The 57,511-nt window shown below is 59.7% G+C and carries 52 protein-coding genes and 6 pseudogenes (1 of these 58 cut by a window edge); 18 read left to right on the top strand and 40 right to left on the bottom strand.

Features of this window, described 5'->3' with window-relative positions:
- From hypF to hemN, 15 genes are all read right to left on the bottom strand, one after another.
- On the bottom strand, positions 1-299 hold the beginning of the coding sequence (gene hypF, locus RFM98_RS20935; protein ID WP_320310636.1) for a carbamoyltransferase HypF. 2,158 nt of this gene lie to the left of the window's left edge; the window shows 299 of its 2,457 coding nt (coding positions 1-299); its start codon is at positions 297-299; its stop codon lies off the left edge, out of view.
- Entirely contained in the window at positions 296-1,330 is a 1,035-nt protein-coding gene (locus RFM98_RS20930) for an NHL repeat-containing protein (RefSeq protein WP_320310635.1), read from the bottom strand. Before RFM98_RS20930 ends, hypF begins: the two co-directional genes overlap by 4 nt.
- Positions 1,331-1,482: 152 nt before the next feature.
- Complete coding sequence (locus tag RFM98_RS20925; RefSeq protein WP_320255947.1) at positions 1,483-2,352, bottom strand: NifU family protein; 870 nt, start codon at positions 2,350-2,352, stop codon at positions 1,483-1,485.
- A 13-nt stretch (positions 2,353-2,365) separates the two neighbouring features.
- Positions 2,366-2,581 carry a hypothetical protein gene (locus tag RFM98_RS20920; RefSeq protein WP_320255946.1) on the bottom strand — a complete coding sequence of 72 codons (216 nt, stop codon included), beginning with the start codon at positions 2,579-2,581 and terminating at the stop codon, positions 2,366-2,368.
- Between the two features lie 18 nt (positions 2,582-2,599).
- Positions 2,600-2,812 (bottom strand): hypothetical protein, encoded by a 213-nt coding sequence (locus RFM98_RS20915; RefSeq protein WP_320275867.1) that lies wholly within the window; start codon positions 2,810-2,812, stop codon positions 2,600-2,602.
- A gap of 20 nt (positions 2,813-2,832) precedes the next feature.
- On the bottom strand, positions 2,833-3,855 hold the full coding sequence (locus RFM98_RS20910) for a hypothetical protein (protein WP_320310634.1): 1,023 nt from the start codon (positions 3,853-3,855) through the stop codon (positions 2,833-2,835).
- A gap of 93 nt (positions 3,856-3,948) precedes the next feature.
- The gene (locus RFM98_RS20905) at positions 3,949-4,266 is read right to left on the bottom strand and encodes a hypothetical protein (RefSeq protein ID WP_320310633.1); all 318 of its coding nucleotides are present in this window, start codon (positions 4,264-4,266) and stop codon (positions 3,949-3,951) included.
- Positions 4,263-4,739, bottom strand: a complete 477-nt coding sequence (locus tag RFM98_RS20900) for a hydrogenase maturation protease (protein ID WP_320217087.1) — start codon at positions 4,737-4,739, stop codon at positions 4,263-4,265. The genes RFM98_RS20905 and RFM98_RS20900 overlap by 4 nt, the downstream gene beginning before the upstream one ends.
- Positions 4,740-4,752: 13 nt before the next feature.
- Complete coding sequence (locus RFM98_RS20895) at positions 4,753-5,070, bottom strand: hypothetical protein (RefSeq protein WP_320255942.1); 318 nt, start codon at positions 5,068-5,070, stop codon at positions 4,753-4,755.
- A gap of 34 nt (positions 5,071-5,104) precedes the next feature.
- Complete coding sequence (locus RFM98_RS20890; RefSeq protein WP_126092863.1) at positions 5,105-5,419, bottom strand: hypothetical protein; 315 nt, start codon at positions 5,417-5,419, stop codon at positions 5,105-5,107.
- Positions 5,420-5,501: 82 nt separating this feature from the next.
- Entirely contained in the window at positions 5,502-7,100 is a 1,599-nt protein-coding gene (locus tag RFM98_RS20885; RefSeq protein WP_320255941.1) for a nickel-dependent hydrogenase large subunit, read from the bottom strand.
- 42 nt (positions 7,101-7,142) lie between these two features.
- Positions 7,143-8,105, bottom strand: a complete 963-nt coding sequence (locus RFM98_RS20880; protein WP_320255940.1) for an NADH-quinone oxidoreductase subunit B family protein — start codon at positions 8,103-8,105, stop codon at positions 7,143-7,145.
- A gap of 192 nt (positions 8,106-8,297) precedes the next feature.
- The gene (locus RFM98_RS20875; RefSeq protein ID WP_320255939.1) at positions 8,298-8,534 is read right to left on the bottom strand and encodes a hypothetical protein; all 237 of its coding nucleotides are present in this window, start codon (positions 8,532-8,534) and stop codon (positions 8,298-8,300) included.
- A gap of 9 nt (positions 8,535-8,543) precedes the next feature.
- Positions 8,544-9,992, bottom strand: coding sequence for a sigma-54 dependent transcriptional regulator (locus RFM98_RS20870; protein WP_320255938.1), 1,449 nt, complete (start codon positions 9,990-9,992; stop codon positions 8,544-8,546).
- Positions 9,993-10,299: 307 nt separating this feature from the next.
- Positions 10,300-11,649 (bottom strand): oxygen-independent coproporphyrinogen III oxidase, encoded by a 1,350-nt coding sequence (gene hemN / locus RFM98_RS20865; RefSeq protein WP_320310734.1) that lies wholly within the window; start codon positions 11,647-11,649, stop codon positions 10,300-10,302.
- Between the two features lie 169 nt (positions 11,650-11,818).
- Here hemN and RFM98_RS20860 point away from each other — a divergent pair, with 169 nt between their 5' ends.
- Entirely contained in the window at positions 11,819-12,583 is a 765-nt protein-coding gene (locus RFM98_RS20860) for a Crp/Fnr family transcriptional regulator (RefSeq protein ID WP_320310632.1), read from the top strand.
- A gap of 219 nt (positions 12,584-12,802) precedes the next feature.
- On the opposite strand, the pseudogene RFM98_RS20855 reads toward RFM98_RS20860, so the two are convergent.
- Positions 12,803-13,325: pseudogene (locus RFM98_RS20855) on the bottom strand (SOS response-associated peptidase).
- Between the two features lie 135 nt (positions 13,326-13,460).
- Complete coding sequence (locus RFM98_RS20850; protein WP_320310631.1) at positions 13,461-13,679, bottom strand: hypothetical protein; 219 nt, start codon at positions 13,677-13,679, stop codon at positions 13,461-13,463.
- Between the two features lie 141 nt (positions 13,680-13,820).
- Between RFM98_RS20850 and RFM98_RS20845 the strand changes: the two genes are divergently transcribed.
- Together RFM98_RS20845 and RFM98_RS20840 are read left to right on the top strand one after the other, a co-directional pair.
- Complete coding sequence (locus RFM98_RS20845) at positions 13,821-14,579, top strand: hypothetical protein (protein WP_320310630.1); 759 nt, start codon at positions 13,821-13,823, stop codon at positions 14,577-14,579.
- A 44-nt stretch (positions 14,580-14,623) separates the two neighbouring features.
- Complete coding sequence (locus tag RFM98_RS20840; RefSeq protein WP_320310629.1) at positions 14,624-15,568, top strand: hypothetical protein; 945 nt, start codon at positions 14,624-14,626, stop codon at positions 15,566-15,568.
- Positions 15,569-15,595: 27 nt separating this feature from the next.
- Here the strand turns inward: RFM98_RS20840 and RFM98_RS20835 are convergent, their stop codons facing one another.
- The 3 genes from RFM98_RS20835 to RFM98_RS20825 form a co-directional block, all read right to left on the bottom strand.
- Positions 15,596-15,991 carry a hypothetical protein gene (locus RFM98_RS20835; RefSeq protein ID WP_320310628.1) on the bottom strand — a complete coding sequence of 132 codons (396 nt, stop codon included), beginning with the start codon at positions 15,989-15,991 and terminating at the stop codon, positions 15,596-15,598.
- A 165-nt stretch (positions 15,992-16,156) separates the two neighbouring features.
- Positions 16,157-16,681 (bottom strand): site-specific integrase, encoded by a 525-nt coding sequence (locus RFM98_RS20830; protein WP_320310627.1) that lies wholly within the window; start codon positions 16,679-16,681, stop codon positions 16,157-16,159.
- 4 nt (positions 16,682-16,685) lie between these two features.
- A complete protein-coding gene (locus tag RFM98_RS20825; RefSeq protein ID WP_320310626.1) occupies positions 16,686-17,291 on the bottom strand; it encodes a site-specific integrase in 606 nt (201 codons plus the stop codon).
- Between the two features lie 351 nt (positions 17,292-17,642).
- On the opposite strand from RFM98_RS20825, the gene RFM98_RS20820 reads away from it, so the two are divergent.
- Positions 17,643-18,938, top strand: a complete 1,296-nt coding sequence (locus RFM98_RS20820) for a DUF5623 domain-containing protein (protein ID WP_320310625.1) — start codon at positions 17,643-17,645, stop codon at positions 18,936-18,938.
- A gap of 87 nt (positions 18,939-19,025) precedes the next feature.
- Here RFM98_RS20820 and RFM98_RS20815 read toward each other — a convergent pair whose 3' ends face one another.
- The 6 genes from RFM98_RS20815 to RFM98_RS20790 form a co-directional block, all read right to left on the bottom strand.
- Entirely contained in the window at positions 19,026-22,526 is a 3,501-nt protein-coding gene (locus tag RFM98_RS20815; RefSeq protein WP_320310624.1) for a DEAD/DEAH box helicase, read from the bottom strand.
- Positions 22,513-23,295, bottom strand: coding sequence for a HamA C-terminal domain-containing protein (locus RFM98_RS20810; RefSeq protein ID WP_320310623.1), 783 nt, complete (start codon positions 23,293-23,295; stop codon positions 22,513-22,515). Before RFM98_RS20810 ends, RFM98_RS20815 begins: the two co-directional genes overlap by 14 nt.
- 239 nt (positions 23,296-23,534) lie before the next feature.
- Complete coding sequence (locus RFM98_RS20805) at positions 23,535-26,855, bottom strand: NERD domain-containing protein (RefSeq protein WP_320310622.1); 3,321 nt, start codon at positions 26,853-26,855, stop codon at positions 23,535-23,537.
- 231 nt (positions 26,856-27,086) lie between these two features.
- The gene (locus RFM98_RS20800) at positions 27,087-27,380 is read right to left on the bottom strand and encodes a hypothetical protein (protein ID WP_320310621.1); all 294 of its coding nucleotides are present in this window, start codon (positions 27,378-27,380) and stop codon (positions 27,087-27,089) included.
- A gap of 59 nt (positions 27,381-27,439) precedes the next feature.
- Entirely contained in the window at positions 27,440-28,615 is a 1,176-nt protein-coding gene (locus tag RFM98_RS20795; RefSeq protein ID WP_320310620.1) for a Fic family protein, read from the bottom strand.
- Between the two features lie 306 nt (positions 28,616-28,921).
- On the bottom strand, positions 28,922-29,251 hold the full coding sequence (locus tag RFM98_RS20790; protein ID WP_320310619.1) for a hypothetical protein: 330 nt from the start codon (positions 29,249-29,251) through the stop codon (positions 28,922-28,924).
- 121 nt (positions 29,252-29,372) lie between these two features.
- On the opposite strand from RFM98_RS20790, the gene RFM98_RS20785 reads away from it, so the two are divergent.
- Complete coding sequence (locus RFM98_RS20785; protein ID WP_320310618.1) at positions 29,373-29,666, top strand: hypothetical protein; 294 nt, start codon at positions 29,373-29,375, stop codon at positions 29,664-29,666.
- 190 nt (positions 29,667-29,856) lie between these two features.
- On the opposite strand, the gene RFM98_RS20780 is transcribed toward RFM98_RS20785, so the two are convergent.
- From RFM98_RS20780 to RFM98_RS20765, 4 genes are all read right to left on the bottom strand, one after another.
- On the bottom strand, positions 29,857-30,126 hold the full coding sequence (locus RFM98_RS20780; protein WP_320278511.1) for a hypothetical protein: 270 nt from the start codon (positions 30,124-30,126) through the stop codon (positions 29,857-29,859).
- 405 nt (positions 30,127-30,531) lie between these two features.
- Entirely contained in the window at positions 30,532-31,971 is a 1,440-nt protein-coding gene (locus tag RFM98_RS20775) for a glycosyltransferase (protein ID WP_320310617.1), read from the bottom strand.
- 39 nt (positions 31,972-32,010) lie between these two features.
- The gene (locus RFM98_RS20770) at positions 32,011-32,658 is read right to left on the bottom strand and encodes an HAD-IA family hydrolase (RefSeq protein WP_320310616.1); all 648 of its coding nucleotides are present in this window, start codon (positions 32,656-32,658) and stop codon (positions 32,011-32,013) included.
- A 366-nt stretch (positions 32,659-33,024) separates the two neighbouring features.
- The gene (locus tag RFM98_RS20765; RefSeq protein WP_320310615.1) at positions 33,025-34,521 is read right to left on the bottom strand and encodes a GMC oxidoreductase; all 1,497 of its coding nucleotides are present in this window, start codon (positions 34,519-34,521) and stop codon (positions 33,025-33,027) included.
- A gap of 733 nt (positions 34,522-35,254) precedes the next feature.
- Between RFM98_RS20765 and RFM98_RS20760 the strand changes: the two are divergent.
- Positions 35,255-35,492 (top strand): annotated as a pseudogene (locus RFM98_RS20760) (transposase); the annotation flags it as partial.
- A gap of 1,028 nt (positions 35,493-36,520) precedes the next feature.
- Here the strand turns inward: RFM98_RS20760 and RFM98_RS31410 are convergent.
- The gene (locus RFM98_RS31410) at positions 36,521-36,808 is read right to left on the bottom strand and encodes a hypothetical protein (protein ID WP_430682331.1); all 288 of its coding nucleotides are present in this window, start codon (positions 36,806-36,808) and stop codon (positions 36,521-36,523) included.
- 416 nt (positions 36,809-37,224) lie between these two features.
- Between RFM98_RS31410 and RFM98_RS31405 the strand changes: the two are divergent.
- A pseudogene (locus RFM98_RS31405) lies at positions 37,225-37,326 on the top strand (hypothetical protein); the annotation flags it as partial.
- A gap of 123 nt (positions 37,327-37,449) precedes the next feature.
- On the top strand, positions 37,450-38,193 hold the full coding sequence (locus RFM98_RS20750; RefSeq protein WP_320310614.1) for an IS1595 family transposase: 744 nt from the start codon (positions 37,450-37,452) through the stop codon (positions 38,191-38,193).
- A gap of 38 nt (positions 38,194-38,231) precedes the next feature.
- Here RFM98_RS20750 and RFM98_RS20745 read toward each other — a convergent pair whose 3' ends face one another.
- On the bottom strand, positions 38,232-38,681 hold the full coding sequence (locus tag RFM98_RS20745) for a hypothetical protein (RefSeq protein WP_320310613.1): 450 nt from the start codon (positions 38,679-38,681) through the stop codon (positions 38,232-38,234).
- Positions 38,682-39,595: 914 nt separating this feature from the next.
- On the opposite strand from RFM98_RS20745, the gene RFM98_RS20740 reads away from it, so the two are divergent.
- Both RFM98_RS20740 and RFM98_RS20735 read left to right on the top strand, forming a co-directional pair.
- Positions 39,596-42,262, top strand: a complete 2,667-nt coding sequence (locus tag RFM98_RS20740; protein ID WP_320310612.1) for a Ulp1 family isopeptidase — start codon at positions 39,596-39,598, stop codon at positions 42,260-42,262.
- Between the two features lie 135 nt (positions 42,263-42,397).
- Positions 42,398-43,513, top strand: coding sequence for an IS110 family RNA-guided transposase (locus tag RFM98_RS20735; RefSeq protein WP_320310611.1), 1,116 nt, complete (start codon positions 42,398-42,400; stop codon positions 43,511-43,513).
- 296 nt (positions 43,514-43,809) lie between these two features.
- Here RFM98_RS20735 and RFM98_RS20730 read toward each other — a convergent pair.
- A pseudogene (locus RFM98_RS20730) lies at positions 43,810-44,106 on the bottom strand (IS630 family transposase); the annotation flags it as partial.
- 2 nt (positions 44,107-44,108) lie between these two features.
- Between RFM98_RS20730 and RFM98_RS20725 the strand changes: the two are divergent.
- Positions 44,109-44,240, top strand: a pseudogene (locus RFM98_RS20725) (ATP-binding protein); the annotation flags it as partial.
- 402 nt (positions 44,241-44,642) lie between these two features.
- Here RFM98_RS20725 and RFM98_RS20720 read toward each other — a convergent pair.
- On the bottom strand, positions 44,643-45,803 hold the full coding sequence (locus RFM98_RS20720) for an IS110 family RNA-guided transposase (protein WP_320310610.1): 1,161 nt from the start codon (positions 45,801-45,803) through the stop codon (positions 44,643-44,645).
- A 292-nt stretch (positions 45,804-46,095) separates the two neighbouring features.
- Between RFM98_RS20720 and RFM98_RS20715 the strand changes: the two are divergent.
- From RFM98_RS20715 to RFM98_RS20705, 3 genes and pseudogenes are all read left to right on the top strand, one after another.
- Positions 46,096-46,313: pseudogene (locus tag RFM98_RS20715) on the top strand (IS5/IS1182 family transposase); the annotation flags it as partial.
- A gap of 768 nt (positions 46,314-47,081) precedes the next feature.
- A complete protein-coding gene (locus tag RFM98_RS20710) occupies positions 47,082-47,384 on the top strand; it encodes a hypothetical protein (protein WP_320310609.1) in 303 nt (100 codons plus the stop codon).
- Complete coding sequence (locus RFM98_RS20705) at positions 47,381-47,815, top strand: PIN domain-containing protein (RefSeq protein WP_320310608.1); 435 nt, start codon at positions 47,381-47,383, stop codon at positions 47,813-47,815. Before RFM98_RS20710 ends, RFM98_RS20705 begins: the two co-directional genes overlap by 4 nt.
- 295 nt (positions 47,816-48,110) lie before the next feature.
- Here RFM98_RS20705 and RFM98_RS20700 read toward each other — a convergent pair whose 3' ends face one another.
- Both RFM98_RS20700 and RFM98_RS20695 read right to left on the bottom strand, forming a co-directional pair.
- The gene (locus RFM98_RS20700; protein ID WP_320217790.1) at positions 48,111-48,350 is read right to left on the bottom strand and encodes a TIGR02391 family protein; all 240 of its coding nucleotides are present in this window, start codon (positions 48,348-48,350) and stop codon (positions 48,111-48,113) included.
- A gap of 21 nt (positions 48,351-48,371) precedes the next feature.
- A complete protein-coding gene (locus tag RFM98_RS20695) occupies positions 48,372-48,800 on the bottom strand; it encodes a hypothetical protein (protein ID WP_320310607.1) in 429 nt (142 codons plus the stop codon).
- 467 nt (positions 48,801-49,267) lie between these two features.
- Here RFM98_RS20695 and RFM98_RS20690 point away from each other — a divergent pair, with 467 nt between their 5' ends.
- Positions 49,268-50,383, top strand: a complete 1,116-nt coding sequence (locus RFM98_RS20690; protein WP_320223106.1) for a Fic family protein — start codon at positions 49,268-49,270, stop codon at positions 50,381-50,383.
- Between the two features lie 17 nt (positions 50,384-50,400).
- On the opposite strand, the gene RFM98_RS20685 is transcribed toward RFM98_RS20690, so the two are convergent.
- A complete protein-coding gene (locus RFM98_RS20685; RefSeq protein WP_320223107.1) occupies positions 50,401-51,561 on the bottom strand; it encodes an MFS transporter in 1,161 nt (386 codons plus the stop codon).
- A gap of 1,377 nt (positions 51,562-52,938) precedes the next feature.
- Here RFM98_RS20685 and RFM98_RS20680 point away from each other — a divergent pair.
- Positions 52,939-53,151: a cold-shock protein gene (locus RFM98_RS20680; RefSeq protein ID WP_320224045.1), complete on the top strand. Its 213-nt coding sequence runs from the start codon at positions 52,939-52,941 to the stop codon at positions 53,149-53,151.
- 185 nt (positions 53,152-53,336) lie between these two features.
- On the opposite strand, the gene RFM98_RS20675 is transcribed toward RFM98_RS20680, so the two are convergent.
- Positions 53,337-53,798 (bottom strand): Ros/MucR family transcriptional regulator, encoded by a 462-nt coding sequence (locus RFM98_RS20675; RefSeq protein WP_320224044.1) that lies wholly within the window; start codon positions 53,796-53,798, stop codon positions 53,337-53,339.
- A gap of 328 nt (positions 53,799-54,126) precedes the next feature.
- Between RFM98_RS20675 and RFM98_RS20670 the strand changes: the two genes are divergently transcribed.
- Together RFM98_RS20670 and RFM98_RS20665 are read left to right on the top strand one after the other, a co-directional pair.
- A complete protein-coding gene (locus RFM98_RS20670) occupies positions 54,127-55,779 on the top strand; it encodes an MFS transporter (RefSeq protein ID WP_320310606.1) in 1,653 nt (550 codons plus the stop codon).
- A 46-nt stretch (positions 55,780-55,825) separates the two neighbouring features.
- A complete protein-coding gene (locus RFM98_RS20665) occupies positions 55,826-55,996 on the top strand; it encodes a hypothetical protein (RefSeq protein ID WP_320310605.1) in 171 nt (56 codons plus the stop codon).
- Between the two features lie 626 nt (positions 55,997-56,622).
- Here the strand turns inward: RFM98_RS20665 and RFM98_RS20660 are convergent.
- Both RFM98_RS20660 and RFM98_RS20655 read right to left on the bottom strand, forming a co-directional pair.
- Positions 56,623-56,910: a hypothetical protein gene (locus tag RFM98_RS20660; protein WP_320310604.1), complete on the bottom strand. Its 288-nt coding sequence runs from the start codon at positions 56,908-56,910 to the stop codon at positions 56,623-56,625.
- Positions 56,911-57,321: 411 nt separating this feature from the next.
- On the bottom strand, positions 57,322-57,511 hold a 190-nt coding region (locus RFM98_RS20655), incomplete at its 5' end, for a hypothetical protein (protein WP_320310603.1).

Below are 57,511 nucleotides of genomic sequence, written 5' to 3'. Positions count from 1 at the left end.
ATGATCCTGAAGCCTTCGTCCAGCCAGCCGACGAAAGGCGCCACCTCGATCGCATCGATGGCCGCCAGCGGTGGCGGCTCGCACCGCAACCGCTCGACAAGACGAGCAATATCGTCGCGCGGCCCGCGCACCCGGATCAAAACCCCTTCACCGTCGTTCAGCACTTCACCGTCGAGTAGAGCCTCTTGCGCGAAACGCCACACCGCCGGACGAAAGCCGACCCCCTGCACGCGTCCGCGTACGCGGATCTGCACGCTTTCGTGCCGGTCCGCGGCCTGCCGGGCGCGGAGGGCCGTCATGGCGCCGCCTCCCAAAGCAACACGCGGTTGTTCCCGGTGTCGGCTACTGCGACCAGGTTCTCATGCACCGCGATCGCGAATGGCCAGCAGAGACTATCGCGGGTGGCCGCCTTCCAGCGATTGTCGCCCTTGAGGCCGAATCCGTTCTGCCCTGCCAGCATGGTTGCCGGAGCGTCCATATCGAGGCTAGCGAGCGGGAAACCCACAATGCGCGAATTTGCGGTATCGGCGCAAATCAATGTGCCTTCGCGAACGGCGATGCCATAGGGCATCTGCAAAGCCCGCTCGCTCGGGTCGTACGCGGCGCGATTATGATCGATAGCCTCAAAGTTCTTCTGGCCGAGAATGAAGCTCGCCGGCGCGCCGTCTGCATTGGGCATGCCGTTCCAGGCCATGATGCGGCTGTTTCCAGCATCGGTCACAAAAATCCTGCCGCCGCTTACCGCGACCGTATGCGGCCAGCGCATGCCGGAAGCACTTGCGCCGGATCCGGCGTTGTCGTCGCGTGCGAACATGTCCGGCTGACCGAACACCAAATCCGCCGGCTGGCCGCTTGCCTCGGGCAAGGCGTTCCAGACCAGAACGCGCCGGTTGCCGGTATCGGCCACGAAAAGGCGTCCGTCCGCAATCGTCACGCCATAGCACCAGTTGAGCGTATCGGGGCCCGCCAGGGCGCCGCCGCGATTGGCGAGTCCGCAGCCGAAGTCTTTCTGCCCGAGCACCAGGTCCGCCGGCTGGTTGGAGTGCTCGGGCAGCGACGTCCAGATCAGGATGCGATGGTTCCACGCGTCCGCCACGGCCAGGACGTGACCGTCACTGGCAATGCCGGTCGGCATGTTCAAAGTCGCGGGTCCGGGTTTGTCTCCAGCGTTGCGGCCTTCCGCGAAGAAGTCCGGCTGGCCGATGACAAAGTCTGCCGGCGTGTTGTCGGCTTGCGGGAGCTGGCGCCAACCGAGCAGCCGATGATGACCGGTGTCGGCCACAAGGAAAGCGCCGCCCGGCGCAAAGCAGACGCCGCGCGGCCCGAACAATGTCGAGGGACCCGGCGCGACCGGCACCGGCAGGCCGTTCGCAGCGACATGGTGGCCGAGCACGATGCTTGCGCCGGCGGGATCGAGCAGCGGCGCGGCCGGTAAGGGGACCGGGCAAGCCGGCCGGAAAGCGGATGCGAGCGAGACGCGCGTCATCTGGCGAGCCTCACCTCGACGCGGTTGCCGATCACCTTGACCATATGCGGCTGGAGCTGCACCTCGGGAGCAGTGAGGCATTCGCCGGTGGCAAGATCATAGCGGAAGCCATGCCACGGGCAGGTCACGATGCCGTCCTCGACCGCTCCGCCGTCAATTTCCAGGCCGAGATGAGCGCAGGCATTCTGGAAGCAGGAGACGACCGCCCCCTGCCGAGACAAAATCACGTTTTCGCCGCCGACCACCTGACGGAGCATGCCGCCTTGCGGGATCTCGTCGAGCCGACAGGCGAGATGCCAGCCATCCACCGCACCGAGCGCGAAGGGACTGACAAAACGCACGCTGTCGTGGGCGCCGGCGCCTGATCCCTTGACCTGGAGGATGTCGGTGATTTCTGGGCAGGCCTCCTCCACCGCCTTTTTGACGCCGGCATGGAAGGTCAAGGCCGAGGCGGGACACCCGTCACAGGCCCCGGTGAAGCGCACCTCAATGGATGGCGGGCGCACCGATACGAGCTCGACGTCGCCTCCGTGGGAAGCAAGCGTCGGGCGCACACCGTCGAGCGCTGCCTCGACACGTTCGCTCAAGCTCGGCTTGAGGATGTTGTGGTGTCGCAGCACGGCATAAACGATCTCGTCGGCGGCCGCCGTCTTCATCGCCTGGAGCGCTGCCGGATCAGCTTTCAGAGCACGGATCAGTCGCCGGAATGCCTCGCCCTGAAGGTCTTCTATGGCGCGCCGGTAGGCTTCCGCGGCAGCGCGCTGCGTCTCGTCCCAGGAAGCAAACAGCGCCTCCAGCCGCTCGATGTCCCCGGTGTATCCGGCGAGCGTATCGCGTTGGGTCGGAACGAGATCGACGGCGTTCATCTGCCCATATTTCCTACCGGTACCGAAGGTCCTTGAAGAGATACGGCTGCACCGCGCCGCCTACGAGGCCGGCCACCGCCGCGGCGGCTATGACCGGGACCCCGAGCTTGGCCAGGATCACGAGCAGAGCGGCCGTCGTCAGGGCACCTATCGCGGCTTGTCTGTAGACCTTGGCAGGCTCCGCAAAGAGCTTGCCCTTGAGGAACAGGATGATCGAGCTTTTCGCCATTTCCCACATGCTTGCACCTCAGCCGATCAGCGCCAAAAGGATCAGGCCCACGACAATGCCAGCAACGCCGCCGACCGGGCCGTAGAAGCTTCCCATCATCGCGGCCAGCTGGTTGCCGATCGCCTTGCCGCCGGTTGCCATGCCGCCGATGGCGCCGCCTATGCCCGATGTCACAATGCCAATCAGCAGCGCCAGCGCTGCTACGCCTGCAGTCAGTTCCACTAATGTCACCTCGCGCTCCTTGTTGTGGCTCAATTGAGATGGGGTTGGACGGACCCGGACAATCCGTCGGATTTCGCGGCCGGCGCCGAAAGCAGCTCCCGGTCGATCTGTTCGCAGGCCTCCGCCACGATGCGCGCCTTGTCGGCCTCGCCGGAGCCCATGAATATCTCGCGGCATTCGCGGTAATATTCGCGCGCGGCCGTCAGGTTTGCGCGATTGCCGTTGCCCGGATCAGCGGGATCGTCGGGAAGGTTCCACAGACAGTTCGCCTTGTTGGCGATGGTGTTGGCGTATTCCAGCGGCATGGCCGCGCGGGTGCGCACCTTGAGAGCCTCGTCATAGGCTTCGAGCGCGCGCAGATTGTTTTCCACGACATGGCTGGACGAGGCATATTGCAGTGCGTTGCCGAGGTTGTTCTTAAGCATTGCGTATTCGGTGGGATGGTCGATCAGGTTGACGATCTTCAGCCCTTCCTCGAACGCCTGCACGGCGAGCGCCTCGCGCATTTTCGCGCGACTGTCGGTGAAGGGCATGGACAGGAAGGCGGTCGCCAGATTGTTTTGCAGAATGGCGAATTCCTTCGGGAACCTTACACGGTCGAAGGTGCGCAACGCCCGCTGGTAGGCCGAGATGGCATCGGTGATGCGCGCCCTGTTCAGGCCGGCGAGATTGTGGATGGTCAGGCCAAGATTCAACTCCGCTTCAGCGAGCTCTTCCGGTCGGTCAAGGTCGGCAAAGTGGCGGGTCGCTTTTTCCAGCTCGGTTCGGGCTCTCTCGAGAGCGTCGGCACCGCCTTTCGGCAGAGCCAGAAGCGCGGTCGCCCGGCGAGCGGCAATTCGGGTGCTCAGCAGATATTCGTCGCTCGGACAAATAGCGCCGGCTCGTTCGTAGAGATCAATCGCGGCTTCGATCTGGTCGGGCGATTCTGGACGCTGCTGGAGCCCCATGGCGATCTCCATGAGCATCTCGGCGCGATCCTGGGGCGAGGCGGAAGGGTCGTCGGCAGCCGCCAATGCGGCGCGCACTTCCTCGTCCACACGAGATTGCCTCACCTTTATCCTCCCATGCTGCTTGGTTGCAGCGTCTGTTGCGGCCGATGCTACTAGCTTTTTGAGTGTTGTCTACTTAAATTACGATGTGCAAACTTAGTTTGCAAATGCGCCCCGCCCAATGAAGCCGGCCTGAGAGCTGTCCCACACCACTTGAAGCTCGCGCTCTTCATCATCCGCGATCCCGTTCGCCCGCAAGAAGTCGGGAGCGTGCGCCACCCGGTCGCCCGCCAGGTTCTTACGCTTGAGCAGATACCCTCCAGCCTGCGCCAGCACCACCGGCAGGATGAGCAGGTCGGCCTCACGTCGCATCAGCACAATGCCGCTGATCCCAGAGAAATGCCGCTCGAAGGCCTCACCCGACAGATGCAAGCCGCCGCGGCTCACGCGCACAGTTAAAGTCGCGTCGTTCATCGCTGTTCGGCCGCGAGGCGGTCCGCCACGATTTCCCCAATGCGCTGGGCCACCACTAAGGCCGCCTTGGCTACAGGCACACTGAGACCGAGCCCCAAATCCAGCTGCCCGGCCTCGATCAGGAATACGGTGACGTCGTCCGGGAAGGCTGCGCCGAAGATGTGCCGGCCGGCATGGAGGGCTGCATCCCAGCGGAAATCGTGCAGATTGAGTCCTGGATAATAGGGTCGCGCCAGTTCGTGTCCCGGCGCCTCGTAGATCGCGCCCGCTTCGACGCCGCTGCGGGCTGCATCAATCAGGATCAAGGACCTGCAGCCGCGGGCGGCGAACATGACCGCCATGCCATCTGTCCCAGCATCCAGCAGCTTGACGTCCGGTCCTTCCAGCCCTGCTGCCCGCAGCACACGGATCACCTCTGGCCCGGCACCGTCGTCTTGCCTGTTGAGATTGCCGCAGCCGACGACCGCGATCATGCTGCCCTGCCCGTCATATCCGCCAAAGCCGGCACGACCACTCCGGCTCGACCGGCAGGTCGAGTTCGGGAAGCTCACAGAACCTGCGATGCACCAGATAATACATGCAGCTCTCACACGCCTGCTCTATTCCCTGGTGCTCGACCGTCTGCAAGGTGAAGCCCGCAATCGCGAGCTTTGCCGAAAGATCGTTTCCGGCCGTCCGCAGCCGGCCAATGACGACGAGCACATCGTCATGGCTGTCGGCTCGTGGAAATGCTTCCGTCTCCGGCGATCTCGTCAGTAGCGTCTCAATGATTTCACGCAGCTGGCGGTCGTCAATGGTCGTCATAGCAGCCTCCAAGGCGCGCCTGCGCAAGGGCGCGTCAGATGCGCCAGAGCCGGCACCACCAGTCCGCGTCGACCGGAACTGCCAACTCCGGCAAGTCGCACCATTCTCGGTGGACGAGATAGTACATGCACTCCATGCAGCGTTGCCTGTCAGGCCCATAAGGATGATCGACAAAGCCGCTGATGACCATCTTGGCCTCGACATCGTTCGCGTCGAGCTTGCGCAACTCGTCAAGAATCGCTGCGAACTCCTTTTCGGTCTCTGGAAAGGGTTCGGTCTGCGTCTCGAGGCCCGACTTCATGAGCTGCGCCATCTTGCGCAGCAGGGCATGCTGTTGCTCATTGTTCATCGGCGCCGTCCCGACATTTGGAGAGCGGGCCGATCGCCAGCTGGTGCAGACGATCGGGCAGCGTCGTAGAACCGGCAGATATCTATGCCGTGCGGAAACGGGCAAGTTCCTCGCCGGTATTGGCGTCGTGAGCGTGCACGGTGCACACAAGGCAAGAATCATACGAGCGACAGACATGTCCGACCTCCACAGGGTCGTTCATATCCGCAATTGGCGTTCCAATCAGCGCCTGTTCGATCGGGCCGAGTTCGCCGCCATCGGAGCGCGGCCCCACGTTCCATGTCGTGGGCGCAATGATCTGATAATTCTTGATCTTGCCGCCCTGCACCTCGATCCAATGGCAAAGCGCCCCGCGAATGGCTTCTGTCGCACCCCACCCTTTGCCGTCCTTTTCGGTCGGTTTGACGTACCAGGGATCATTCAACCGGAACTCCCTGAGTGCGTGTTCGGCTTGCCGATATAGCTTGACCCCTTCATGCATGCGCGCGAAGTGGCGCAACATCACGCTCGCGCCCCCAAGTTTCTTATACATGTCCAGCACCAGCGGATCATAGTGCTGCCAGCTTTCGCCATGCGTGCCGCCGGCGATCAACTGACGAGCCAACGGACCTGCCTCGAGCCGTCCGTTCTGGTCGTGGCGGACGGCAACCGACCACGAATACTTGTTGTCATAATCGACCGGGTTCTTGCCGACTGGCTTGGTCACGCGCTCGAACGGATGCATGCCGCCCGGCTCGTCATACCAGGCATGCCTGAGATCTTCGCGCGTATAGACCTGGTCCATCAGCTTGTGCGTGTCGCTCGCGCCGTCATAGACGCCGCTCTTCATAAGGACCGCGGAGTTGCGGCCCTCGATCGTGGGACGGTTGTACCTGTCCTCATGGGGCAGATAGCCCCAAGAGACGTACTTACCGTGTCCTTGGCCGTATTTGTCGACGCCGACATCGAGGCTCATGCGCCAGAACATGCCAAGATCCGAATTGGCATGTTCTGGCCGCTCATCCAGCCAGGCCATGAAGTCGTCGTAGGACTGGATCTGCTCATAGCGCTCGAAGGAGCAGCCGAGCCAGACCGGCTCCATCCAGTTGCGGCGGAAATGCTCCAGGATCGACCAGGCCCGGGTCACATCGGTCAGCGTCGGCGCGCACATGACGCCGCCTGGCACCATATAGCTCGAATGCGGCCACTGCCCGCCGAGCAGGGCGTAGATTTCGACCGGGCGACCGGAGATGGTCACACCGAGCTCGTAGTTGGTCCCCGTGAACGGCGACCACCGCTTGACGGCTTCCTCATAGTATTTCGAGTGGGAGTAGTTCTTGTGCGTGTAGTCGATCATGAAAAGCCCGTAGTGATGCTTGGGCAGGCTCTGCAGGCTTTCCACGATCTGTCCCAGGTTGCGAGCAAGGATTGCATTGCGCGGCACCTCGGCCTTCCAGGCAGTGTCGAGCGCCCAGGCCGCGCAGGTGAGGTGGGAGGCACCGCAGATGCCGCAGGCGCGCGGGGTAACAACGAGCCCCGCCTGCGGATCCTTGTCGCGCAGGATCACCTCAAAGCCGCGGAAGAGCTCGGCTTGCGTCCAGGCGTTGACCACGACGCCATTTTGGATGTCGACGCGCACGTCGAGATCGCCCTCGACGCGGCCGACGGGCGATATATCAAGTGTTTGAACTGCAGCGGACATGATGTCTTTGACCTTTGTCGATCGGGTTCGGGAAGGCGCGCGTTAGACGACGAAGATGTCTTCTTCGGCCCAGCGCGGCGAAGCGGCTTTGGCGGCGGCGGTCAACTTGATGTAGCCGGTCTTGTCGACGCCGGGGGGCATGTCCTTGGGCACGCCCATAACCGTCTGCGTCTTGAAGACGGTGCCCGGTGCCAAATCGAAGAACGGGAATTCCGGCTCGGTGCAGCCCATGCAAGGCATGCCGGCGCGGGTCTTGGAGGATTGCCGGTTCCACAGCACGCGATTGCACGGCGAATGGGTCATCGGGCCACGGCAGCCCAGGTTATAAAAGAGGCAGCCCTTGCGCTGGCCGAACTCGGTGGCCGACACCTTGTAGGCGAAGTGCATGTTGCGGGTGCAGCCGGTCTGGGTGAAGGAGGTGAAGAAGGTTTTCGGCCGCTGGAACTCGTCCAGGCTTAGATCGCCCGCGCGCCCGGTCGCGACCGCAACGACAATTTGCGTGATCCAGTCCGGATGAGCGGGGCAGCCCGGGATATTGATCACCGGCAGACCGGCCTTCGACTTGTAATCCTTGCCAAGGAAACCGCCTTGGCTGCGCTTCAGGAATTGAAGGCCCTGGCTTTCGGAGGGGTTCGGCGCCGTTGCCGGTATGCCGCCCCAGGTCGCGCAGTCGCCCACAGCGACGATGAAATTGGCCACTTTGCAAAGGTCGCTTACCCAGTCGCGCATCGCGCGCCCGGCGAAACGGTTCCATTCACCAGTGCCGTTGGGAGCGTTCACGACCGTACCTTCGAAGACGAAGATGTCGAGGGGCATCTGACCGGAGGTCAGCGCGTTGAGAAGCCTTTTGAGATTATCTCCAAGCTCCAGTCCCAGCGACGGATGCCAGAGCACGTTGATGCCGAAATCGGTGACGAGATCACAGGCACTTGGCTCCTCTGCATTGAGGAACGACATCGTATTGCCCGAGCAGGCTCCGCCCTGGAGCCATAGAAGATTGGCCATGAATTTCCTCCTCCGCTACGCCGCTGACCGTTAGGTGCAGCGCGTCTACGAAAAAGGAATTGCAAGCAACATGCCAGGTCAGAGTGCGCTAAGAAAATCCTTGTAACTCAGTGCGTTAAGGGATCACACCGCGTGTTGCGGTGCAACATTCTGGTTCACCGATGTGTTCGTTTGTGGCCGTTTGTCGGCCGCTCAGCCGTGACGGTTGCCGCATTCTGGGCAGGTGACCTCCAGAAGATAGCCGTACCAGATACCTCTGCAGCGGCTGCACCAATGGCCTGTGGTCTGATGTTCGGGGGCGCCGATCACTTTGGCCATTGCGCCCAGTCCCAGATACCGCGTCGGTTCGGCATGCCCGGACGGCAACACGCGCGACTGCGGAAATCGCAGGACGGTCGTGCCCTGATCTTGCGCTTCATCGGTGCTCATGGATGCCTCTCAACCGTTTTCATTGAGACTGTAGCGCTTGATCTTGTTGGCAAGCCCCACGCGCGACAAACCGAGCTCGGTCGCAGTGCGGCTTTGGTTCCAGTGGTTTCGTATAAGCGCGCGCCCAACGATCTGCTTTTCGAGACTCTCGACCTGGTCCTTAAGCGTAGTACCTTCGGGAACGAAGCCCCTTAAGCCGTCGCCCTGTTTGCGGGCAGAGGCGGTCGCGAGCAGCGATGGCGCCATGTTGCGGGTGGTGATGTATTCACCATCCTTGGTTAGCGCGACCATGCGGCGGATTTCGTTCTCCAGTTCGCGCACGTTGCCGGGAAAGCTGCACAGGGCCAGCTTCTCGAGTGTGTTGGCGGTGATACCAAGAACCTTGCGGCCCATTCCATCGGCATGCTTGGCGGCAAAAAACTCCGCCAGCGGCCCGATATCTTCTGGACGATCGCGCAGCGGCGGCACCTCGAACTCGAAGCCCTTCAGCCGGAAGTAAAGGTCCTGGCGGAACTTGCCCTGCGCGACGAGGTCCTGCAGCCGCTTATTTGATGCGGCGATAATGCGAACGTTGCAGTGGATGACCTTGTCTGCACCCAGCGGCTTGACCTCGCCTTCTTGGAGAAAGCGCAGCAGGCTGACCTGAAAGGATGGCGACACATCGGAGATCTCATCCAGGAAGACCGTTCCTGCATCGGCCGCCCGAAACAGGCCGAGGCGGTCCGAAATCGCCCCGGTGAACGCGCCGCGCTTGTGGCCGAACAGTTCCGACTGGAGCAATTCGTCGGGCATGCCCCCGCAGTTCTGGACAAGGAGCGGGCTTGCGCGCCTAGGTGAGTTATAGTGGATGGCTCGCGCAAGCAGCTCCTTGCCAGTACCAGTCTCGCCCTGGATGAGGATGGGCAGTTCGGTCGCCGCCGCCTGCCGCGCAAGATCGCACATCTCCGCCATTTTTTCGCTTGCATAGACGAGTTTTTCGAACTGGTGGCTTTCCGGCCTCAACACGGGGTCACGGCGATCCCCGAACATCAGGGCCCCCGAAATCTTGAATTCCCGAGACAGAATACGGTGGCGGCGATGAAGTTCACGCGCTTCCAAGGCCCGCTCAACGGCCAGACCGAGCTGCGCCGGGTCGAGAGGTGTCAGAAGGAACTGATAAATCGCTGCCTTGGAAAGCGCTTGGTAAGACAGCGACGAGGGCGCCGGTGTCACGTAGACTCGCATGATGTCCGGGTGAGACACGCGCAGCCTAGTGAGGAAATCAAGACCCACAGTCTCATCCTGGCGATCCTCCGCGACCGCCAGATCGACATGGATGCTGCTCATTGTTGTCAGTGCCTCGGCCGGACTGCCAACCGGCAGCACCCGATAGGCGTACCGTTCCGACAGCACCTCAAGGCTTTCCGCCCAATCGCTGCCTGGACGAGCTACAATGACGACTGTACCGGAATGGTCCATGAAACCATGTTTCCAAAATGTCTACTTGGTTAGCAGCTTGCCCCTTCCGGCGCAACGCCGAGCTGGCCCAGACAACAGTTCGACGGTTTCGGCCCAGACTGCGAAGCTCCGATAGCGGTGCTAGACAGGATCTCCTTGGTCAGCAGGGGATGATACATGGGTCGGATTTAGTCCCGTTCCCCAGCTGGGCGCCTTGACTTGGATGGCCGCAAGGGCCGATAGCCATGAACCCTCGCAATTTCCAGTGCTGCGGAAATGGCTAGCAATCGATCAAACGCGGTTGACGCGAGTTTTACGATCAAAATGCTCAAACTGCCGCTGAGTGCCTGGCCGTTCCACGTTCGAAATACTTGTCGAACTTGACCGCAATGCTCCTCACGAAGGGACGGTTTTCCGTCGGCACGACGAAACTGTCGCCTTGGAGTTCAAGCAGTCGAGCAGGATCCTTAAGGGCGATGGAGCTTGCCTGACGAAGGAGCTTTTGGCCGGCTTTCCCGAAGCTCTCCACCAGGTCGATCGCCGAGAAGGCGAAATCGCACATCAGTCGCTCGATGATCCAGCCCCTGACGCGATCGTCGTCGGAAAATGCTATGCCGCGGACGACGGCCAACTCCCCGCCTTCCACCCTGCGCCGATATTCGCCAGTCGAAGGCATGTTCTGAACGTAGCCCTGGCGAAACCGGCCGATGGACGAAGGGCCAAGTCCAATCAACGTCTCGCAGCGATCCTCGGTGTAGCCCTGAAAATTGCGATGCAACGCCCCCGCGCGGGCCGCAACCGCCAACCCATCGCCTGGCTTTGCGAAATGGTCGAGCCCGATTGATTCGTACCCCTTGTCCTCGATCGATCGCGCAGCAAGTCGCGATTGAGCGATTCGCTCCGTGGGACCGGGGAGCCATGCCTCGTCGATCATCGTCTGATGTTTCTTGAACCAAGGCACATGAGCGTAGCCGAACAGCGCCATCCTGTCCGGTTCCAGGGTGAGCGCCTGCGCCACGGTGGAACGTACGCTCTCGCTGGTTTGATGCGGTAGGCCGTAGAGCAGATCAAGATTCACGGAATCTGCTCCCCGGGAACGAACGCCGTCGACGACCGCCTTCGTCTGCAAAAAACTTTGCTCGCGGTTGATCGCCTTTTGCACTTTCGGATCGAAGTCCTGCACGCCGAGGCTTGCCCGCGTCATACCGATTTCGGCAAGCGCGTCGAGGCGGGCTTCGTCCATCTCGTTCGGATCGATCTCGACGCTGATCTTGGCATCGTCGAGAAAATCAAAATTGTCTCGCAGCGCCGTCCCCAATGCCACCATATGCTGCGGCTTCAGCATGGTCGGCGAACCGCCCCCGAAATGAACCGCGCGAATTCGGCCCTTGCCGCTGACAAGGCCGCCAACCGTCGCGATCTCAGCATACAACGAGCGCAAATAAGCGGCCACCGGCTCATAGTGGCGCGTCTGTTTGGTATGGCACGCGCAGAACCAGCAGAGCCTCTCGCAATAGGGAATGTGCAGATAGAGCGATATTTCGCCGCCCCCTTCGAGCGCCTCCAGCCAGCCGCGGTAAACGACAGCATCGATACCCGGATGGAAATGCGGCGCGCTCGGGTAACTGGTATAGCGCGGGACGTTCTCGCAAAGTCTGGCAGCTAGTTCCGGTCGCATGTAGTGGTCCACCTTGTTGCGTCGTCGGGACTGTGGACTCGCAGATGAGCCAGAGCCCTGATTTCGGTCAGGCTCCAGCACGACAAACTGCCGCAAGGATTTTTCTACCGTCGATTGTTATCGTGCCGGCGCTTGGGCCGGGAGGGCGATCAGATCGGGAGAGCGATCAATGACAGTACGGCACGACATTCACAGTTCCGGCATCCCCGTCTATTGCCTGTCTTGCCAGGCACGGCGCCGCGGCCTCTGCAGCGCGCTCGATCCAGATCGTTTGGCCAAGCTCGCCAAGACTTCGTCGCGGCACAAGGTCGAACCGGGCGTCGAACTGATTGGCGATGCCGAGGCCCTCAACAGCTATTCGAACCTGCTTTCGGGCGTGGTGAAGCTGACGAAGAGCCTCTCGGACGGCCGCCAGCAAATCGTCGGTCTCCAGTTCGCGCCGGATTTTCTGGGACAGCCGTTCAAGGCGAAAAGCGCGATCCATGCCGAAGCGGCAACGACAGTCTCGCTGTGCTCGTTTCCGAAAGCGGCAATCGAACAGATGATGAAGCAATCACCGGAGCTCGAGCATCGCCTGCTCAGGCAGACGCTGAACGAACTCGACGAAGCACGCGAATGGATGGTGACTCTGGGCTGCAAGACCGCGCCTGAGAAGGTGGCGAGCTTTCTTCTCATGATCGCCCGCAACATCGGCTCCAGTGTTGGTCCGGCAGCCAGGTCGGCGTGCTTCGATCTGCCGCTGACGCGTGCCGACATCTCTGATTTCCTTGGAATTACGAACGAGACGGTGAGCCGTCAGTTGACCAGACTGAGAATGGACGGCGTGATCCGGATCGAGAATAACCGCCGTGTCACGGTAGACAACATGGGCCGGCTGGAACAGCGTTGTGGTGGGCGGCGGCCGGGGCGCAACCGCCCCATTTACCAGACCTGAGCGGCCGCTCCTGCCTCGCTTGCCTGGCCCGGGGACAAGGCACGATCGCGTTCGAGCGCGATGCGTCGCCGCAAGCCTTCGAAAAAGGTAGCATAGCATCTATAGGACTACCGGGGACTACAAGCGCTAGCGCCTTCGGCTGTACCCGGTTTCCACCATTTTCTCGGTCATTCGGGTTACGGGGTACACGACCTAAGATGGTGCAGGGCGGCGCACAGTCTAGGCCGAAAGCGAGCCGGCTGCTAGCGGCCGCAAAAGCTCGGCCTCCGGCTTGGTCAGATTGAGCCAAGCCGCCCAATTCTCCGGCTGAAGGACCACGATCTGGCGATTGTGGATGGGCGCGACGTCCGGTCCGGGCTCGGTCGTCAGCATCGTGAACGTGGGTGGCTTGTTGCCGGTAGCTCCCCGCCACAATCCGGCGATCGCCATCAAGGGCGAGCCGTTAAGCGCGAACCGATGCTTTGGCCTTCGGATATTTCGTCCCGGTGAACTCGAAGAAGGCCGACGCCGGCACGAGACAGCGTTTGCTGTTTGCGAATTGCAGGCCTTCGGAGCGGAAATTGAACACTGGCCCGCCTTTCGGGCCCGCCGGCGGGAACCCGAATGTCATTGAAGTCAGCTCGATCGCATCATCTGTGATGCGCATTATCGGTGCAGGATCATTGATGCGGACATCGTCGGCTTGGGGTAGATCGAGCTCGGTTTGGTGGCTCGGGATCCTAAGCGCAAGCGACTCCATCATCCGACAGTATTCGGCCCAAGCGATATGCTGCTCGTAATCGTGCACATGAACGCCTCCGGACAGGAACTTGTCCGGCCCGGCCAGCTTATCAAGGTGACACAGGATTTGCAGGCCGGACCGTCCAGCAGGCCAGCGCTAGCCTACCTTTTCAAGTTCTGCGGTTATGCGGTCCGGGTCAATTCCCCTCCCGAAAAGGCCCATAATCATGAGCGCAATCTGCTCTCGCTCGTGCTCGTCACTAATTCGATGCTTCGCGCAATAGTCGTTCAGGGCTTTGGCGAGAATTGCCAATTGGGCAGGTTCCGCCACCGCACACCGACATGCCTGCCTCTCCAGACGGGGCGAAAGCAGCATGACCGCTTCCAAGCATCCGCCTACCTCTGTTCGCTAAGGACGACTTCGGGACGATACCCCCAAAAAAAGTCAGCTACGAGTCAATTCGATGCGACTGAAGTTTGCCTACAAGGGTTCAGTCTGAATCGAGGGGGGAGTCCTTTGTCGATCCGTCCGACCTGGCGCCGCTGGTTCGAGGATTTCCAAAAAAGCGTTGACGCCTTGGCACTGCGCCAAATCGATTTGGGCGATGCCGATAAAGCTGAATTGAAATCTACAGCTTTGGCCCTTTTTGCGCGACTTTATTCGGAGTTGGAAACCGCCCTGGTCCTTGTCGACGCCAAACGTGAACTGGCGTTCCGGAATGCGTGCCGGTCGGTCATCGATTGTGCCCTGCACCTTTACGCTGCCGAAACCGACCCCAACTATCTGGCTCGACTGAAAGAGGATGACGAGCACAGCAGGCGGTCTCGTGCTAAACGGCACCTGGCTGCCAATGAAGGTCGACTCGCGAAAGAATCCGCCAGTGTCCTCAATGGGTTTATCAAGCGGATGCAGGGCCCCAAGCAGCGCTTGCAAGTGTCAGAAATTGACTCGCCGATGCCACGGCTCAATCATATCTACCGCGAGATTTCGGCCGATGCTTTGCACGTGAGCTGGACATCCCTGCACCGCCACGTCGTTAAGGGCAAAAACGGGGACGTCAGATTGACGTTCGAGCCCAAGGTAACCCGAGAGGAGCTTGAAGAATCTGCATCTATCCTGGCCTTTTCACTTCTTGCTGCAATGCGCTCTCTATTGATTATATTGCCGGAGATTGGGGAAACATATAATCTTCCAACTCTATTCGAGAGTTATAAAAAGATATATAAAACAGGGTTGCGGAAATATTCCCATGTTAATTCTGACTCACGGACTTAGCATTGTGAACGTGTATCTGGTTAAAGGCTTTGGAGGCCGAGAGTTTGTTTGAATTTCTCGGCTTGCTCGATAGGAGTTATCGTACCGTCGCGGAACAATTGGAGCGATGGTTTGCACCCTATCCCGCTGGCGTGGCATGGAATGTCTTTTCAGACTATTGCATTGGCGACCCTAGGAAAGCCAATGACGCGTTCGCCTTTGCGATCGTGCTGAACCATGACACACAGGCGAATATATCGGAGTACATAGCGGCCGTCGCGCCAAGCGATATGAAAGGATCGCGATCCGCCTCGGAAGGCCTGATTTCCTATCTCAAATCGCCGGTTGTTTTCAGCGTTAGCTATATTGTCGAGCGGCAATCCAAGCTGCTGCGCGATTACATAACGGACGAGAACATAATAGGGTCGCTCCCCGAGCTGCGCGAATTGCTCGCTGTCATCGCTAAGACGACCCCAGACAGAGCTCCCTACTGTCAGGCAGTCGACAAGCGGCTCGTCGCCTTTGAGCTGGACATGAAGCGGCGAAACCGTAACTCCTGCCTAGCGCGGCAAATTCACTTGTGCGCTGCGTTTGCGGCGATGCTGTTCAAGCATTTGAATGCGAAGAAGGCACCTGGTCATATCCGGTGGATCAGCGATCGCGATGCCATGTTCGATAAGTATGACAAGGTCACGTTCGATCTAGCCTTCATTTACTTTCAGCTTCTTCGAGAACTGGAAGCGCAGGTTCCGCCCCAACCAGAATTCTTATTTGGGCTCCCAGGATGGGATGGAAAGAACAATTACAACGAGTTCATCCGCATTCCTGACTATCTCGCAGGTACGCTGGCGGATATTTCATTGCCCTCGATGGCGTTTACCCACGACAAGTTCCGACCTGTCTTCGAAAGCGTGTTCGTCAATTCGCCAAATTGTGCGCTGATTGAGGTGCTCGGCAGCAGGGAAAAAATCACAACTCGTCGTGTCGGCTTCTCGGCGCCTGTCTTGTGATGTTGGCCTGTCTCCCGGTATCGCCTGCTACCGTCTGCGGTAGTAGGCATCCCAAGCCAGCTTGATGTCGGCGAATGACCATTCCCTTCGGCGACCGTAGGCGGGACTTTGGCGGGTAGGGCATCCGGACAGTCCGGTTTCCCTTTGGAATTTCATGAACCACGACGTGGACTTTGGCTTGCCTTGGGCTGTGGTTTGAATCCGGCGAATGACCCCGCTGTCCGCCCAATGCTCATGCTGATTGGAAAGGGAAGCGGGGTCGGCAAGATAGCCGCGAAGCTTCTGTAACCTGGCGTCTTCTGGCGACTGGCGAAGGTCGGCGCGGAACTCCTGGACGGCAAGCGCCGCTCCTAGCTTTGCGGCTTCCATCAACATATCGCGCAGTTGGGCGCTCGACAGCACGACCGCCTGAAGGGCTTCCATAAACCTAGCTTTCTTTGATGGGATTTGGCTCGGCGAGATCGGCGCCGGTTCATTGCGCCAGAGCCGACAAATGACGTCAAGCACTAGATGCCGAGGAGGGCACCGAGCCGTTCCGTGACCGGGCGCAAGGGGTCAACCAGGCCAAGGTCGTAGATCATAGTCGTTTCAAGGTTGCCCTTGTGGTCGACGTAATGGGAGATCGCTTCGTGCGACACCCCTTGGCCGGTGAGCATGAGCGAGATCGCGATCCGCTTGAGGTCGTAGAGCTGGAAGTACGCTCGGCACGCCGGGGAGGGCCTTGAACCGGTCCAGCCCCTTGCGGAAGTTGTCGCGGGGCTGGCTTTGGTCAGTGTGCGACGGGAACAGCAGCTTGCTTTCAGGCCAGCGTTGGCGTTGGGCCTGCACCATCATAGCACCCCGGGGGTGGATCGGCACCGAACGGTAGGCGTACTCGTAAAGTGACCTCGACAGCTTAATCCCCTTGGTGTTGTGCTTATGCCAGACCAGCTTGTCCAAATCGAAATGGTCGAACTCCGCCTTGGCCAGATCGCTTGGCCGGGCCATGGTCAGGAACAAAATCCCCATGAAATTGCAGAATTCCTGCATGTGGTCGTTGGCGGTTACCAACCACGCCTTGCGCAGCGCCAAGTCGCGCTTGGCAAGGCCCTCGAGGTGGTCGACTTCCGGCAACACTTCAACCGCCGGATAAAAGATATGGGGCCGCGATCTGCCTAATCTGCTCGGTGGAATAGTCCCGGCGCTGGGGCACCACCTTTCTTGCTCGGATGGGACTGCAGGGGTTGCGCATGTCGACGAGCTGCATGCGAATGGCCCAGTTGAATAGCGCCGTGACGTGCCCCAAGGCACCGTTAAACACATACGGCGAAGCGAACTGCGCTTGGAACCGCTCAATATCCGACGGCCGGATAGACACCAGTGACCTGTCGGCAAACATGGTCCCGAAATCCGTATGTTCCCTTCGCCGGTTGCGACCACGCTTGTTGACCGTGTTGGCCGGTCTTAGCCACTTTCCCATGAAGGATGCGAAAGTGCGTTTGTATCCCTCTGAAAGACCAGCAACGTGGCTCTCCCAATAGCGGTCGATGACCTCGGCGATCGTCTGGAAGTGCTTCCGGCGCGGATCGACGCGGTTAAGGTCTGGGTCCTTGCCGCTGCTGAGTTCCTGTTCGCGCTGAATTGCCGCCAGGCGTGCCGACGCAACGCTGAGAACAACGGTTGAGCCGAGAACCTTGCGGCAGCGCTTCCCGTTCAATTGGTAATGACGAGGTCGGAGGTTCAATCCTTCTCAACAGCACCATAGATTTCAATGAGTTATAGGTGCCGGACTATTCCACAGTCGCACAATGTAACATTCCTGTAACGAGGCGGTTGCGGTGGCACTAAGACGGACGGCGGGTCGAGGAGGGTGTGGCCTCCCGATATATGCTTAAGTCCTGGGACTTTTCCGCCTCACGGTTGAATACGATCACCTCTTCGCTTATGGTTGATTCGCTCTTGGCATGAGCATGGCACTCGCCGTTCCGAAGCTGCTGGCAGCACTGCCTATATTCCCTGAAAACCTTTCAACACTCATTCGGGCTTGAAAGGCGGTTGGCGAGTGACGCTTACGGATCAAGCCGGGAGAATGACCATGTTGATTGGTGACGTGCGTCCTACGACGCTTGATGGTGTCAAAAGTCTTGCAGCAGAACTGCGTAAGGAGCGTGGCATTAAGGACGCCATTGCGCTTGATCTTGCGGCTCAAGCAGCAAATTTCTCAAATTTTCGGAATGCCAAACGACTACTTCCCAAAAAAGCGGAGGAAGTTGCGCCTCCTTATGTTCTGCTAAGCATTTATTGGTCCGATAAGGAGCAGAAATATACCTGCGGACGGGAGACGCTGAAAGTCGAACTTTCGCGGCCCATCCTGGAAATCTGTGGCAGATATGCCCTTAAGAAAGTCCGAGGCTTCGGTAATCTCCGGATGGTGGCTGATGACCATTTTATCTGCGACGATCTGGCTCCCTCGCAGGAGCATGCTCGTGAGCGCTTGTGCACCGCGGAGCGTTCGATCCGCTTCATGGAGCATACCACACTGCGTCCTCCGAGGAGTTCTCGCGAAGCCCACCCCAGAGCGCTGGCCCATGACAGCCTGCCAAGCCGGGATCATTCGACTGCTTGGATCGATGCGGCAAACGGTCAATTCATACTGATTGACGAGCCTTACGGTGGAGCACCTGATGAGATCAAGCGCGCGGCCTGGGCTGCCCGTACGGGCTGGAGGATCGTGAAAACTGCCTGGCCGGGTATGTACCGTCCCCACGAGTGCGACCTATACATCGCGACGGATGCCAGATCTGGCTATGATTTGGACGCCCTTGCTGCGAAAATTGACTCTATGCCGCCGCCTTTGATCGCCGAGAGTTGGTCCGGGGAATCTTCGCCGTCGTGGGATACGTTCGTGAGCCCGTTAGCCAAAACGGCCCAAGATGTGCGCCGAGCTCGGTGTCGCGGTATGGTCTATCCGAATGCAAGCGCCACCTCCGTGCCCTACTCCTACCAACTCGGCTCGACCCGGCGTCGGCCAGTCGGTGAGCTTGGTGTTGCCGGCCATATCGATGCAGGAAGCATCATAAAAGCGGTGCTGACATGGCGTCATCGGCCAAGCGGGGTCTGGAGTCGCTTAAGTCCGTTGCGCTCGACTTTGGAGGACTGGATGGAGCTTGAAAGGCGTCGAGGAGAGCTCGACGGTCCCGAGTTTTTCCAAGTGTACTATGGCGACACGGTCGCAAACAAAGACCACCTTGAAAAGGCGAAATCGCGAGAAGGGGTCATCTGGATGCTCGGCGAGTTAAAGGCGCAGCTCCAGAAGGCATATTCGGACTGCGCGCCGCTTCGCCGGCAGCTCCATCGCATTGAGATGTCGATATCCTTGATTAACAAATGAACCCGGCGGGAATCGAAGCTTAGGCGACAGTGTGCAATTGCACACTGTCGGTAGAGGGCACAGGGTCGAATCCTGTACCGTCCACCCCTATGCGTTGACCGGCGGCCAGCTCAGTTTCCCACGGCCGATGCGCAAGGCCTCCACCAGCCTGGTGTTACCGGCCAACCGACCGGCGAAGAGGCTGGGCTTGGGATCAACGGCCGACTTCTTGAACGCAGCGACCAGCTGATAGTCGGCTGTCGACAGCCAAGTCCGCCCGTCACCCTCGTCGGTGACGATCCGATAGAGGCCAGCGGGCGGCGCATCTGTCAGGTCGAGCAGCCGCTTATAATGTTCCACCGACCACTTTTGGATGCCGCCGCTAAGGGCTTCAGTGCGGAAGCGCGCCCAGAGCGCGGCAGTGTCGGGAGTGGGCCAGTCGCCAGCGTCCGTATAGGCAGTGATCTCGTCAGATTCTAACCAAGCCCGCATCTCGGCGGGCGTAACGAAGACAGGCTTGGCATCCTCGATTGCCGCCATGGCAGCACGTCGGGAAGGAAGACCCGCGCGGATCAGCATCGACATCATGAATTGCGGGACACCGGTTTCGACTGCTGCTGCGCCACCGCCCGCCACCGTCTCCGGTGACCAGCCGAGAGACATGCGCCGGGTCCGGACGGCCTCCAACGCCCAGACCAGCCGATAGGTGAAGGCCTCTTCGACGGCCCGCATGTTCTGCGGTCCGATCTTCGCAACGTCCTCGCCGGACACCCAACTGCACAGGATGGCTTTCCAGTTTGCCGGCAGTGCGTTGGCCTTGTCAGGGATGAAGGGCCGCATGAACAGCAGGCGTTCGCCGAGACCACCGAGCGCATCGACAAGGTCGTCGATGTCGCCGCTCAGCGCCGCCTTGTCGGCCCGATCTAGGAGTGTAGCCAGATCGTCGGCCATGGCGTCGATCGCCAGCCCGGCCTCAAGCCCGACGCCCATGGCGAAATGACCGCGCCGCGCCTGAGCCGTGGTGGTCTTCCAAATGAGATCGGCTCGCGCCTCGAAAATTTTCTTGTGCAGCGGGGCGACGTCCTCGTCTTCCCGGGCGATCTGGCGAGCCCAGAGCGATCCCTTGAGCGCTTCGTCCAAGAGCTTCGGTAGGTCGGCGCGATTGGCATCGAGTGCTTCGATCAGACCGAACACGGTTGCATCGAGGCGTTCGACGATTTGCGAGAGCGGCTCTTCGTCGATAGTTTCTTCCTCGTCATCGCCGCCTTGTTCGTCGTCATGATCGGCGTCGTAGTTCACTCCGGCGGCCAGCCGCGCTGCGACCGCGGCTTCTTCCTCGGGTGACATCCAGGCTTCGCGGGCATTAGCGAGGTATTCCCACGCATTGTCGCGATCCAGGACTCCCTCGCGCGACAGGCGCTCAAGAATCTCAGCGACGATTTGGATGAGGCCGCTCTTCAGCGTGCGAGCCTTGGCGGAAGCGACCAGCATCCCCCATTCTTTCTTCCGCCAGTCAATCTTATCGAACATGACGTGGACAATCAGCCCCTCGACATCGACGAAGGCGCGCCCTGCGCGGCCCGCAACATTTGCGAACTCCTCGCCTTTGATCTTCTCGGAGGCACGATACAGTGCGGGTACCAAGAGCACGGCGGCATTGAGATTGAGGCCCTGCGAGAGCGTCGGCGATGCGACGATGACCTTCAAGACACCATCGGATAGAAGGGCTTCCAACTCGCGCAAGAATGGGCTCGGCAGTCGGCCATGGTGAATGGCGACACCTTGCTTCAAGCAGGCGACAGCGGGATGGTCTTCGCCCAACCACTCCCTGCCGACCTCCAGAGCGCGCGCGATCGACGCTTCGTCCTCCAGAAGGGAGTCCAGGTAGCCGCGTTTGCAGAGGTCCACGACCTGTTTGCCGTAGCCCTCGACCCAATTCGCCTGCGTCGAAAAAATCAAGGTCCGCTTGCCCTGACTTGCGAATTCCCAAGCTGCGAACAGCGTGAGATGTGAGTTTTTCCGCGGATAGGGCTTCTTTTCCTTTCCACGCGCAGGCTTCTCTACGACGAATCTGTCAAGGAAGGGACCATTGTCGTCAAGGTCGAGTCGGAGCAAAGCGTCCTTGCCCCGCCAATAGAGCGCGCCGAAGCGCTGGCGAGTAGGACGCCAGTCGGAGCGCACCGGCTCACCTGGTTCATCGGAGCGAATCCAAGCCGTAAGGTCGTCAAGTTCATCGCCGCTCGGTAGGATGGCGGAGAGACAAACGATCCGGCGGTCCGCTGCATCGGCTCGCCGGAGCAGGCGTTGAACCAGCGTCTCATAGCGGATTTCACGCTCGCTCGGGCCGATCATGTGGCCTTCGTCCAGGACGATCAGGCCGATATCGTCGATCAGGGATGGGTCGCTTCTCAGCGCGAAGTCAAGTTTTTCCGGCGTGGCGATGATGATCTCTCGGCTACGCAGTGCGTCTTCATCCCCAACCGAAAGACCGCTGGCGCCGTAAAGCGAGGAGACACTGAATCCGAGCGGCGCAAAGGTTTTTCTGAAAGAGCGCTCCGTCTGGGCGGACAAAGCGCGCAATGGCGTGACGATCAGCACCCGGCGCGCCGACGACAAGGTCATCAGCGCGGCGATCTCGGCCACCCGCGTCTTGCCGGCGCTGGTCGGCAGGGCAACGACAAGGTCGTCGGTGACGTCAGTGGAACGCTGGGCCGCTTCGCGCTGCGATGGCCACAACTCCACCTCGGACGTCTTGCGGGCGTAGAGTGACGAGATGAACAGCCGACGCAGATCCGGGTATTTCTCCTCCGTCCCCTCGGGTGGCTCAATCGGAAGGTTCTGGTGCAGCGAGTGCTGCCACAGGTCATCGATAAGATGACGGCATAGGCTCGAGATCCACCACAGCGGAACATTCTCCGCGTTATCCGCCAGGCTGACCGCTGTGCCTAGCAACTCGCGCGCGCTTTCGATTGGCTCGGGCTCGCCCGTCTCAAGCGCGAAGTCAAAGTGCGCCAGAGCCCGGCAAATCGTTGTGTTGAGGATGGTCGACAGCACCTCGTCGATGTCGGGGTCTTCGTCTGTTAGCGCTTCGGCAAACTGCTCGTCGCTGTGCGCTTCGTCGTCCAACCACTCGCGAACGAAGCCGCGCAACTGGCTTAGATCGCGCAGGATCAGGTGTCGGACCGCCGTTTCGCCCGGCGAAGCGTTCAGGTCGTCCGCCGTTTCGTTGAAGAGTGAATAGGCGACGGCAGAGAATCCAGCCAGGTGGTAGGCCGCGGCGGCGATGGTGCGACGGAAACCGCGGTCGGGCGACTCCGGGTCGCCATTGCGCACCAGGGCCTCGAAGGCGTTGGCAGCGCGCTCGAAGGCTTTGCTAGTTAGATCCGACGCACCAGCCTGAGCGCGGAGGGCCATCGCGCCCCGAAGCAGCGCGAAGCCGTGTTCGGCAAGATCCGTTTCGATCGTCGCGCCGAGGGGTGGCGCATTCGGCGGCAGAACGCCTTCTTCGCGCATGAGAGACCAGGCCGCACCACGATAAAGCAGGCGCCCGAGGATGCCGTCGACGGTCGCGGTCGTCAGGAAAGCGGTCAGTTCGTCAATCGTCTCCAAGGTCTTCAGCCTCTTGGTACATTTCCGCGATGAAGTCCTGGTGGTCTTTCACGTGGATGTTCACAACGTAGTGGTCCCGGTTGGTCCCCGTGGAGTCGAGATCCTCCTTCAGCGAGGCGTGGGGGCCGTTACCCGACACAGTGAAGAGCATGTGGTCAATGCGATTGGCGCGAAGGGATTTCAGGCCCACCTCGTCACGGAGACTACGGCCCAGCGTATTGTCGTCCGGGTCGTTGCTTTCCAGCAAGCGATTGGCGACGAACAGCAGGGAGTCAGGCGTGCAGCGGCCATTGTCGCGGTTGATCACCTTGCGGGCGCTCGTGACCGTGCCCTTGCCGAGCTTCTGGTTGCTCTTGGCTTCGCCTTTCAGGAGCCAGAGCTTCTCTTCGGGCTCACCGTACCCCGCACCGATGAAGTCGTCGCCGCGCATAGCCATATTGCGGCCATCCTTGTAACGGAGGCGGCGCACTGGGACGCGCAGGCCGATCTCTTCCTCGACTAGCTCGGTCGCGAGAATCTCGCCGAGATCGCCGGAGCGACCCTTTAGCGTCTGCGGCATCGCTTCGCTGAGGATCTCGGCGGCGACCTTGTATCCAAGCCGCGTCACATCCTCGGCGATGCGTTCGAGGCGGTCATAATGCGAGCGAATTGTCTCGGCGAGGGCATCGCGAATCTCATCGCGGCCGCCTTCTTTCTCGACATAGATCCAGTAATGCTTGCGCTTGTCCTTTTCCTTGGTGGCTTCAAGCCACTTTTCATATAGCCCCACGTTTCCCCTCAATACCGTCCTTCGGACGGTGACACACTGCTGCTATCAGGCTGTAAGTTTTACCCCGACGATCAAATGTAAGGTTGCCTGAAGCCGTCTTTATGTTCAAGCGCCTCTATCAACGTTTGACACTATAATAGTCAGGAATGTCAAACGTCATATTCTTGATTATCTTGGACAAAGCCGCTGTCGAAGTGAACAGGCGATAGCGCTTCTTTATAGACCGGACGCCTCAGCCTCTAGTGAGGGCTCTCTTCAATCCTCTTGATTGCCCGCACCGCCACGTGCCCGTAGCTGGGATGAATTGACCAAGCTCGAAGCAGTGGAACATCGCTGGCGTCGCCAAATTCCCCGAGGATCGCCAGCGCTTTCTGCATCACATCGTCGGTCCGGAAGAACTCAAAATAGCCCGCCTGACGTGCCGGCTGTTCCAGCGCCGCACGGTAAATTGCGGCGATTTCATTGGGGAAATCCGCGGCGAAGGATGTGACCACCGGCTCTGACCCCGGAAGCCGCCGGCTTTCCTCAAACATTTGCCCAGCACTGGAGAACTCCCCGATCGCGGCTGCGGCTACCCCGTGTTCATGCCGTGACAATGCTGCAAGCGGTGCAGCACAATTAAGCATGCGCTCGGCTTTCGAAAGATCGTCGCGGTTTAGCCAGTAGATAATCGCGCCACAGGCCAAAAACGCCTGATCCGCCGGCGACGCAGCTTCCGCCGAGCGATCGGGCAAGGGGTAATGCAACCGTGCAAGCGCCGCATGTGCCATTTCGAAGGTGCGAACGGCGTCCTGCATCATTACTTCTTTTTTCGGCGGCAGGGCCGTCCATGGTGCGATTGCAGGACCGGCAGCCGGGTCGCCACACGATGCCACTGCTGCAAGTAATGGAGCCGAGAACATGGAATTGCGGTCGACATCTTGGGCCGCCAACAACAACAAGGCATTCCGGTCCTCGCTTGGCAAAGCGCCCCACGCCTCCCAATACGCGCCATCATAGGGATGGTCGAATTGCGCGCTCCACAGGCTGGCTGCGGCACCGGCCATCAGGGGATCATCGCGGTTCGCCAGGACGGCTTCAATTTCGCGTTTGGCGCTGGTGACATACTCCTCCTCGTCGTTGTCCAGCGCGCCAAGGAACTTGAGCGCATCAATCATGCCCGTGGAATCGAACCCGTTGTTCGTGGGTAGCAGATCGTGGATGACATCAATCAAGGCCTGACGCTCGTCATCGGTGAGAGCATGCGCGCTCATGCCGGCTGCGTGCATAAGTGCCATCCGCAAATGGCCTGCTGCCTTCGCCCAGAGCCGGTTCAAGATCGCCGGCAAAAGGATGCCGACTGAGGGAGCGTCTCGTTCTGAATATTTGTCCAGCTCGATGAGCAAACCGACCTGGCCAGGGCTTAACTTTTCCGAACGCAACCGCTCGAAGAGATTTGCCTCAGCTGCGACTTTCGGTCCGTGATAGAGATGCCCGCTATGCACAGGGCCGCAAATATACGCAAGGCCAATCTCGCGCCCTGCAAACCCAGTGTAACTCATTGCGTAGAGGCCACTTCGCAGGCTCAGCTTGTGTTTCCTGGCCTCATCAAGCAGCCTGCCGTGTTCTTCGGCCAGCCGCGCATCCATTTTTGCAATCAGGTCCAGCACCTGATCAAGGCGTCGTCCGGTTACAAGTTCGTGCGCGATGGCGGTAAGCACCGCCCGGTCCTGCGCCGTCCATTCCTGCAATGTCTCTGGCCTTGCCTGAACACTCCAGGCAAATTCTTTCGACACGTCAAACCGTACCGTCTCGATTTCTTGTCCGATCCGCGCGAGCACCTCATCGCAGCGCGTGTTTGCCCAACGCTCAGCGTCCCTGCCGAATTGCCCGGCGAGGCATGCGCTCACGACCCATGCATCGGAAACGTCGGATAGCACCCGTCTACGAAAGCGGTCATCGTCGATGGCGCCCAGCACGAATGGCTTCATCTCGAGATACCGCGGGTGCCGCAATGCCAACGCCACCGCATCCGGATTATCGCCTGCGCGCCGTAAAATCGCTTCGGCGGCAAACACGTTCATGAACATTTCATGGCTGAAGCTGACCCGGTCGCCGCGCCTCTCCAGAAGGTTCGCTGCCTGAAGCGTCTGCAATAGAGAGCCTGCAACACCTTCACGATCCGACAAGCGGTCAAGCTCCCGTACGGATAGGCTGAAGCTTACTCGGTCCGTCATCGCCCCCGCAATGCGGGAAAGGGCGCGGATACCGTCCGAGGCAGCCGGACCTAGCCGCTTGCGCACATAAGCGTCGAAGAGGCCATATCTGGTGGTTCCGGCCGGAAGGCTCTGCCCCAGCTGCCCAACCATTCTGGCTTCGAGGCCGCTTCCCACCATCTCAAAAAGCTCGGAAAACGCTTCCAGTCGTGCGCCACCCGCGGCGTTACGGGCAATAGCTTGTTTGGTTTCAACATCGGGCGCTTGCACCGTGTAGCTGACAGCAGCCAGGAGATCGCCGCGCTCAAGAGCAATCCTGCTCGACACGACCGCGATGGCGTCAAAGCGCCGAACGGCCGCTGCAACGCTTCGCGTCAGGCGCTGCCGCTCAGACGGGGCGCACTCGTTGTAGCCATCGACCACAAGCACCAGGGGCCGATCCCAGACCCGGGCAGCAGAGATCAAGGCAGCCGCTGATTGTGCATCGAGCAGCGTCGCCTCACGGTTTGCCACATCTCGCAAGCTCCCTTCGAAATCCTTCGCCGGAATGACGATCGGTACACAGCCTTGGCCGAGCGCGAAGAGAGCGGCCTTGTACGAGAGAAGGCTTTTGCCGCAGCCGGAATCGCCTGCCAGCAGAACGTTGCCGTCCATGACAACCCGTTCGACAACCGCTTCCGACGAGAGCGTTTCGCCATCACGGATGCATCGCATCGGGACCATCTCAGACGCGGTCGGGCCGTAGGTACGCGTGAATGCGTCCCCATATGCCAAGAGCAGCCGTTCCGCGTGGAGCACTTCCGAACTTAAGGCTGCATCGAGTGAAGGGACCGCAATCAATCGGTGATGGGCCGCAAAGGCACGCCACTGATCCAGCGACCAGCCGCGGGTCGCTGCAGACGCAATCAGCGCTGGCAGCATACCAAGGCCGCCAACCGAAACTTTAAAATCACCGCTTGGTATGGCCGAACCAGGCGGGATGGCGGGGACGAAGACCAAAGCGGCGTCGGGGTAGGGGACAGATGCCCCCGCAAAGGCAGCCATGGCGTCGCGGAGCGCATTTTTCTCGCCAAGGGTTTGCGCGTAGAGGTTGGGAATTTCTTTCCACTGGCCGGATGCCAGTTGCACATGCCACGTGCCGTTTTCCCCGCCTCGGACAGCTGAGCTAAACCCCTTGGATTCAATAACGAGAGCGCGCCGGTCGAGGCCAATAACGAGATCAATTTGCCTGCCGCCGAAATTCACATTGGCCAGGACAACTGCTGGGATGCCATATGCCGACAGGGTCGCGACAGCGCGCTCTAAGGTAGCCCGTTCCGATGGGTGTTCTATAGGGGTGCCAATGAAGATTTCGAGAGAGGTCATTGCTGCATTATGCACTAGATAGGGGCGTCCCTCAGCAGAGATCTATGCTGCTCGCGGTGGCCATAATTCGTGCGGAAAAGGCCTCTTATCGTTACACAAGTCCTTGCACATCAGTCCGACAAATGCCAAATATTGCTTTATAAACAGTACGATGTGAGAAGGCTATTCGGTCTCCAAAACCGCAGGTCGTAGGTTCGATAACAGTGGTAGATGAGAAACTTAAGAATCTAGTTAGACGCGCAGACCGATCAGCCCTATTTCCATGGCCTGTTCCGTCCGCGCCGACAGATCGTGCTGCAGTTTGCGGATCTGATTGGGACTGTGACCACGGTGGAGCAAGAGCGCGGTCAGATAAAGTTCGATCGCATGGATCGCCGACAACCTGAACGGCGCTCGGGTAAGGGGCTTGCCGGGTCGGCATTGCTGAAGCAGTAGGTTTGCCGCTTTGCGGTACTCTTCTGCCAGTTCGTGAATCTGGTGCGGGGATGCCAACTCGCCCGGATATTTGCGTTCTTCTATCGCCACTTCCGTCGCCCCTTACTGTCTGCGGCAGTAACAGTACCATCTCGCGGTAACGATATTGTTCAGCCAATGCCTGGGTACAGCCGTGGGAACCAGCGCTCTACGACGGTGATGGGCAACCCCAGGCGCACGGGTCCCTTTTCAGTATCCGCCACCAGCACGCTGGCAGCGAGCAACTTGGAAAGGACCGTCCGCGCTTGGCGGTCTTGATAGCCGGTGAGGGCAGCAGCCTGTCCGCGGGGGTACTCGCCTGCCATCACGGCCTCGCGCAGCAACGGCCAACTGCCTTTTAAGAGACGGCCAGCCCGAATCTCCTCGTTGACCCAGACCTCGATTCTGCCGAGGAGTTCGGCAGGTTCGAACAGGCCTTCCATAAACGTCACCTGATCAATGCAGGTGCGCAGGAAGAACGCGCAGAATTCCTCAAGCCCGCTGAGGGTAAGCGACCCGCGGCCGTCCAGATCGCCACGACGCGGTTCGTCGGCGGCCTGCAGTCTGGCTTTGTATTCGTCGACCTGGCGGGCGAGCCCCCGGGCAACTGACCAGAGACTGGAGCCGATGTTGAGTTCGCACAGCCAAGCGTAGGAAAACAACCTGGCGACACGGCCGTTGCCATCAAGGAAGGGGTGTATCCATACCAGCCGGTGGTGTGCTGCAGCGCAGCCGATGATCCTGCGCAGCCGTGTCAGATGCTTGGATTGATACGCTTCAACAAAGCGCTTCAGGAAGTTCTCGATATCGTCAGGGTCGGGCGGTATGTGGAGACCGACTTGGACGTGATTATTCCGCAGTTCTCCCGGAACGACCGGCAGTTTTGCGCCAGTGGCGGGGTTTGTTACCCGCAGGAGTTCATCGGGAAGTCTGCTGCAGAACTCCCGGTGAACCCAAAGCAGGAATTCGATGGAGACAATGGGTGCTGGTCCGGCACCTTCGTCGATGAGGCGCTGCACGTCGATATGGGCCTGAGCTTCAATTTGCAGGTTGCGGCATTTGGCATCGTTCGCATAATCACCCTTGAGAGCGCGGTCGATGTCGATTGGGTGGGTATCGTGGCCTTCGATGAGGTTCGAGTAGTAGCAGTTCATTGCCCGGACCAGATCGCCGAGGCTGTCCCGTAGGACGGGATGGATACGACCACCGAGGCGGCTTGCCCTGTCCACCAATTCGGTGGCCAGTTCCTCGAGAACATGCTTATGATCCTCAGGAAGCAGCGGTTCCATAAGTGCTGTAGATGCCATTTTTTGCCGATCCTTTTGCCGGTCGAATCGTAAGTCGGAACATAGAGATAAGGCAAACGGATAGATCGAACATTGCCGATATTTTTGCCGATTTGGGAAGCAGATCTATGCGGCTCCGTCGTATCCACCTTGGCCTAGTGCGGCGCTCCCCCTCCGGGAGATATCGATAAAGGTCGTTTCGTGCGGGGCTAACGTTCGACAATCGACAGCCATGATCACGGTTTAGTAACCGGCAAAAAAAGAGATCGGCTGGTATACAACAAGCTCGTTCGCAGGATGACCAGAGCCGGGTCTGTTCACCAGCTATCAGATTCCACGAGGTGGACCCGGTCCCCGGGCAGCAGTGGCAGGCACGAAGATGCAGGCCGCAGGATGAATGCAAGAGACTTTCATGACGAAATCGTCGAGCCGACCCTGAAGGAATTTGACGCCGATTTCGGTAGCAGGCGGTGCGCCTTTCTTGCCGTTGCTGTCGTTGATTCTCTGGTAGCGCATATCTATGCGGAAGCGACACAGAACAACATCGACCCATTCGACTTCCTCGGGGGGCGCTACGTTAGACGAAGCCAGAACTCGAATGGCAAAGTCGTCGAAAAAGGTATCGACATCACAGACTTCGATGAAACAAACGGTCAAGGCGTCGTCTTCACGACAGCAGTGTCATCCGATCAGCGAAATGACAGCTACTTCCGCCAGCGGATTGCAGATGGTTGCGACGCATTTCGGCTCATCCGAGACCTAGCGAAGGCGAACAAGCATGCCGAACTTGTCAAGCACTGGTGTCATCGTCGGATCAGGCGATTTCAAAGCCGATGGGTTATGGACTGGGCTGGGCAGGTACGGAAAGGGGCGTTTTGGCGGTGTCCCACAGATGATGATCCGGCTCAATGCCCCCACGACCGGAAAGGGAGAACCCGAGGAGGTCTATTTTGAACACGTGCTGCAGGAAGCCTATTGCGTGGTACCTGATCTTCTAGGCGTGTTGGACCGGCGGCGAGGGCGTGAGCCGCGCGAATACGCTTGGCACACCGCCAACGAACAGGAACTTTAACACCCCCCATGCCAGTTCCTCCACACCGTAAGTGGGCCGACATGAATGCCTAGGCGGATCGCCTGCTACCGTTGGCGGTAGTATGCATTCCATGCCAGCCCGATGGCAGCAAATGACCATTCCCGCCGTTTGCCGTAGGCAGGACTTTGGCGGGTAGGGCATCCGGACAGTCCGGTTTCCCGCTGGAACTTCATGAACCACGCCGTGGATTTCGGCTTGCCGCGTGCCGTCGGTGGATCTGGCGGATGATGCCGCTGTGCGCCCAATGGCCTTGCGGGTTGGCAAGCGATGCCGGGTCGGCCAGGTAGGCACGGAGCTTTTGCAGCGACGCGTCCTCTGGGGTCTGGTGCAGGTCGGCGCGGAGCTCCCTGACGGCGAGGGCTGCGCCTTGTTTGGCGGCTTCGGTCAACAGTTCGCGCAACTGCGCGTTCGTCAATACCAGCGCTTGCAGGGCTTCCATGAATCAAGCTTTCATTGATGGATTGTCGCGGCTAGAACTCGCCGCCGGTCGATTGCCTCACGGTCCTCAAATGACGTCAAGCCCTATATGCCGAGCAGGGCACCCCGCCTTTCAGTGACCGGTCGCAAGGGATCGACCAGGCCAAGGTCGTAGATCATGGTCGTTTCAAGGTTGCCCTTGTGGTCGAAGGAATACGGCTGCAGTTCAGTCGATCGATTGGGTCACAGTTCCGGCGAAAGGATTGGGAACTGGTTGCTGACGGGCATCCGCTTCGGCCTTTGGTTCAGGCGGAGCGACGGCAGCAATTACGTCATCGTTTACAGAACTGACCCGATCGGCGTCCAATTTTTCGCAGCCGGTTCACACCTTACGCGTCCTCCGGTGCGGAGACGTCCGGCGCCTGGCTCAGATGGCTCTTGGATTGAACGAATCCCGATAACGCACCTCAAAACTGGAGAGAGCTGATTGCATCGAGTGATACCACTTTGGGATTTGCGAGATTTGCGTGCTCGAGCGCAGGCAGTGTTCGCGTGCGGTTCTGGCCATCTCCTCGAAATCGCTGTAACCGACCGCAAGGTGATGCATCATTTCTGCAGCTTTGTCCTCGATGTCCGGCTCGTCGAGCACAACGCCATTAAGCCCATTTACGACCTGCCTCTTCAGACCAAAGGCGGACGACACTACGACGGGTTTGCCTCGGAACAGAGCCTCTGTTGCTGTAAGGCCGAAGCCCTCTTCGCGAGATAGGGCAAATACTCCATGGGCGTTCTGTTGCAGCCGGCCGACGATTTCCGCATTTGCGTCGTGGTCCTTCATCGAGATACAGACCAGATACACGCGTCGCCGCACTTCCTTCGGTAATTGAGTGCATAATAGGACGCATTTCTCGAAATACTCCCGTCCTTCAGGATCGTCGGCAACATCCAAAGGATCCGGTCCCGCGATCACCAGGCGTGTATCGTAGGCTTCCGCGTGCGCCGATTTCACAAAGCGATCGTAAGCGGCGATAGTCCGGTCAATACCTTTCAGTCCATCCCATCTGGATACATGAAGGAAATACCGTGAGCCGAGAATGTCCTGAAGGGAGGGTGTGGGCTCGAATTCTTGGCCGTTGAACGAAACCGAATGGTCTAGCGTCTGGCCCGCTGGCCCTTCATAATTACGGTTCTTGCTTGAAAATGGGCTGATCGATGGCGGGATGATATCTATGGGCACATCAGTATCAAAGGCATATTCCTTGGCGCTTAGGACAATGCGTTGGAATTGATGGAGGTGTTCGCCCAAGAGTCCCCAGATTTCGTCGACTGTCGGGGTGCGCTTCGGATATCCGATGTGGCATCGCCAGATAGCCGGGTGCGGGTAAGATTCAAGGAACTTCGCAGCTGCAACAAGAGGCTGCGGATCATGAATTACCACAAAGTCATCAGGCCTGATGATCCTATCCAGCTCCGCAGCGCCTTTCTCCGATGCCTCAAGATAATGCGGGAGCAGATCATTCAAGCCTGCCACCTTGACGTCGTGAAGAGAATTATGAAGCGCTTTGGTGAATTGAAAAAATTGTTCTTCCTTCGGTTTAAAGATGAGCCAACGCACATCAAAACCAAGCTCCCGAAGCAGGCAAATGTGGTGTGGAAGCATTTCGGCCACCCCGCCGCCGAATGCGGTGGAATTTATGTGCCAAATACAACGGCCGCCGATCATGTTACGAGCCTCTCCGGACGAACGAAATAGTTCATCGAGGAGTTCGTCATAATGGTTTCGCTCCGCCACGTAATGGGCAAGTACCGAGCCTTCTACCAGCACCTCATCAAAAAGTAAGGTGCGGGGTTTCGTTGATACTTTCATTCGTGGGCCCCTCCCTTAAGTCTGTGGAGCAGGTTCAACTCAGCAGGTTTGAAAGGAAGCCTCGCCAAAGTTCTCTATCCAGTCCCTTGTGTCAGGATGACCTCTGGCATTGGGGCCGACGCCGACACAGTCGCAGCCTGCCGCGATCGCCGCTTCAATTCCGGTGGGGGAATCCTCAAAAACCAAGCATCTTTTGCCGGCGATGCCCAGCATTCGCAACAGCGTTTGATAGGGTTGCGGATACGGCTTTCCCTGACTGACGTCCTCGGCTGCAATCATGATCCGCGGCCAGGAGAGTCCAGCCGCCTCAAGGCGGGCAAGGGCCGAAACCCGTGCCGAAGAGGTTACAATAGATCGCCTTTCTGCTGGGATAGAGCTATAGAACTCTACGGCGCCCTCGATCGGTTGCAACAGGCTCATCGCTTGAACCTCGTAATCCGCGATGCGATTTGCCTCGCGTTCTGGCGAGAGACCGGGCGCGATCGCCGCCACCAAATCGATGTCGCGGCGGGCGGCTGACATCCGCACCGCGTGATCCGGAGAGATCCGTTCCTCCCGTGCCCATCGACGGAGTGCGCTTTCGACCACGGCCTCCGAATCTACAAGGGTTCCGTCCAGATCGAAGGCTAGGTGATCATAGTCGTTGAGGTGAACATTAACGGTTGCGGTTTTCGCGCGATTTTTCAAGGCTTTCCACCCCATATCAGGCCTAATGATGCTTATCGGAAAGGCAGGCTCTCTCTGTGTTGTGAAATGCCTCCGCGCAGTATTCGACCATGGCTGTGTCAGTGACCTGTGCAGTCATGTCTTCGTCCCAATGGTGTGCCGGCTGCAAAGCGGCAAAAAATCTTCCAAGATTTTCCCGGCGAGTATCTGGCGTTGCTCATTCATCGGCGATGGCAGAGGCGAAGCCCCGCGGCAGTAGGTCATATCCAGATAGATCTTGCCGTTGATCTCCTGCGCTATAGCGCCATTGCCGGGGGCGGAACATGATGATGACCCGGTGTCCCGCTCCCGTTCAGCCAAATGGCCGATAGCGCCAGGACCGAGCATCTAAATTGCGCCTTTGCTGAGTGACATCGCCATTCGCCTGGCGTTGGCCATGATTGTGTGGGTCGGATTGCTGTTCCCGGCAAAGTTCATAACGGAACCATCCATCACATGGATGTTGGTCAACCCATGGACCCTGCCGCGGCTGTCCACGACCGAGTTCCTCGGATCGCTACCGGCGCGCATCGTGCCGTGCAGGTGGGAGCTGCCTTTTCCCGGGAAATATGGCTCTCGCTCGATGCGGAATGCGCGAAGGTGGCGCAGAATGTCATCCGCGCGGTCGGCGAGAAAATTCCTTCGTGCACGGTCATTTTCCGAGCTTCGGTAGTCGAAACGGATATAAGGGGTACCGTACTGGTCAGCGGCCTCGTCAAGCGCGACGCGGTTATGCGACCAAGGCTCTTCTCCGGCTATGTAGTGCAGGCGCACAACGCCTACGTTCTCATTCGGCGAAGGGAAATTCGCTTCATAAATGAGCCCGCCAAATTTGCATGGCGCGCTGTTATGTTCGTAGAACTCATCGGTATAAACGGTCGAATGCGGTCCCCAGTGCGGAGCAAATGCATCGGAGCCCCGATCGGCTCGCTCCATGTGGCCGACGGAGTACCCGCCAATCTTGAACGAGAGGCCGCGTCCAACGAGGCCGGCTTCGTTTCCTATTCCCTTCGGTGCATGGTCACCCTTCGACCGGAGCATCAATGCCGCTGTTTGTATCGCGTTTGCGCAGACGATGACCCTTTCAATTGGGATGCGGATCAGTTCCGATGAGAGCGGCACATAGCACTCAAGGGCTCCAGCCCGACCGTCGTTCTGCATTTGGATCCGGTTGACGAAACAGCCGTATAGAACCGAGATTGTCCCTGGCAGGGCGGAGTCATCCAAAATGTTTCTTGCAAGCACTGATGCTCTCGCATCCGTAGTGCACGCCAGTTCATCGCAAGCCGAACAATTGATGCATCCCTTGTTGGTCCCTGGCGGCCTGATTGCCAGTGGGATGGTTTTTGATCTTATGCCGAGTTCCTGCATTGCATTGGATAACATCAGCCCACGCGGACTGGCTGGATACGACGGAAACCCATTCGCGCCACTGATCTCCAAGAGATGCTCGATCTCCAAATAGTAGGGTTCGAGCTCCTCAAGGGTAATCGGCCAGTCAATCGCCATGTCAGTCGTAAGATATTGGGAAGCTGACAGATCTGCTTGTCGGTATCTGAACGTTATCGCGTTGTAGAACCCCATCCCCCCGCCGACGCAGCACGCTGTCCAGGGGTTGCCATCGGCGTGGCCATTGGAAGTGAGTGCCTTGCTGTAGGCCGCTTGATGAGGCCCGAGCATGGCGCCGGGACAAGCCGGGCCTCCATATTCCAGGACGGCCACATGGCACCCCTTTTCCGCAAGTGTTCGAGCGACGATCGATCCAGATGGCCCGGAGCCGATAACAACCGCATCGAAGTTTGTGTAATTACACGCGTGCGCTGCAATGTGTCTGATGTCCGTCACGGGCATTAGTCTCCTGTGAGGTTTGTGGTAGCGGGCCAGCGGGCGGTGTTCGCGATTGACATCAGGAGGTGCTTTACACGGGCCGTGTAGTGGGGGGCGGAGATGCCTGCCGGGCCGTTGGCTGGGTGGCGGCAGGTGACGAAGAGGCCGTCGTACTTGGATGCATCCGGAAGAGTAGCGGCGGCGGCATTGGTGGGGTGATCATGAAACGTCTTCTCCTTTTCAATGACGTGGTGCGCATGACACCGCATTTACTGTGCCAACGAAAAACCGTTTTAACTCAATCCGATGCTTGTACTCTGGTAGTCGCATTTCCAACATTGTCGGACATTGGACAGTGTCAAACGCCAAGCGCTCGTGGGCTCGATCCGCCGTCAAGAATCATGGACGCGGCAGTCTCAGCCTTCGTTTCGAACGTCTTCGTGCTCGAGGCCACCCGGGCGCTGGCCCGCACGCCTGGCCGAGGGCGAAAAGTCCCGGACCCAGCCGCTGCACCTTGACGCCCTCGTCGCCGACCGGCAGGCCCTGCAGCATCGCCTCGGCGCTATCTCGTCTCGGGTCAACGAAGCTTGCCGCGACAGCTCGCCGACAGCCCGTTTTGGCTCATCAGCGGGGCCGGGCAAAGAGCGGCGTCACGATCCTCACACTCACAGCGATGTTTAGGCAACCGGTCGCAGATCGCGCACCGGGCGGCATAGACGAGTCAAGTGGGCGGTCCCGGAATTATGTGGTTAGCCAGTTCCGGCTGTTCCTGCATGCCGGCGCCTACTGGCTTATGTGGGGCCTGCGCGCCGCGATGCCGAAACGAGCTTTGCCGTCGCCCAATTCGACACGTTGCGATTGCGCCTCATCAAGATCGCCGCGCGCGTGGTCGAGATGAAGACCCAATTCGCCTGCACCTGCCGACATCCTGCCCGGACCAGCGCATCCTGCGCATCGTCCTCAGTCGCATCCCGCAACTCGCGACATAAACGATGGGGCGCAGACGCCCCGAAACGAACCCGCTGACCGCAACCCGCAAACCCCCGCCTGCCATCACCGACGGATCAACCCCGGCGCCCGACGAGGCTTGTCAAAACGTACCGCAACGGCGACCAGAGCGCCGCCTCAGGCCGTCGAAAGCTCACCGCCGTGCATCAAGCGAGCTAACTGCTGACCAGAGCACGAGGTCTGCGCATTGTCCGATATAGCTGCAAGACTTTGGGCTACCACGCGCGCAGTTCTGCCAAATCGGCAGCTGTCTGCAGTGACTCAGCATCCCAAAGCGTGTGGCCGAGACTAGTCGGGCCGGCTTCCACGTGAGGCGCGCCCGCTGGCCAGAAGGGGCGATCTCGCGCACCAATAACGAACGTTATCAAAGTCTGCGACGGCTGCTTCAGTCGCGAAGCGGCTGGGAAACAAATGCGGCATTAGGTAGCAAATGCCACCAAGACAAACGTAAGTAGTTGTTCTTATGTCGAAAAGGAAGGTCACCAATTCGATAGATAGCTACCTATGCCACGCCTGAAAGTGTCCCAAAGACATCGTTTTCACGGTGTCATTGGGACCGTCGAACTGTCCTGACCAAACCTAGGCGATGGCTCTCTGCCAGATGCTCTTTTACCGCATTGAACCAGTCGGTTGGTAACCGACCGATGACGCACGTTCCTTCCGCACCCGGCAGTCTCGAAAGGCATCGGGCATTCCGAAGGTCTGGCCCTGGCCACGCGAAGACGTTGAACTCGTCGGTATATATCCATGAAGGCTCGTCATCGAGACCAAGATGACGCTTCAGTTTTGCAGGCACTTCCAATGCCCGCCTTCCCGGTCGTGGTCTGGAATGCGATATGCCCAAGACATAGACTACTGGCGTTGGCCCAACGTCATCTCTGGCAAGAACAACAGCGGAAGGATACGTTTTTTCGCCGTCCTCACGTGTTCCTACTTTCGACCGCCACAAATATTCATAGGCGATCGCATATCCGACGGGCGGATTTTCAGGAATTCTCATTCCAGGGGCCTAAAGTTTTGGGCCTGAGAACTCGGTTTCTAAATCAGGGATGTCATCCAAGTTATAGGATTCGCCTGCTGCCATTTCCGATCCAAGGATCAAATCTACCTCGCTGGCCGACAGCTCCGAGGTGGGAAGAGCTCGACGAAACGATGCCCACATAGCCTTGAATAGCGGGCCTGATACGAGGAACGTGGACGTTCTGCCGTATTTTGTAATCTGGACAGGCGCTTGAAGCGCGCGGTCATTCCACTCTCCAAAGTTCTTTTGAATTTCCGAGGCTGGAACTGAAACCATAATTCATCTCCTTTATCCGTATGTTACGTAACATAAGGAAATTGTCAAGATTGGAAGCAATTAACCATCGCTCAAAAGAGACGATCGACTCCTGCCGGCCTTCCGGGTATGAGCCCGATCCATGTTCAGGACGGCCCACATACAGCTTTGATTTCGTCGGTGGCCCAGTGGCTGCCGCGGACGCTGTACGCATGCAACCTGGAGCCTGAACATGACCGCCATCCCATTCCCCGTCGCCTTTATCGCCGCGCAGCCTGCTGCCGCGGTGCTGCACGTCCCGGTCCCGTCCGGAGGCTTGGAAATACGCGGCCCAGCCGCCTTCCAAGCCGAGGAGGGACTGAGCCGTGGCGAAGTCCAGACAACAACCGAAAGGGCAGCATTTCCTGCTGTCGCCGGAATGCCGGACGCTCACCGTCATGGACCTCGCCAAGGTCCGCGAGGAAACCGCCCATGGCTGGTTCAGGAAGATGCGCTGGCCCGAGACCGACGGAGAACCGTACTGTCCGAAGTGCGGCACGCTGCGTTGCCACGCGATGAGCCGCGGCCGCTTCAAGTGCTCTGACAGAGTCTGCAAGGCGGTCTTCACCGTTACCTCCGGAACGGTCTTCGCATCACGGAAGCTGAGCTTCAGGAAGATGCTGATGGCCATCTGGTTCTCGGTGAACTCGGTCAAGGGCAAGGCCGCCCTGCAGCTCTCTCGCGAGATCGGCGTGCAGTACAAGACCGCCTGGGTGCTCCTCATGAAGCCGCGCGAGGCCATCGCCTGGCGCCGGGATGACATGGTGCTCGAGGGCGAGGTCGAGATCGACGGCAAGTACGCCGGCGGCCACATCCGTCCCGAGAACAAGGCGGAAGACCGGGTCGACCGCCGCCTGAAGAAATTCCAGAACATGAAGCGGCTGTGTGCACTGGCGATCAGGGAGCGCGGCCTCGGCGGCCGGACTTTCACGCGCGTGATCCGCGACGAGGACGGCGACGCGGCCTGGGCGGCCGTGCGCGACCAAGTCTCGCGCTCGGCTACGGTGATCGCCGACGAGCATGCCAGCTACAACGACATCGTCGGCCTCAACAGGATGCAGCGGGTCAACCACTCCAAGGCCTACCAGGCCGAGGACGGGACCAACACCAACCAGATCGAAAGCTTCTTCTCGCGCGTGCAGCGAGCCTATGTCGGCATCCACCACCGCTTCTCGCTCAAGTACTTCGACTGGTACGTCGCCGAGCTCGCCTGGCGCGAGGACACGCGGTACCACGGCAACCGAAGCCAGACGTTCAGCGTCCTGCGAACCGCGCTGTCGCGGCCGACCTCCCGGTTCCTCTGCGGCTACTGGCAGGGAAACAAGCCACCGGATCTAATCTGGGAGGGCAAGAAGGCTCCGGCCTAGGAACGCGGGAGCCGTTTCGACCGCGCTCCGCGCCGCGTCTAGGCGGTGATTTCCCAAAGAAACTGCCTGTTCGCAGTCTTGCCGACGTGCCTCATGCGCCCGGCCTTCGTAAGCTGGGTCAAGACAGCCGACAGCTTGCGCGATACCCGGTCGACGATCTCCGCTTCGCCGCCCAGTCCGATCGCATGCGAGAACTTCGCGGCACATTCGGATGTCGAGACCGGGTTTGCCGAGTCACGGAGAATTTCGAGCACGACCTGACGCTGGTTCACGCCTCCCATGGAGGCTTTGACCTCATCTGAAATTTTGGTGATTCCGCCCGGACGGCGCGCCTTGGCTGGCATGGGCCCGTAACCGGGTTCGTAGATGGCAATGACCTTGTCGATGGAACTGACCTGCTCGCGGACGTCGGCCTGCAGCTTCGCCAGTTCCTCGAGCCTGTTGATCAATTCGGCTCGTTTCAGTTTCAACTCATACGCGACGCTCATGCCCGCCCTGTCTCATATTCCGACTTGAGACAGGATAGATCAGCTCGCTCAGGAGATCTGGTGGTTTTTGCTACCTAATGCCGAACAAATGCGGCCCTTCGCTCTGGCTCGCCCTGAATTTTTTGCGGCAGGACCCGTAAGTCTCTCGACAGCTAACCCTGTTAACAAACCGATTTGTTGAACGGGCAAGATTTGTTGAACGGGCAAGTCGTCGAAGCGGCGCTTGAGTCGATCGAACGCTTGCAATGAATACCTGGCTGGTATCGATGAACAGAAGAAACGCTACTTCAACGCTATTCTCAGATGGCCTCGCGACAGACTTAACAAGCCGGTCAGAAATTCTGGAAATGTTCGAATAATCTGCGAACTCGGAAACAGGAGCATACATGGAATCCCACAATAGCGGATGGTTCAATACCGAGGGTTGGATGCGCGAATACGCTGCCCTGCAAGAGCGGCAGCGGACGGAACAGCCACACGGCACGTCTGAGGATCACAGTGGTTTCGAGCAGCACCTAAGCCAATTGCAACTCGGTTCCTCTGGTACGAGCTCCGCTGAGGCCAGTTCGCCAGACAGCCCAGCCGCAGAGGTCCATAGAAGGAGTCTCCACACTGACAATCGCGCTATGACACGGAACCTGCGGGATGATCGGTTCGGCAACGCGCGCCACAGCCTAGACCAGCCTCGCGCTCACTTTGACAGCTCCCCTGCAGAGGTGTCGCAGTCTGGGTTACATGACAGGTTGTTCAGTAGCACGCGCTACACTGCCTCGTTTGAACCGCTGGCTGCGCCCACCAGGGATGACAAAAGCCGCGGTTTGTGGTCGCGTTTCAAATCAGAGATCGGAAAAACCTTCGGAAGCAAAAAGTCGTCGGGCGGTTCGGGGTCGAAATTTGTCCCTACAGAGCTTCGCATGGATTTCGCCAAACGCAGTCGCTCTTCCGCCAGCGGGGACATGTATCCCCAAGACGAGCGCCTCATCGAACTGTTTAAGGAAACAGTGCAAGCGTACGAAGTTGTTCCCGACGGCACCATCGGCCGAGGGGCCGGAAAGGTTCCCGCTCCGACCATCAAGGACAATAAGGCGGCTCTTGCGAGTTTTGCTCGTTGGCTGCGAGAAGAGAACAAGAAGCCGATGGCTCCTCGGCTTCTTAACGAGCCAAGGTCGCTGGCCAACGACGTCGATGAGTACATCGCACTCGGAATGGACCATCGTGACCGCCTCAGGTCGGCAATGTCTCATCTCCGGAGGCTTTCGCCTGACGGCCAAGTAATCCAATCAGCTGGCACTGGGCCCCGCCTGATGGGGCGCCAGTCAGCGAATCCTCATCCCGACGACGCTCTCATCATCGATGGCCTACTCAAACAAGAGCTAAGCAAGCTGGGGCCCCGTCCAACTCGCAAAGAGAGCAACCCCGCCTCAGCCATGGCTTCCAAGCAACGGAGGTTTAGCGATTGGCTCCAAAGGGAGGCCAGGGAGAGCATCGTGAGCCGAATCAACGGCACCGATCAGCAGCAAAAGTCGTTGAAAGCAGATTTAAAGGACTTCAGCAAAGCCACAGGACAGCAAGGCGCTCGACTGGATCAGATTCGGCAGTACCTAGGGGCTGAGAGTCAATCGACCAAGCTTCATCCGTATCCAGATGACGCCAGCGTCATCGATGGCCTGGCCAAGGAGCAAGTGAGCAAGCTCGGAAACGACTCGACTCGCCAGCAGAGACAAGCAGTCGCGAAAATTGCTTGGGAGCTACGCAGGTTTAGTGATTGGCTCCAAAAGGAGGGTAGGGGGAGCATAGCGAGCCGGATCAACGGCAGCGATCAGCAGCAACGTTCATTGAAAGCAGATCACAAGGAGTTCGACAAGACCAAGGCACAAACCGCCGTAAGTCTCGAACGGTTTCGGCAGTACGCAAGCGATGGGACCACGACCGGGATCCAATCGATCAGCAGGTATCATCCGTATCCCGACGACGCCCGCATCATCGAAGGGTTTGCCAACGAGGAGCTGATGAGGCTCGGGTCGGACGCCACCGCCCGACAAAAAAACGTGATCGGAAATATTGCTAGCGCGCAACGCGGGTTTAGTGATTGGCTCCAAAAGGAGGGTAGGGGGAGCATAGTGAACCGTATCAACGGCAGCGATCAGCAGAAGCGATCGTTGAAAGCCGATTTCAAGACTTACACCAACGCTAAAGGACAAAGCACCGTGAGTCTCACAAGGCTCGGGCAATACTTACAAGTCGTCGAGGCGAACGCTGCGCTGGGGTTGTCCCTTGAGCAGGCAAGCGGGCGGGAACCTGCCGGTTCGCAAACCGACAGTTACGATCAGTCGCAGCTTTGGCGTGATGCGGACGAGGCAGGAGGCCACGGGCCTGCCGGGTGGGACCGTCCCTGGTCGGGGCTGTCGTCGCATTCGGACGAACGCGCCGCATCGCAAGTGGAAAGTTACGATCAGTCGCGGCTTTGGCTCGACGTGGACCAAGCCGCGGGCCAGGGACCAGCAGGATGGACCTCTTCCTGGTCATCGCAGGAGGTGGACCACGCTGGGCGGGGGGAAAGCGCCGCCTCCCAGGAAAGCTATGATCAGTCGCAGCTTTGGCAGGAGGTGGACCAAGCCGGATGGCAGAGACCTGCCGGTTGGACCTCTTCCTGGTCATCGCAGGAGGTGGACCACGCTGGGCGGGGGGAAAGCGCCGCCTCCCAGGAAAGCTATGATCAGTCGCATCTTTGGCAGGAGGTGGACCAAGCCGGATGGCAGAGACCTGCCGGTTGGGACCGCCCCTGGTCAGGGCCGTCGTCGCAGTCGGATCAGGATATGGGGCCAACTCAGCCGTCCGCGTCAGCTCGGTCATCAGATATCTACCGCGGTCTTGAGTCCCTGGTCGATTTGCCGTCCACACCGGCCGAGTTGCGTGATGATGCTCACTATGAGCCGTTTCTGGGTACAGCCTCCGATGCTCAGGTTGGGGCGCTCAATCCGCAAGCCTCGTCTCACCGCAGCGGACGGGCGCTCGGCGCCAGGGAATGGCTCAGCGATGTGCATATCCAGGGAGATTACGAACTGCTGGCGCAGGAGCTGCAGAGGGACAATCCAGATCTCGCCGTCCGAACGCAGCTCGTCGATCCCCTGGTAGCTCATTACCATCTGCGCCTGGGCTCCGACAGCGTCGTGCTCAGGGCTTTCCAGCGCATCGTCTATGATCACAATGGCAACGATACAGCCGACTTCCTGTTCCTGCCTGTCAACGATGCCAGCGCTACGGATCCTGACCGCCGCGGCACCCACTGGTCACTACTGCTGGTTGACCGACGCGAGCGGGCAAGGCCGGTTGCGTATCATTACGACTCCGCCCGGGGGCACAACGACCAGCCCGCAGCACTGCTCGCACAACGGCTGGGAGCCCGCGTGGAGACAGTCCGCATGACCCAGCAGCGCAATGGCTATGATTGCGGGGTCTTCGTGCTCGACGGCACGCGGGCGCTGGTCAGACGATTGGCGCAAAGGCGGCGGCCAGCCATGCTGCACCTCGACAATCTTGTCGTCGATCGGCAGGCACTGCAAAACCGACTACGGGGCTGATGTAGGATCTGCTGGCAGATTGAGGCTAGTCCCTATGATTGCTTGGCCTGAGGGTGGCCCGTCATCCGATATGCAACGGTACGAGGGTTAAGCCGGCTGGCCGGCACAGAGCCTCATGCATAGGAGACGGGCCATATGGAACATATCAGATTTGTCGGTTTGGATATTCACAAGCAACGGATCTCGGTCGCGGTGGCGGAGAGCGGACGCTCTGGGTCGGTGGAATATCTCGGCGAGATTGCCAATGACCCTGCTGCCATTAGCAAGCTGTGCGACCGTCTCGGGCGGTCCGGCAAGCCGCTGGCGTTTTGCTATGAGGCCGGCCCGTGCGGTTATGGCGTTCATCGCCAACTCACGAGCCTCGGCCATCGGTGCGACGTGGTGGCACCGTCGCTGATCCCGAGAAAGCCTGGCGATCGGGTGAAGACGAACCGCCGCGACGCCACCATGCTCGCCCGCCTCAATCGGGCCGGTGAGTTGACCCCCGTTTGGGTGCCCGACGCCGATCATGAAGCCATGCGCGACCTGATCCGGCTGCGCAGCGTCGTGCGCCAAGTGGTGACGCGAGCGCGCCAACATCTTCAGGGATTTCTGCTGCGTCACGGGCGCAAGCACGAGCGTGGGACCGCCTGGCGATTGGCTTACCGGCGATGGCTTTCGACCCTGGCCTTCGAACATCCCGCGCAGCAGATCGCATTTCAGGACTACGTCGATGCCGTCATGGATGCGGAACGGCGCCTGCAGCAGGTCGAGGAGCAGATACTCAGCCTGCTCCCGGAATGGAACCAGCGCCCGGTCGTTGACTCCTTGCAGGCAATGCGCGGGATCGCGCTGATCAACGCCGTGGTGCTGGTCGCAGAGGTCGGCGATTTCACACGCTTCTCCAACCCACGCCAGCTCATGGCCTATTTCGGCCTGGTCCCTGGCGAGCAGTCGAGTGGCGAGACCGTCTGGCGCGGTGGCATCACCAAGACCGGCAACGCCCATGCCCGCCGCGCGCTGGTCGAGGGCGCCTGGGCTTACAGGATGCGGCCGCGCATCGGCCGGCACAAGGTCGACCGGATCGAGGCGCTGCCAAAAGTCGTCCGCGACATCGGCTGGAAAGCGCAAGTTCGGCTGTGTACCCGATATCGTCGGCTGAGCGCGCGCGGCAAGAACGTCAACGTCGTCATTGCCGCCATCGCACGCGAGATGGTGGGCTTCATCTGGTCGATCGCCTGCACGGTTCAATCCGCGCCAAAGGCGGCGTGACCGCTATTTGACAGACAGGCCAGCAGAGGAGATCGCAAAACCCAAACATCAGCCTCGGCGATATGCGGTGCTGGAGGCGGGACAATGCCGGGGAGCCCTCGTTACCACTATGAGCCTTGACGCTCGGCACCTAGACCGAGGCAGCCCCAAACGAAACAAGGTCATGCGGCCCGACCCGCGGATGAGAGATTGTTGACCGACGTTCAAGTCCCGCCTCTTGCACCTCATATCCGCCGTACAAGTGCCTCGACCGCCAATCGGGTTCGGCGGGCCAATTTCTACGCCAAAGGCCATTGTCAGCAATCATGAGAGTGGATTGAATCTAACACTTGGTGCCCACGTTTGACGGCGGCGATGATTTTGTCGGGGTCGGCGGTCCAGGTGAAGGGTTTGGGTTGTCGATTGTGCTCTGCGAGGAAGCGGTTGATGGGCGCCTGCAGGTCGATGACAGAATGAAAGACGACTCGCTTGAGGCGTCGCTTCGACAGCTTGGCGAAGAAGCCCTCGACAGCGTTGAGCCAGGAGCAAGACGTGGGGGTGAAGTGGAAGGTGAAGCGCTGATGGCGGTTGAGCCAGGCACGCACCTTAAGGTGCCGTCGCCGACGCCATTCTCGACAGGATTGTTCATAACGCCCACCGCATCGTGCTCCTGGGCGACAGCATGCGAAAGCAAAAGGCGGCGCCCCACTTGACCAGCGCCGAAAACGGCGAAATCAATCACCCATGACGACAACCAGGCACCCAAGGACCACCACCGCCAAACTGTCCGGGACTTAGTGAAACGCTGTCCGCGACTTAGCGGAATCCCAGTCCGGCTCACATGGGCATTGAAGTGTCAAGTTAGTCATCGATGAAGCATTGCGTTCTCCAAATCGTCGGTATCCAGGTTCCGAGCCCAACTGCATGACGCGGCTCGTTTGCCGAGCCTGGTCCAACTCACATCCGGTCGCCCGCGGATTACGGGCGGACCAATATCCCGCGTGCGGCGGGTGGGGCTCAGGACGACGAGACCATTCTTTTGAGACGGCATTTCGCCATGCCGGACATCGGTTCATCGACCTGGAACTGCCAGGAGTTGATCGGATCCTGGCGGATTTCTGGAAAGGGGGGAATTACGAGATCGTCGGCGTCAGGTGCTTTTCATGATCGCCCCTTCGATGACCACGCCCGAGATCGCATACTTCCACAACGCGACCAGCAGCTTGCGCGCCAATGCAACGATGGTCGATTTTTTCATGCGACCGCCATTGCGCTGCACTCGTTCGCCAAACCATCGGGCCAGCGCGGAGCTCGGTTGATGCCGCAGCCAGAGCCAGGACATCTGTATCAGCGTTGTCCGCAGCCTTGGATTTCCGGCTTTCGAGACGCCCTGCTCGCGATCGATGGAGCCGCTCTGCCAGGGCGTCGGAGCCAGTCCGGCATAGGCGGCGACCTGGCGGCGATTATCAAAATGCCGGAACAACCCCTCCGACCACAGGATGGCGGCAAACTCGGCGCCGACACCCTTGATTGCGAGCAGCAGCTTGACTGCTGACGGCTTCGCCTCCGCAGCTTGCGCCGCAATGAGCGCGTCGCGTTCTTCCTCGACAGCCTTGATCTGATCGATGAGAAGTTCGAGCCGTTCAAGTTCCCGGCATATCTGGGCCTTCATCTGCGCGGGCAGCGCACGGTCGTCGCCAGTCCGAAGCTCTTCGAGCCGCTGCCGCCGATCCCTGCGCAGCGGCTGATAGTTCGTGACGCCTTGTGAGAACAGCAGTCCCTTGATCCGATTGACGTGGGTCACGCGTTCGGCGATGAGTGCCTTGCGCTCGCGGCAAATTCGGCGACGATCCTCTTCATCGGGCGACGGAGCCCGAACCATAGCGCAGACACGTGGCTCGCCGCGCTTGTAAGCCATCAAGGTCCGCAACAACGCCTCACCGTCGATGCGGTCGGTTTTCGCCCGTTTGCGTCGACGCGATATCGCGATCGACGCCGGGTCCACGACATGACTTTCGATCCCTTCCTTCTCAAGCGCCCGGTGAATCCAAAAGCCGTCGAGGCCAGCCTCCTGAATGGAGACGATCGGATAATCACACCCGGTTTTTGCTTCGCATCTCTCTCGCAGCTTCCCGAACAGCGTCAACAGCCCGACCAAGTCTCCAGCCGGCACGGAATGCTTCGACATCTTCTCGCCGTTCCCCGGCGACAATGACGTCAGAAGCCAGCTCGAACGACTGAGTTCCATCGAAACGAAAATTGCGCCAAGATCGGTGCGGATGGCGGTCGGCTGTGTGGGTCGTGTAGTCATATGCATGGCTCGCTTTCAGAAGGAGTTGAGACGACCTCATTCTGCAAAAACGCCGGCCGCCATCCAGCCCATGGGATCTTTTGCGAAATGCGCACAAAGAGGCCTCCGGTCTGGAAAACCTCAAGCCATGAGATGTAAAACACCTATCAGGTGCTCTGCGACGCATGGCCAAAGGACCGCTTTCATAATATTAGATTGCGCTAATCATTGCGTGGCCATCGGAACGCACAGAGAACAAAAACGCTGTGGGAACCGCCAGCCCTGCCGGGCCTCAATTTCACTTCATTGGAGGGTGCTCGCCGCTTTTTCCAAGGCTTTCGACGGCCAGATCATCATGATCGACTCCTGTGTCAGCGTTCGCCAACATGCGGCCAGGGCAAAAAGGGATGACGACGATGTTTCATGTTCCTGCGGCGGGCTCACGACCAAGGTCACGCGCTCGTCGATGCCAAAGGCCGACCAGTCGATCTCGTCCTGACTGCCTGGCAGGCACATGACCGGAAGCCTGCCATGTGCAGAGGCTCATCCGTCAGCTTGTCGAAAGCCAAGCAGCATAGAATTCAGCCGCCAGGCCCAGCTTGAGCGGCAACGCGCTGGAGATCGCGCGGTCGGTATAGCTGTCGACGACCGTCCAGCCTTACGTCTCGGTATGGAGGCGGCAGAACCCCAATTGATCCTCGATCGAGGCGTCTCGCTGATCGTCCGATGAGTAGCAGGCGTAGAACGCGACCTTCATGCGGGGACCTCCTTACTCCGGGAGGCGGTTTCGCATCCGGCTGTCTGTTTCGGCTTGAACGAAGTCCCGTGCGGCCTGTCGCGCCAGCAACCGTACCAGACTGATGACATCGGATCGGCTTCGACGACGCAGGTACAGCCGGCTCGCGGGCCGCGTCGGCGACCGCACGAAGCTTTTCCGCTGTTGTACGTCTGGGTCGCGCCATGAGCGCGTCCTGTCCTCGCGCGGAACAACCCGCTTCGCAACAATGATTCCGAGTGACGGTGCATTGTCAAGACAAAAATGCTTTATGAATCAACGGCTTGTTGAGGGATCGGAGCAGATGCTGACGCGGGCCAGCGCAGCGCGAGGCACGGTCGACCATCGTCGTAGCAATAATATTTTTGTGATCGCCTCCCTTGAATGAGGGACGTCTTGTCACGGTGGCATCCCAAATGCCTTGGAGGGGCCATGTTTATTTACAGGGGCCGAGAATACGTCCACCAGCCTTGCGCTCCAAGGGAAAACACGGCTATATATCTGGATATAGCAGGAGGCACGCGATGAGCAACACTGCGCAGAAGAGAGCCCTCGAAAACTACCGGTCCCGCCTGACCGAGCGAGGCATCGCGCGGTTCGAAATCCAGGCGCTCGACGCTGACCGTGATCTACTCCGATCCCTTGCCCGGAAATTGACGGAGGAAGGTCCAGAAGCGGGGCAGCTTCGCCGGACCATACAGAAGGCGCTGGCGGGGGAGCCTCCGAAAGCTGGGGGCATTCTCGCGGCTTTACGTCGCTCACCTCTTGTTGGCGCGGATCTCGACCTCAGCCGGCTGCAAGAAGAGGGGCGTAAGGTCGAGCTGTGACGCGCTACCTTCTTGATACCAACATCATTAGCAACGTCATCAAGCCAGAGCCGTCGTACTCGCTGCTAGCATGGATGGGCGCGCAGAAAGATGACGACCTCTTCATTGCTTCGCTTACCGTGGCCGCAATCCGCCGAGGCATCTTGGAGAAACCGAAAGGCAAGAAGCGGAGCACCCTTGAAGCTTGGTTCGCCGGCTCCGAAGGCCCGCAAGCGCTGTTCGCCGGTCGCGTCCTGCCGTTTGACGAGAAAGCTGGCCTCGTCTGGGCCAGTCTTATGGCTGGCGGGAAGGCGAAGGGACGCCCCAGAAGCGCGCTCGACCTTATCATCGCTGCGATCGCCGAGGCCAATCACTGCGTCGTCGTGACAGACAATGAAAAGGACTTCGAGGATGTTCAGATCATCAATCCGCTCCGCAGCTCTGGGAGTTAGGAGGTAGATAGGCGATTCACTTCATTTCGAAGATTTCAGCGGCACCGAGTTCGAACACCTCGTGTTCGGCTACCACCTTTGCGATGGCTGGACTGTCTCGCCTGCTTCGGCCAGACGGAAGCGACCAAGGGCGCGACATCATCGGCACACGTCCGTTTGAGGACGAGCCGGACGAACGCACTGTCATTCAAGCGTCAATCGCGGCAGCCTGACTCAATCAAAGGCCGAGAAGGATAACGCCGAATCCGTAGGAAAATTCCGACAAGCGCTCCTGCAGGTTTAAAAGTTCCCCCGATCAGGTCCGCGCCGGCATGAGCGCAGCGTCGATACGGCGGTGCATCAGCGAGACCATTGAAAACAAATCCTCGGCATCCTCCTTCGACATCTGCCAGTGAATTTTTGCGCTGTGCGCAGTGGTATTGCGGAACATGCTGAAAGTCCCCTTCACCAGGTGCTCGCTCCTCTCGCTATCGGTCACGAGCGTGTTGATCGCCAACATCGGCATGTCGGACAGCATGGAAGTAGTCGTCTGCAAGCAGTTCCTCCCGGCAGAACATCAACACATCAGGATGCACCGCGGATAGTCAACTCGGCCCTCAGCTCGCGCACGCCGCGTCGCTTCTGATAAGGTTTGGGTTGCCTCGACGGAGCCCAGTTTTCCGGATGCCGCGACGGCCAATCCTGCAAATGCCAGAGCTCCGTTCAGGTTAAGGCGCATCGGCTCGAATCGTTCGGCCTCTCGCGCGAAACGCTCCGGTTTCATGGCCTTGCGGATGAACGCTATGATATGGGTGCGGGCACCACGCTTGTTCTGGTCGTTGGCAAAGGCATTGTACGATCTGTGTCGCTTGGTCATTGGGGAAACGGTATCGGCGATCTTGACCGTGGCCAGCAGATGTCCGATTTCCAAGCCGGTCAGGCCGTCGGCGGCCTCGCCAAATGCGTCAGCGATTGCTTGCAGCTGTGATTGCGTGAATGTCTTCATAGGCGTTCCCCCTCGGCCACCTCGAATTATTGACGTTGCCGCCGGTTGCGCCTATTTATCGCCTCGGAGGCTTTGTAAGCGGAAACGCGAGCATTGCCTTTTTTATGCCGGTTTCAGCCCGGTAGGACGCAAGTCCTGAATGTGCTTGAACCCCCATATTTTTTCACCCCCTCCGTCTAACGGCTGAATCGGAGTCGTTTCACGCGGCTCACCAGTGGCGATAGTTCACCACGAGCGTCCGCTGTCATGCCTTTGAGCCGGAGTCCCCAACTGATGTTCCAGGCAAGCTGGATGAATGGTTCCGAACCAATGAGAACCTCGAAGGATTATGGTTTCTTCACGGTCGATGTGCCGAAATTCTGGGGGCCGCCGGAGACCATCTAGTGGGCGCCGGCTGAGGCATAGATAAGATTGCTATAGCTCACTTTTTCCGCTATCATGAGTTATAGAAAGGCGCTCTATAGCTCATGGTATGGAATTGGGAGCAGGCCGACTGGCCGCATTTTACCTACGACAAGATGGCATTGGACCCGCTGGAAAGCGAGTTCCTATTGCGATCGGGCGAGTTCCTGGGCGTGTTTCGCCATGTTGGCCCCGATGACCGCGACCAGATCCGCATCGATCTAATCAGTGAAGAGGCCTTGAAGACATCCGAGATCGAGGGTGAGTATCTCAACCGGGAAAGCCTGCAATCATCCTTGCGGCAGCAGCTGGGGCTCGGAGGCGAGAATAGGCGCGTCCCGCCCGCCGAGCGGGGCATCGCCGAAATGATGGCCGACGTGTATCTGCATTTTGCCAACCCGCTCTCGCATCGCACGCTCTATGCCTGGCACAAGATGGTGATGTCAGGCGAGCGGCGCATCGAGACGATCGGCAACTATCGCCAGCATGCCGATGCCATGCAGATCGTCTCTAACCGGCTGGACAAACCCAAAGTGCATTTCGAGGCGCCGCCCTCATCGCGCGTGAAAGCCGAGATGGACGCGTTCACCATCTGGTTCAACGATACCGCGCTCAAGGGCAAGACTCCGCTTCCCGCGCTGACGCGCGCCGGTATCGCGCACCTTTATTTCGAGAGCATCCATCCGTTCGAAGACGGCAACGGCCGCATAGGACGTGCCCTTTGCGAAAAAGCGCTGGCGCAAAATCTGGGCGAGCCGAGCCTCATCGCGCTGGCCTACACGCTCGAGCGTCGCCGCAAGGCCTATTACGATCATTTGGAGGCCAGCAACAAAAACAACGCGATCACCGATTGGCTGATCTACTTCGCCAGCACAATCCTAGAAGCGCAGCGCGTAACGCTCGCCCGCGTCGAATTCTCCGTTGCCAAGGCCAAGTTCTACGAGCACCATCGGGGGCAGTTCAACGAACGCCAGGAAAAAGCCGTCGCCCGGATGTTCCGGGAAGGTATCGCCAGTTTCAAGGGCGGCCTCAGCGCGGAGAATTATATCGCCATCACCCAGGCGTCGCGCGCCACGGCGACAAGGGACCTGCACGATCTGGTTGCCAAGGGTGCGCTGACAAGAACCGGTGAACTCCGACACACACGTTACATGCTGAATATTCGTGACGATCGTGCGTAGATCCCATCAGCGGATGACTAAGTCTGTACCACCGCGCGGCGGTCGAGCGACTGCGACAGCACGGCCACCGTGACGGCCAGAAGCGCGAGCGCGGCGCCCACCAGCGGCAGGTTCGCGTAGGATACGCCCCAGGAGATGGCGAGCCCGCCGATCCAGGCGCCGCCGGCATTGCCGACATTGAAGGCGCCCTGGTTGAGCGTGGCGGCAAGGTTTGGCCCTTCGGCCGCCGCCTCGACGACGCGGATCTGCAGCGGCGGCACGACGATGAAGATCAGCATGCCCCACAGGAAGACGATCGCCACGGCCACGCTCGCGATGGCGCCGAACTCGGTGAAGACGGCGAACAGCAGGGCCATGGCGAGCAGCGTGGTGATCACAGTCGGCATCAGCTTCCAGTCCGCCAGCCTGCCGCCGATGATGTTGCCGATGGTCATGCCGGCGCCGAACAAGAGCAACACCCAGGTCACGGTCGCCGTCGACAGGCCGGACACGTCGGTGAGATAGGGCTTGATGTAAGTGAAGACCGCGAACAAGCTGGCGGAGGCGAGCGAGGCGATCAGCATCGCCAGCCAGACCTGCAGCTTGCCGAGCACGCGCAATTCGCCGAGCAGACCGCCACCGCTAGGCTCGGCGACATCCGACGGCACCAGCCAGGCGATGGCCGCGACCGAGACGAGGCCGATGCCGACGACGGCGAGGAAGGTGTCGCGCCAGCCGAAGGCTTCGCCCAGCGCCGTGCCGGCGGGAACGCCCAGGATGTTGGACAGCGTCAAGCCGGCGAACATCAGCGCAATCGCGCTCGCCCGTTTGTTGCGCGGCACGAGGCTCGCTGCAACGACGGAGCCGATGCCGAAGAAGGCGCCGTGGCCGAAGGCGGTGAAGACCCGCGCCGCCATCAACAGCCAATAATTCGGAGCGATGGCGCAGAAGAAGTTGCCGATAACGAAGAGGGTGGCGAGGCCGATGAGCACTGGTTTGCGCGGCAGGCGGGCGGTCGCCATGGCCACGATCGGCGCGCCGAAGACGACGCCCAGCGCATAGCCGGTGACCAGAAGGCCAGCCGAAGGGATCGAGACGCCAAGGTCGGCCGCGACCTCCGGCAGCAGGCCCATAATGACGAATTCGGTGGTGCCGATGCAGAAGGATGCTATGGCAAGCGCTAGGATTGGCAGCGGCATGGGACGTCCCTGCTAAAACGGTCCAAGACCGAGATTGTCTGGACGGCCGCGATGCACGAGCTCCACCATAGCAACACTGGAATCAGAAGAAGGAGGGCGGCCCTTTTTCGAACACAGGCCGGGCTGTTGAGGCGGGCGGCGTCTGAGCGACGGTCGTCAACAGGACTATTCTGGCTCGGGCGACCTGACGTTTCTCTCTCATGGGCAACTGTGGAGGAAACGAAAACATGATCAGCTGCCGATGCCGATTGCCTCCGCGCAAGTTGAGGAAATCTTGGCGAGAACTCCGGCGGCTTTTTTTCGACACTAGCCGTTCGCCACGGCCTCACATGCCTGCGCCCGCGAGCACGGTTCGGTGTGGAAATCATGTCTGTTCTTGCTGTTCGCCGGGGACCCCCCGGTGAACACAGGATGACGAGGTTGGCTGAACTGGCGACTCTAAACATTACAGCGCTGCGCTCCAGTCTGGAGCTCAATGCCCCTGATGCTGCAAGCAAGCGCTATGCCACCTTGGGATCTTGTCCCTGTCTCAGGCTCCCCGAGCTATAGGCGTTGAACGAGAAAGCATCGTGCCCTGCTCGCAGAGTCGCCTCGACAAGGCTATGGTTCTTGTTATCGAGCGCAGCAATTTCCACCGACTTGCCGTGCTCTACTCTATCCAATGGCCGGCACGCGGCCGAGCGATCTCATACGCATCGCATGTCTGCGCCATATGCTGGTCTCTGATGCCATACTGCCTTGCGATTTCGGTCATCGGTTTCGACCAGACCAGATCGTAGAGCTCGGCCCGCGTCATTCTCAGCACGTATCTTCCCTCTCGTATCAATCGCCAGCAACGTGAGCCAGCCTCTCGGCTATTTAGACGCGCTTGGCCTTACCTCCGCCTAAATGAAGATTTCGTGGATGCGCTCGGGCCGCGCCATTCATCAAAACGGAACGAATATCCGCCCTAATTTTTCTTACCCCAGGTAGCCGGGAAAGGACTTCCCGATGGATCTCTTCGTAGCCCCGGATGTCCTTTACGCAGACAGTCAGCCGCGGTTTCAGTGGGGTCGAGCCGCGGTGAGAAAACCGCTGTGCAGGGTTGACCCACGCTTTCTATTCGAACCCAAACTGCCGATGACAGTATGTTCGCGCTTTCCAGCCGACCACCTCCCTTTGAAGTTGCGCGAACCATCCGGCCATGGCGAGTGATGGCCGCAGCAGCCAAGGGACAAAGCAGGGGTTGAGCGTTCACCAGCCGGTATCCGGCATTTGATTTTCCTCCTGGCAATCCAGGGGGCTTGCGATTTCTCGTTTTTGCTGCGCCTATCCCCAAGTCAGAATGTTAACTGGCTTGGGCAAACCAACGCTGCAACCGATACAAAGGAAAAATGGATGGCAACTGGCACGGTAAAGTGGTTCAACAGCACGAAGGGCTTCGGCTTCATCCAACCCGATGCGGGCGGCCCGGACGTTTTTGTCCACATTTCCGCTGTGGAGCGATCGGGTCTTTCGACTCTCGCTGACGGCCAAAAGGTTAATTACGAGATCGAGCAGGACCGCCGCACCGGGAAATCCTCGGCCAGCAATCTCAGCAAAGTAAAGTGAGCTGACGGCTTCTTGCGCATGGCGCAACAGCCGCCCGACGGCGAGCCTCTACCGACCGCCGCAGATGAAATCGCGCGTGAACATGAAATCGACGGAAGCCTCGCGCAAATTGTTGCAGGCCGGGGAACGCAGTGCAAAAGGCGGGAGTCTCCCCGCCTTTCCAAGTCAGCACGCCGGAACAACACTCAGGCCGCGCCGTTTTTGCGGGCCCTCTTTGCCGGCGCGGCCTGTTCGGCCCGATCAGGCTTTCGACCCAGGCCCAGGGTCTTGGCTAAAGCAGAGCGAGCTGCGGCATAATTCGGGGCAACCATCGGGTAGTCTGCCGGCAGGCCCCACTTTGCGCGGTATTCGTCGGGCGTAAGGCCATAGTGGGTTGAGAGATGGCGCTTCAGCGACTTGAACTTTTTTCCGTCCTCCAAGCTAATGATATAGTCGGGCGTGACCGATTTCTTGATGGGAACGGCAGGCTTGAGGTCCTCAGGCTTAGGGACCGGGCCGCCGATCGTGCCTTTTAAGGCGGCATGAACCTGGTCGATCAGGCCAGGAAGGTCGCTCACCGGGACCGGATTGTTCGAGACGTAGGCCGATACGACGTCGGCGGTAAGCTCGATGAGGGCATCACTATTGCTCTCGATTTCTTCTGTCACGGAACGCTCCTGATTTTGATGGCTTCTGCAAAAATCAGCTTGATTAATGAAGGCAGCCACAGAACGCAATGAAAGGTTGCGTTCCAGCCCTAGACGCATCTCCACCGCCCAAAACTTCCAGTAGAATGATCGATTGGTCGCTAAGGCGCTTTGGTGATGGATGGACAGGTATTTCCACCAGAACGGTTCAGTTTTGGCTTTGAAGCAGCCGTCGAAATTACTCGGTTCGGCATTGTAATGCCCTGATCCTGCCACTCTCCAGAGGCAAGTGCGCCGAGGGGAGAAATCTCCAACTAAACGTGTTCACGAACAGAGAAGGGCTCGCCCAATGAGCAGGGTGGCGCGCGCGGACGCAGCTTCAGTTTCGTCGGCGACGTTCGCGCCGCTGGAGAGCCCCACCTTTCGCGCGATCTGGCTTGCCGCACAGCTGTCCGGTCTGGGCTGGCTGTTTCAGACGGTTGCGGTCAGCTGGCTGATGGCGACCATCTCGACCTCGGATGTGATGGTCGCCCTGGTGCAGACCTCCACGACGCTTCCAGTGTTCATTCTATCGATCTTCGCCGGAGCCATTGCCGACAATTTCAGCCGCCGCCACGTCATGGCCATCGGCTGGTGCGTGATAGCATTGTCGTCGATCATGCTGACCGCTCTTGTGGCGCTGGGATTTTACAATCCTTGGATAATCCTCGCCTTCAGCTGCCTGGCTGGATGCGGCGCTGCCTTCACTGATCCGGCCTGGCATGCTTCCGTCGGAGACATCCTGCGAAAGCGCGAAGTTCCGGCCGCGGTCACGCTAATCTCGGTCGGCTACAATGCCATGCGAAGCATCGGTCCGGCGCTCGGCGGCGTCGTTGTCGCCTCCTTCGGACCTCTGACGGCTTTCGCGGTGGCGACGCTGACCTATCTGGCGATGCTGTGGGCCATAGGACTCTACAAATGGAGCGGTCGCGCTTCGCCTCTTCCCCGTGAGCCATTGAGCACGGCCATTCATGACGGGGCCCGCTTCACGGCGCTGTCGGGAGAGATCAAGGCGGCGATCGCGCGTGGATTCCTTTTCGGTCTGACGAGCATCTCGATCCTGGCGCTGCTGCCACTGGTTGCCCGGGACCAGCTCGGGGGAGGGCCGATCGCTTATGGTGTCCTGATGGCTGGATTTGGCGCCGGCGCCTTGTGCGCGGGCATTTCCAACAACGCGCTGAGACGGTCGCTGTCGCAAGAGCGTCTGACGACGCTCGCCTGTATTGCCTGCGCCGCCTGCTGCCTGGCGCTTGCCTTCACGCCTTCGCTGGTGGTGGCGGCGATTGCCTTGACGCTGGGCGGCGCGGGTTGGGTCGTCACCTGGACGGGACTTGACGTCAGCGTGCAATTGTCGAGCCCGCGCTGGGTCGTTGGCCGCACGCTCTCGATCTACTCGGCCCTCTCGTCGGGAGGTGTCGCGGTCGGCAGCTGGATTTGGGGCGTGGTGGCCGAAAACCATTCCCTGACGCTGGCGCTCGAGGCGTCTGCGGGCGCTCTCTTGTTGGTTGCCGCCACCGGACTGCTGCTCCCGATCCGCCAGTGGAAAGAGGCCGACCAGGATTCGCTTGGCTTCGAAACGCCGGCGCTCGCCCTCGACTTGAAGTCGAGAAGCGGCCCGATCGTGGTTAAGATCGAGTACTCCATACCGGAAGCCAACGTCGAAACCTTCCTCGACCAGATGCAGGAACGCCGCCGGGTGCAGAGCCGCGCCGGCGCCCGGCACTGGAACCTCCAGCGCGACCTCCAGGAACCCTCGCATTGGACGGAGACGTTCCGCACGCCGACTTGGATGGACTACCTTCGCCTCAACCACCGGCTGACCGCGGAGGACAGGGAACTGGATCGGTCTCTCCTCGAACTGCATGCGGGAGAGCTTCCGCCTCGCACGCGGCTTGCGATCGAGCGGCCGACCGGAGCGCCGCGCAGGCGGGAGCAGTCGGGGAGCTTCTTTTTCCGACGGTGATCTCGTCTCGATTTGGTAATCGCTAACTGCTCCAAGCGCAGGCATCATGATGGTGGCAAAGGCCGCCGCGAAGTTCGATGGAGATGGAGCGCGGCTGGGGGATCGCTATCCACAGCTCTACAAGCCGAACAGTGGTGCCAACGACGCGCACGCTGCGGTCCCGCCGAAGCGCCGCCGGGCGCTCCGCCTTGCTGTCGTCATGTCGCTCAAGTTTTAGACAGATCAGCGAATCACAACGGGCAGACCAGTCAATCGGCTGTCCAATCAATTCAATTCTGCGGGAATGTTCAGCTGGCGTGGCTGCCGGCGTTCCAAGCAGCTGGATTCCGTATGCCTTACGGTCGCAGCCGGTCTAACGTACTCGCGTCGGCCATACCGTTCGCACGTCAGTTCAGCCGGCCATTGTCCCTTGGCCAAAAGCAACGGTTTGCTCCGGCGGCTCTCAGATTCTGCTCAGCTCTCATAGCGCGTCAGTTTGTTGTCAGGTCAGCCAAGCTACGTTCCGCCTCAAGGAAGCAATGGTTGTTAGGTGATGTTGAAGGTGATTGCGACCTCCCGACCGCGAGCGAAAGGTATTCGAGCGTCGGCCCGGCCAAGGGCCTGCTCGATTTACCGATCGGACAAGCTGCTTCCTTCAGAGCTCCCGGGTTCGGTGCCCTAGGCGCGCTTTGGGGTTTCTGAGCGACGACCATGTTGGCTCGCCTGTCGTTGCTCCACACACTTTAGGCGATGCGTTGTTGCCTGGATCGGAGACGAAACATGACCAACATCGGCCGGACGGGAAGATCGCGCATCGGAGGCACTCCAGCCGGTGACGCCCCGGACGGCAGGTCCCGCGCCGCATCAGGTCACGCCGCGGCAGAAGGTGGAAACGCGTTCAACTCGATTGTCGAGCGGACGCACCGCGAGCCGCAGGCTAGCGAAGCTTCCTCCAGCCGCGTCGCAGGCCGCGGTGATGATACCCCGCAGGACCGGTCCGCGCGCGTCCCCGTTGGTCAACCACGACTTTTCGCTTCCGCATTGCGCGGAACGGGCATGACGCGGCGCCGTTTTCCTTTGGCGCGAGAAGGTGAAGCAAGCGAGGAAGAAAGCGCTTTGCGTTCTGACGATGAGCCGGGACGCGGTGATCATGCAAGCGAAAGTTCTTACGCTCCGGTCCTGTCGCATCGACAAACCACGTCCGATAGGAACGCAGGGCCAGGAGAGCGACGTGCCGACGATGGCGCAGAAACCAACATCCGTCTTGGAAGCGAGCAGCGGTCTCATGGGGAAGGACGGCAAGCGGGTCCTTCGCGTTCCGATGCCGGATCGCGGCGCAGAGATGGCGTCACCGAAAGCTCACACACCTCCGCCCCGTCGCATGGTCGAAACCCATCCGGCATGGAGGCCAGGCCGCCACGCCGTGACGATGGGAGCGCGCGCGATAGCCGCCGCATAGGTTCTCAACGGCCTGAAGGGTCGCGGCAGCAATCAGGCGCTTTGCGGGCCGAGGGCGGACCCTCGCGCCAGGCGCAGCGGTCCGAACTTTCCCACGGAGGCGGGCTACCGCCGCATAGACAAACTGTCGATTTGCAAGCGGGACGGCATTCCGAAGCAGCCCGGCAGCGCGTCTCTCGCGCAATGTCGAGTAATCTGTTCAACAATGCCCTCGATGACATTGGTCGAGCTCGGGACATCGTTCAGTTCTCCTGTGCGGTGGTGCGCCACAGCGGCATGCTGCGGGACCAGGAAG

It is taken from the genome of Mesorhizobium australafricanum (assembly GCF_033977265.1).
Lineage (GTDB): Bacteria > Pseudomonadota > Alphaproteobacteria > Rhizobiales > Rhizobiaceae > Mesorhizobium > Mesorhizobium australafricanum.
The sequence above is the reverse complement of the archived record's forward strand: the minus strand, read 5'-3'. Positions and strand labels throughout refer to the sequence as shown.

Excerpts from the sequence above, each read along its gene's own strand:
- RFM98_RS20925 (WP_320255947.1), bottom strand. The coding sequence starts at position 2,352 with ATGAACGCCGTCGATCTCGTTCCGACCCAACGCGATACGCTCGCCGGA.
- RFM98_RS20920 (WP_320255946.1), bottom strand. The coding sequence starts at position 2,581 with ATGGCGAAAAGCTCGATCATCCTGTTCCTCAAGGGCAAGCTCTTTGCG.
- RFM98_RS20905 (WP_320310633.1), bottom strand. The coding sequence starts at position 4,266 with ATGAACGACGCGACTTTAACTGTGCGCGTGAGCCGCGGCGGCTTGCAT.
- RFM98_RS20900 (WP_320217087.1), bottom strand. The coding sequence starts at position 4,739 with ATGATCGCGGTCGTCGGCTGCGGCAATCTCAACAGGCAAGACGACGGT.
- RFM98_RS20895 (WP_320255942.1), bottom strand. The coding sequence starts at position 5,070 with ATGACGACCATTGACGACCGCCAGCTGCGTGAAATCATTGAGACGCTA.
- RFM98_RS20890 (WP_126092863.1), bottom strand. The coding sequence starts at position 5,419 with ATGAACAATGAGCAACAGCATGCCCTGCTGCGCAAGATGGCGCAGCTC.
- RFM98_RS20885 (WP_320255941.1), bottom strand. The coding sequence starts at position 7,100 with ATGTCCGCTGCAGTTCAAACACTTGATATATCGCCCGTCGGCCGCGTC.
- RFM98_RS20880 (WP_320255940.1), bottom strand. The coding sequence starts at position 8,105 with ATGGCCAATCTTCTATGGCTCCAGGGCGGAGCCTGCTCGGGCAATACG.
- RFM98_RS20875 (WP_320255939.1), bottom strand. The coding sequence starts at position 8,534 with ATGAGCACCGATGAAGCGCAAGATCAGGGCACGACCGTCCTGCGATTT.
- RFM98_RS20870 (WP_320255938.1), bottom strand. The coding sequence starts at position 9,992 with ATGGACCATTCCGGTACAGTCGTCATTGTAGCTCGTCCAGGCAGCGAT.
- hemN (WP_320310734.1), bottom strand. The coding sequence starts at position 11,649 with ATGCGACCGGAACTAGCTGCCAGACTTTGCGAGAACGTCCCGCGCTAT.
- RFM98_RS20860 (WP_320310632.1), top strand. The coding sequence starts at position 11,819 with ATGACAGTACGGCACGACATTCACAGTTCCGGCATCCCCGTCTATTGC.
- RFM98_RS20850 (WP_320310631.1), bottom strand. The coding sequence starts at position 13,679 with ATGCTGCTTTCGCCCCGTCTGGAGAGGCAGGCATGTCGGTGTGCGGTG.
- RFM98_RS20835 (WP_320310628.1), bottom strand. The coding sequence starts at position 15,991 with ATGGAAGCCCTTCAGGCGGTCGTGCTGTCGAGCGCCCAACTGCGCGAT.
- RFM98_RS20820 (WP_320310625.1), top strand. The coding sequence starts at position 17,643 with ATGTTGATTGGTGACGTGCGTCCTACGACGCTTGATGGTGTCAAAAGT.
- RFM98_RS20805 (WP_320310622.1), bottom strand. The coding sequence starts at position 26,855 with ATGACCTCTCTCGAAATCTTCATTGGCACCCCTATAGAACACCCATCG.
- RFM98_RS20795 (WP_320310620.1), bottom strand. The coding sequence starts at position 28,615 with ATGGCATCTACAGCACTTATGGAACCGCTGCTTCCTGAGGATCATAAG.
- RFM98_RS20785 (WP_320310618.1), top strand. The coding sequence starts at position 29,373 with ATGCCGAACTTGTCAAGCACTGGTGTCATCGTCGGATCAGGCGATTTC.
- RFM98_RS20780 (WP_320278511.1), bottom strand. The coding sequence starts at position 30,126 with ATGGAAGCCCTGCAAGCGCTGGTATTGACGAACGCGCAGTTGCGCGAA.
- RFM98_RS20775 (WP_320310617.1), bottom strand. The coding sequence starts at position 31,971 with ATGAAAGTATCAACGAAACCCCGCACCTTACTTTTTGATGAGGTGCTG.
- RFM98_RS31410 (WP_430682331.1), bottom strand. The coding sequence starts at position 36,808 with ATGGTTTCAGTTCCAGCCTCGGAAATTCAAAAGAACTTTGGAGAGTGG.
- RFM98_RS20750 (WP_320310614.1), top strand. The coding sequence starts at position 37,450 with ATGGCCATCTGGTTCTCGGTGAACTCGGTCAAGGGCAAGGCCGCCCTG.
- RFM98_RS20745 (WP_320310613.1), bottom strand. The coding sequence starts at position 38,681 with ATGAGCGTCGCGTATGAGTTGAAACTGAAACGAGCCGAATTGATCAAC.
- RFM98_RS20740 (WP_320310612.1), top strand. The coding sequence starts at position 39,596 with ATGGATTTCGCCAAACGCAGTCGCTCTTCCGCCAGCGGGGACATGTAT.
- RFM98_RS20735 (WP_320310611.1), top strand. The coding sequence starts at position 42,398 with ATGGAACATATCAGATTTGTCGGTTTGGATATTCACAAGCAACGGATC.
- RFM98_RS20720 (WP_320310610.1), bottom strand. The coding sequence starts at position 45,803 with ATGACTACACGACCCACACAGCCGACCGCCATCCGCACCGATCTTGGC.
- RFM98_RS20710 (WP_320310609.1), top strand. The coding sequence starts at position 47,082 with ATGAGCAACACTGCGCAGAAGAGAGCCCTCGAAAACTACCGGTCCCGC.
- RFM98_RS20695 (WP_320310607.1), bottom strand. The coding sequence starts at position 48,800 with ATGAAGACATTCACGCAATCACAGCTGCAAGCAATCGCTGACGCATTT.
- RFM98_RS20690 (WP_320223106.1), top strand. The coding sequence starts at position 49,268 with ATGGTATGGAATTGGGAGCAGGCCGACTGGCCGCATTTTACCTACGAC.
- RFM98_RS20685 (WP_320223107.1), bottom strand. The coding sequence starts at position 51,561 with ATGCCGCTGCCAATCCTAGCGCTTGCCATAGCATCCTTCTGCATCGGC.
- RFM98_RS20680 (WP_320224045.1), top strand. The coding sequence starts at position 52,939 with ATGGCAACTGGCACGGTAAAGTGGTTCAACAGCACGAAGGGCTTCGGC.
- RFM98_RS20670 (WP_320310606.1), top strand. The coding sequence starts at position 54,127 with ATGAGCAGGGTGGCGCGCGCGGACGCAGCTTCAGTTTCGTCGGCGACG.
- RFM98_RS20665 (WP_320310605.1), top strand. The coding sequence starts at position 55,826 with ATGATGGTGGCAAAGGCCGCCGCGAAGTTCGATGGAGATGGAGCGCGG.
- RFM98_RS20660 (WP_320310604.1), bottom strand. The coding sequence starts at position 56,910 with ATGATCACCGCGTCCCGGCTCATCGTCAGAACGCAAAGCGCTTTCTTC.